This window comes from Streptomyces sp. NPDC007901 (genome assembly GCF_042959465.1).
Taxonomy (GTDB): Bacteria; Actinomycetota; Actinomycetes; order Streptomycetales; family Streptomycetaceae; genus Streptomyces.
Genome location: NZ_JBIBKW010000026.1, coordinates 55,469 through 112,454 on the forward strand (window position 1 = coordinate 55,469; position 56,986 = coordinate 112,454).

Annotated in this window: 48 protein-coding genes and 6 pseudogenes (2 of these 54 cut by a window edge); 30 read left to right on the forward strand and 24 right to left on the reverse strand. The window is 70.8% G+C overall.

What is annotated here, in order from left to right; translation table 11 throughout:
• Together ACFZDK_RS47825 and ACFZDK_RS47830 are read right to left on the reverse strand one after the other, a co-directional pair.
• A protein-coding gene (locus tag ACFZDK_RS47825; RefSeq protein ID WP_390983377.1) for an alpha/beta fold hydrolase crosses the window boundary here: on the reverse strand, positions 1–542 show its 5' portion. 184 nt of this gene lie to the left of the window's left edge; 542 of the gene's 726 nt are visible here — the first part of the coding sequence; it begins with the start codon at positions 540–542; the stop codon falls past the left edge of the window.
• Positions 543–575: 33 nt separating this feature from the next.
• Positions 576–1,547: an alpha/beta hydrolase fold domain-containing protein gene (locus ACFZDK_RS47830; RefSeq protein WP_390983380.1), complete on the reverse strand. Its 972-nt coding sequence runs from the start codon at positions 1,545–1,547 to the stop codon at positions 576–578.
• A 256-nt stretch (positions 1,548–1,803) separates the two neighbouring features.
• Here ACFZDK_RS47830 and ACFZDK_RS47835 point away from each other — a divergent pair, with 256 nt between their 5' ends.
• Positions 1,804–3,042, forward strand: coding sequence for an MFS transporter (locus tag ACFZDK_RS47835; RefSeq protein WP_390983382.1), 1,239 nt, complete (start codon positions 1,804–1,806; stop codon positions 3,040–3,042).
• A gap of 344 nt (positions 3,043–3,386) precedes the next feature.
• Entirely contained in the window at positions 3,387–4,256 is an 870-nt protein-coding gene (locus tag ACFZDK_RS47840; RefSeq protein WP_390983385.1) for a LysR substrate-binding domain-containing protein, read from the forward strand.
• Between the two features lie 43 nt (positions 4,257–4,299).
• Here the strand turns inward: ACFZDK_RS47840 and ACFZDK_RS47845 are convergent, their stop codons facing one another.
• The 3 genes from ACFZDK_RS47845 to ACFZDK_RS47855 form a co-directional block, all read right to left on the reverse strand.
• The gene (locus ACFZDK_RS47845) at positions 4,300–4,764 is read right to left on the reverse strand and encodes a DUF5709 domain-containing protein (protein ID WP_390983387.1); all 465 of its coding nucleotides are present in this window, start codon (positions 4,762–4,764) and stop codon (positions 4,300–4,302) included.
• A gap of 199 nt (positions 4,765–4,963) precedes the next feature.
• Positions 4,964–5,980, reverse strand: coding sequence for a helix-turn-helix domain-containing protein (locus ACFZDK_RS47850; RefSeq protein ID WP_390983390.1), 1,017 nt, complete (start codon positions 5,978–5,980; stop codon positions 4,964–4,966).
• Positions 5,974–7,059 carry a helix-turn-helix domain-containing protein gene (locus tag ACFZDK_RS47855; protein WP_390983393.1) on the reverse strand — a complete coding sequence of 362 codons (1,086 nt, stop codon included), beginning with the start codon at positions 7,057–7,059 and terminating at the stop codon, positions 5,974–5,976. Before ACFZDK_RS47855 ends, ACFZDK_RS47850 begins: the two co-directional genes overlap by 7 nt.
• A gap of 155 nt (positions 7,060–7,214) precedes the next feature.
• Between ACFZDK_RS47855 and ACFZDK_RS47860 the strand changes: the two genes are divergently transcribed.
• The 5 genes from ACFZDK_RS47860 to ACFZDK_RS47880 all read left to right on the forward strand — a co-directional run bounded on the left by ACFZDK_RS47860 (position 7,215) and on the right by ACFZDK_RS47880 (position 14,729).
• Positions 7,215–10,037 (forward strand): AAA family ATPase, encoded by a 2,823-nt coding sequence (locus ACFZDK_RS47860; RefSeq protein ID WP_390983396.1) that lies wholly within the window; start codon positions 7,215–7,217, stop codon positions 10,035–10,037.
• 229 nt (positions 10,038–10,266) lie between these two features.
• Positions 10,267–11,025, forward strand: coding sequence for an SDR family oxidoreductase (locus ACFZDK_RS47865; RefSeq protein ID WP_390983398.1), 759 nt, complete (start codon positions 10,267–10,269; stop codon positions 11,023–11,025).
• Positions 11,026–11,125: 100 nt separating this feature from the next.
• Positions 11,126–11,737, forward strand: a complete 612-nt coding sequence (locus ACFZDK_RS47870; RefSeq protein WP_390983401.1) for a VOC family protein — start codon at positions 11,126–11,128, stop codon at positions 11,735–11,737.
• A complete protein-coding gene (locus tag ACFZDK_RS47875; RefSeq protein ID WP_390983403.1) occupies positions 11,734–12,390 on the forward strand; it encodes an isochorismatase family protein in 657 nt (218 codons plus the stop codon). The genes ACFZDK_RS47870 and ACFZDK_RS47875 overlap by 4 nt, the downstream gene beginning before the upstream one ends.
• Before the next feature lie 140 nt (positions 12,391–12,530).
• Positions 12,531–14,729, forward strand: a complete 2,199-nt coding sequence (locus ACFZDK_RS47880; protein WP_390983406.1) for a SpoIIE family protein phosphatase — start codon at positions 12,531–12,533, stop codon at positions 14,727–14,729.
• A 33-nt stretch (positions 14,730–14,762) separates the two neighbouring features.
• Here ACFZDK_RS47880 and ACFZDK_RS47885 read toward each other — a convergent pair whose 3' ends face one another.
• Positions 14,763–15,947: a type III polyketide synthase gene (locus tag ACFZDK_RS47885; RefSeq protein WP_390983408.1), complete on the reverse strand. Its 1,185-nt coding sequence runs from the start codon at positions 15,945–15,947 to the stop codon at positions 14,763–14,765.
• A 330-nt stretch (positions 15,948–16,277) separates the two neighbouring features.
• Between ACFZDK_RS47885 and ACFZDK_RS47890 the strand changes: the two genes are divergently transcribed.
• From ACFZDK_RS47890 to ACFZDK_RS47900, 3 genes are all read left to right on the forward strand, one after another.
• Positions 16,278–16,796, forward strand: coding sequence for a hypothetical protein (locus tag ACFZDK_RS47890; protein WP_390983410.1), 519 nt, complete (start codon positions 16,278–16,280; stop codon positions 16,794–16,796).
• Positions 16,797–16,870: 74 nt separating this feature from the next.
• A complete protein-coding gene (locus ACFZDK_RS47895) occupies positions 16,871–18,097 on the forward strand; it encodes a histidine kinase (protein ID WP_390983413.1) in 1,227 nt (408 codons plus the stop codon).
• Positions 18,094–18,828, forward strand: a complete 735-nt coding sequence (locus ACFZDK_RS47900) for a response regulator (protein ID WP_390983416.1) — start codon at positions 18,094–18,096, stop codon at positions 18,826–18,828. The genes ACFZDK_RS47895 and ACFZDK_RS47900 overlap by 4 nt, the downstream gene beginning before the upstream one ends.
• Here ACFZDK_RS47900 and ACFZDK_RS47905 read toward each other — a convergent pair.
• The 3 genes from ACFZDK_RS47905 to ACFZDK_RS47915 all read right to left on the reverse strand — a co-directional run bounded on the left by ACFZDK_RS47905 (position 18,812) and on the right by ACFZDK_RS47915 (position 22,364).
• Positions 18,812–20,299 carry a WGR domain-containing protein gene (locus tag ACFZDK_RS47905; protein WP_390983419.1) on the reverse strand — a complete coding sequence of 496 codons (1,488 nt, stop codon included), beginning with the start codon at positions 20,297–20,299 and terminating at the stop codon, positions 18,812–18,814. The two genes, ACFZDK_RS47900 and ACFZDK_RS47905, sit on opposite strands and share 17 nt — an antisense overlap.
• A gap of 94 nt (positions 20,300–20,393) precedes the next feature.
• A complete protein-coding gene (locus ACFZDK_RS47910) occupies positions 20,394–21,413 on the reverse strand; it encodes an aldo/keto reductase (protein WP_390983422.1) in 1,020 nt (339 codons plus the stop codon).
• Positions 21,414–21,464: 51 nt separating this feature from the next.
• Positions 21,465–22,364, reverse strand: coding sequence for a helix-turn-helix domain-containing protein (locus ACFZDK_RS47915; RefSeq protein WP_390983425.1), 900 nt, complete (start codon positions 22,362–22,364; stop codon positions 21,465–21,467).
• 200 nt (positions 22,365–22,564) lie between these two features.
• On the opposite strand from ACFZDK_RS47915, the gene ACFZDK_RS47920 reads away from it, so the two are divergent.
• From ACFZDK_RS47920 to ACFZDK_RS47945, 6 genes and pseudogenes are all read left to right on the forward strand, one after another.
• Positions 22,565–23,599, forward strand: coding sequence for an alcohol dehydrogenase catalytic domain-containing protein (locus ACFZDK_RS47920; protein WP_390983428.1), 1,035 nt, complete (start codon positions 22,565–22,567; stop codon positions 23,597–23,599).
• Between the two features lie 81 nt (positions 23,600–23,680).
• On the forward strand, positions 23,681–25,123 hold the full coding sequence (locus tag ACFZDK_RS47925) for an MFS transporter (RefSeq protein ID WP_390983431.1): 1,443 nt from the start codon (positions 23,681–23,683) through the stop codon (positions 25,121–25,123).
• Entirely contained in the window at positions 25,123–26,007 is an 885-nt protein-coding gene (locus tag ACFZDK_RS47930; protein ID WP_390983434.1) for an aldo/keto reductase, read from the forward strand. The genes ACFZDK_RS47925 and ACFZDK_RS47930 overlap by 1 nt, the downstream gene beginning before the upstream one ends.
• Before the next feature lie 48 nt (positions 26,008–26,055).
• The gene (locus ACFZDK_RS47935) at positions 26,056–26,253 is read left to right on the forward strand and encodes a hypothetical protein (protein WP_390983437.1); all 198 of its coding nucleotides are present in this window, start codon (positions 26,056–26,058) and stop codon (positions 26,251–26,253) included.
• Complete coding sequence (locus ACFZDK_RS47940) at positions 26,250–26,726, forward strand: DUF2255 family protein (RefSeq protein ID WP_390983440.1); 477 nt, start codon at positions 26,250–26,252, stop codon at positions 26,724–26,726. Before ACFZDK_RS47935 ends, ACFZDK_RS47940 begins: the two co-directional genes overlap by 4 nt.
• A gap of 194 nt (positions 26,727–26,920) precedes the next feature.
• Positions 26,921–27,584 (forward strand): annotated as a pseudogene (locus ACFZDK_RS47945) (histidine kinase); the annotation flags it as partial.
• Positions 27,585–27,900: 316 nt separating this feature from the next.
• Here the strand turns inward: ACFZDK_RS47945 and ACFZDK_RS47950 are convergent.
• From ACFZDK_RS47950 to ACFZDK_RS47960, 3 genes are all read right to left on the reverse strand, one after another.
• Positions 27,901–29,586, reverse strand: coding sequence for an RNase J family beta-CASP ribonuclease (locus tag ACFZDK_RS47950; protein ID WP_390983443.1), 1,686 nt, complete (start codon positions 29,584–29,586; stop codon positions 27,901–27,903).
• Positions 29,587–30,360: 774 nt separating this feature from the next.
• A complete protein-coding gene (locus ACFZDK_RS47955; protein ID WP_390983448.1) occupies positions 30,361–30,822 on the reverse strand; it encodes a hypothetical protein in 462 nt (153 codons plus the stop codon).
• A gap of 524 nt (positions 30,823–31,346) precedes the next feature.
• On the reverse strand, positions 31,347–31,685 hold the full coding sequence (locus ACFZDK_RS47960; RefSeq protein WP_158925729.1) for a MerR family transcriptional regulator: 339 nt from the start codon (positions 31,683–31,685) through the stop codon (positions 31,347–31,349).
• Between the two features lie 910 nt (positions 31,686–32,595).
• On the opposite strand from ACFZDK_RS47960, the gene ACFZDK_RS47965 reads away from it, so the two are divergent.
• The 3 genes and pseudogenes from ACFZDK_RS47965 to ACFZDK_RS47975 form a co-directional block, all read left to right on the forward strand.
• Positions 32,596–32,955, forward strand: coding sequence for a hypothetical protein (locus ACFZDK_RS47965; RefSeq protein WP_390983451.1), 360 nt, complete (start codon positions 32,596–32,598; stop codon positions 32,953–32,955).
• Positions 32,956–33,156: 201 nt separating this feature from the next.
• Positions 33,157–33,291 (forward strand): annotated as a pseudogene (locus ACFZDK_RS47970) (helix-turn-helix domain-containing protein); the annotation flags it as partial.
• A 168-nt stretch (positions 33,292–33,459) separates the two neighbouring features.
• Positions 33,460–33,591 (forward strand): annotated as a pseudogene (locus ACFZDK_RS47975) (IS30 family transposase); the annotation flags it as partial.
• Between the two features lie 75 nt (positions 33,592–33,666).
• On the opposite strand, the gene ACFZDK_RS47980 reads toward ACFZDK_RS47975, so the two are convergent.
• From ACFZDK_RS47980 to ACFZDK_RS48005, 6 genes are all read right to left on the reverse strand, one after another.
• Positions 33,667–33,993, reverse strand: a complete 327-nt coding sequence (locus ACFZDK_RS47980) for an SCO5918 family protein (RefSeq protein ID WP_390983453.1) — start codon at positions 33,991–33,993, stop codon at positions 33,667–33,669.
• A gap of 50 nt (positions 33,994–34,043) precedes the next feature.
• On the reverse strand, positions 34,044–34,448 hold the full coding sequence (locus ACFZDK_RS47985; protein WP_390983456.1) for a CBS domain-containing protein: 405 nt from the start codon (positions 34,446–34,448) through the stop codon (positions 34,044–34,046).
• A 45-nt stretch (positions 34,449–34,493) separates the two neighbouring features.
• The gene (locus tag ACFZDK_RS47990; protein ID WP_390983459.1) at positions 34,494–35,990 is read right to left on the reverse strand and encodes a DEAD/DEAH box helicase; all 1,497 of its coding nucleotides are present in this window, start codon (positions 35,988–35,990) and stop codon (positions 34,494–34,496) included.
• A 347-nt stretch (positions 35,991–36,337) separates the two neighbouring features.
• Positions 36,338–36,541, reverse strand: a complete 204-nt coding sequence (locus ACFZDK_RS47995; RefSeq protein ID WP_014145516.1) for a cold-shock protein — start codon at positions 36,539–36,541, stop codon at positions 36,338–36,340.
• A 764-nt stretch (positions 36,542–37,305) separates the two neighbouring features.
• Positions 37,306–38,274, reverse strand: a complete 969-nt coding sequence (locus ACFZDK_RS48000) for a hypothetical protein (protein ID WP_390983463.1) — start codon at positions 38,272–38,274, stop codon at positions 37,306–37,308.
• Positions 38,271–38,897 (reverse strand): sigma-70 family RNA polymerase sigma factor, encoded by a 627-nt coding sequence (locus tag ACFZDK_RS48005; protein ID WP_390983466.1) that lies wholly within the window; start codon positions 38,895–38,897, stop codon positions 38,271–38,273. Before ACFZDK_RS48005 ends, ACFZDK_RS48000 begins: the two co-directional genes overlap by 4 nt.
• A gap of 456 nt (positions 38,898–39,353) precedes the next feature.
• Here ACFZDK_RS48005 and ACFZDK_RS48010 point away from each other — a divergent pair, with 456 nt between their 5' ends.
• Together ACFZDK_RS48010 and ACFZDK_RS48015 are read left to right on the forward strand one after the other, a co-directional pair.
• The gene (locus ACFZDK_RS48010; RefSeq protein WP_390983469.1) at positions 39,354–39,941 is read left to right on the forward strand and encodes a hypothetical protein; all 588 of its coding nucleotides are present in this window, start codon (positions 39,354–39,356) and stop codon (positions 39,939–39,941) included.
• Positions 39,942–40,060: 119 nt separating this feature from the next.
• A complete protein-coding gene (locus ACFZDK_RS48015; RefSeq protein ID WP_390983472.1) occupies positions 40,061–40,252 on the forward strand; it encodes a hypothetical protein in 192 nt (63 codons plus the stop codon).
• 749 nt (positions 40,253–41,001) lie between these two features.
• Here ACFZDK_RS48015 and ACFZDK_RS48020 read toward each other — a convergent pair.
• Complete coding sequence (locus ACFZDK_RS48020; RefSeq protein ID WP_390983475.1) at positions 41,002–42,426, reverse strand: non-reducing end alpha-L-arabinofuranosidase family hydrolase; 1,425 nt, start codon at positions 42,424–42,426, stop codon at positions 41,002–41,004.
• 1,081 nt (positions 42,427–43,507) lie between these two features.
• Between ACFZDK_RS48020 and ACFZDK_RS48025 the strand changes: the two genes are divergently transcribed.
• Complete coding sequence (locus ACFZDK_RS48025; RefSeq protein ID WP_390983478.1) at positions 43,508–44,941, forward strand: endo-1,4-beta-xylanase; 1,434 nt, start codon at positions 43,508–43,510, stop codon at positions 44,939–44,941.
• 1,195 nt (positions 44,942–46,136) lie between these two features.
• Here the strand turns inward: ACFZDK_RS48025 and ACFZDK_RS48030 are convergent.
• The 4 genes from ACFZDK_RS48030 to ACFZDK_RS48045 all read right to left on the reverse strand — a co-directional run bounded on the left by ACFZDK_RS48030 (position 46,137) and on the right by ACFZDK_RS48045 (position 50,209).
• Positions 46,137–47,144 carry an aldose 1-epimerase gene (locus ACFZDK_RS48030; RefSeq protein ID WP_390983480.1) on the reverse strand — a complete coding sequence of 336 codons (1,008 nt, stop codon included), beginning with the start codon at positions 47,142–47,144 and terminating at the stop codon, positions 46,137–46,139.
• Positions 47,145–47,160: 16 nt separating this feature from the next.
• Positions 47,161–47,943 (reverse strand): ATP-binding cassette domain-containing protein, encoded by a 783-nt coding sequence (locus ACFZDK_RS48035; protein WP_390983483.1) that lies wholly within the window; start codon positions 47,941–47,943, stop codon positions 47,161–47,163.
• Entirely contained in the window at positions 47,940–48,974 is a 1,035-nt protein-coding gene (locus ACFZDK_RS48040; RefSeq protein ID WP_293992758.1) for an ABC transporter permease, read from the reverse strand. The genes ACFZDK_RS48035 and ACFZDK_RS48040 overlap by 4 nt, the downstream gene beginning before the upstream one ends.
• Before the next feature lie 107 nt (positions 48,975–49,081).
• Entirely contained in the window at positions 49,082–50,209 is a 1,128-nt protein-coding gene (locus ACFZDK_RS48045; protein ID WP_390983487.1) for a substrate-binding domain-containing protein, read from the reverse strand.
• Positions 50,210–50,358: 149 nt separating this feature from the next.
• Here ACFZDK_RS48045 and ACFZDK_RS48050 point away from each other — a divergent pair, with 149 nt between their 5' ends.
• The gene (locus ACFZDK_RS48050) at positions 50,359–51,417 is read left to right on the forward strand and encodes a substrate-binding domain-containing protein (RefSeq protein ID WP_390983494.1); all 1,059 of its coding nucleotides are present in this window, start codon (positions 50,359–50,361) and stop codon (positions 51,415–51,417) included.
• Entirely contained in the window at positions 51,410–52,474 is a 1,065-nt protein-coding gene (locus ACFZDK_RS48055; protein WP_390983497.1) for a PfkB family carbohydrate kinase, read from the forward strand. The genes ACFZDK_RS48050 and ACFZDK_RS48055 overlap by 8 nt, the downstream gene beginning before the upstream one ends.
• 333 nt (positions 52,475–52,807) lie before the next feature.
• Here the strand turns inward: ACFZDK_RS48055 and ACFZDK_RS48060 are convergent, their stop codons facing one another.
• Complete coding sequence (locus tag ACFZDK_RS48060; protein WP_390983500.1) at positions 52,808–53,530, reverse strand: tyrosine-type recombinase/integrase; 723 nt, start codon at positions 53,528–53,530, stop codon at positions 52,808–52,810.
• A 57-nt stretch (positions 53,531–53,587) separates the two neighbouring features.
• Between ACFZDK_RS48060 and ACFZDK_RS48065 the strand changes: the two genes are divergently transcribed.
• The 6 genes and pseudogenes from ACFZDK_RS48065 to ACFZDK_RS48090 all read left to right on the forward strand — a co-directional run.
• A complete protein-coding gene (locus tag ACFZDK_RS48065) occupies positions 53,588–54,076 on the forward strand; it encodes a MarR family transcriptional regulator (RefSeq protein WP_390983502.1) in 489 nt (162 codons plus the stop codon).
• Positions 54,077–54,317: 241 nt separating this feature from the next.
• A pseudogene (locus tag ACFZDK_RS48070) lies at positions 54,318–54,467 on the forward strand (bifunctional metallophosphatase/5'-nucleotidase); the annotation flags it as partial.
• Positions 54,464–54,955, forward strand: coding sequence for a dCTP deaminase (locus tag ACFZDK_RS48075; protein WP_390983504.1), 492 nt, complete (start codon positions 54,464–54,466; stop codon positions 54,953–54,955). The pseudogene ACFZDK_RS48070 and the gene ACFZDK_RS48075, both read left to right, overlap by 4 nt.
• Complete coding sequence (locus ACFZDK_RS48080) at positions 54,952–55,488, forward strand: deoxycytidine triphosphate deaminase (protein ID WP_390983506.1); 537 nt, start codon at positions 54,952–54,954, stop codon at positions 55,486–55,488. The genes ACFZDK_RS48075 and ACFZDK_RS48080 overlap by 4 nt, the downstream gene beginning before the upstream one ends.
• Before the next feature lie 14 nt (positions 55,489–55,502).
• Positions 55,503–56,602: pseudogene (locus ACFZDK_RS48085) on the forward strand (glycosyltransferase family 4 protein).
• A gap of 149 nt (positions 56,603–56,751) precedes the next feature.
• A pseudogene (locus ACFZDK_RS48090) lies at positions 56,752–56,986 on the forward strand (serine hydrolase domain-containing protein); it runs 817 nt beyond the window's last position.

Consider the following 56,986-nt stretch of genomic DNA (forward strand, 5'->3'; position numbering starts at 1 on the left):
TTGGTCTTCCAGGCGGCGACCGGGGCCGCCTCGGCGAAGGCCGCACCCGCCAGGGGCCGCTGGGAGACGGCCAGCACCTTGGCGAGGTCCGGGTCCACGTCGGCGGCGAAGATCTCGGGGAACCGGTCGGGGTCGACCGTCACGTCGGTGCCGGGCTCGTCGGAGCCCTCGACCGGGAACGGCGTGTACACGAGGGCCGAGGCGAGCTCGGAGTCCGGGAAGCGGCCCTGCAGCTCGCCGAGGCTCTCGCCCTCCTCCAGGGCGTAGCCGGCCAGGTAGACCAGTGCCTGGACGTTCGCCTCGGCACCCGCGACGGTGATGACGGCACCGCCGTAGGAGTGGCCGACCAGGACGACGGGGCCGGGCACGGCCCGGACCACCGAGGCGAGGTAGGCGGCATCACCGGTGAGGCTGCGGTTGGGCACCGCCGGGACGAGCACCTTGAGGCCGTCGGCCTGCAGTTCCGGGACGACCCGGGCGAAGCTGGAGGCGTCCGCGAAGGCGCCGTGCACCAGGACGACGGTGGGCGTGGAGTCGGTCATGGGGATTCCTTGTCGGCGGAGCGGCGCTGCGGGTCAGGCGGTGTGCAGGGCCGTGTGCAGGGTGCGTACGGCCAGCGAGATGGCGGCCTCGGCGGCGTGGGTCCCGCGCAGGGCGTTGAGCATCACGAAGTCGTGGATGATGCCCTGGAAGCGGACGGCGGTGACGGGGACGCCGGCCTCGCGGAGCTTGTTGGCGTAGGCCTCGCCCTCGTCGCGCAGGACGTCGGCCTCGGCGACGACGACCAGGGCCGGGGGCAGGTCCTTGAGCTGCTCGACGGTGGCGCGCAGCGGGCTGGCGGTGATCTGGGCGCGCTCGGCCTCGTCGGTCGTGTACTGGTCCCAGAACCAGAACATGCCGTCGCGGCGCAGGAAGTAGCCCTCGGCGAACTGGTGGTAGGAGTTCGTGTCGAAGCTCGCGTCGGTGACCGGATAGAACAGCACCTGCTGGCGCAGCGGGACACCGCCGCGCTCCTTGGCCATCAGGGTCAGGGCGATCGTCATGTTGCCGCCGACCGAGTCACCGGCCACCGCGATCCGGGTGGCGTCCAGGTCCTTGGTCGCGCCCTGCTCCACGACCCACTGCGCGACGGTCCAGTTCTGCTCGATGGCGACCGGGTAGCGGACCTCGGGCGAGAGGTCGTACTCGGGGAAGACCACGGCCGCCTCGGCGCCGACGGCGAGTTCGCGGACCAGGCGGTCGTGGGTGTGGGCGTTGCCGAAGACCCAGCCGGCGCCGTGGATGTAGATGATCACGGGGAGGGGGCCGGTGGCACCGGCGGGCTTCACGATCCGCGCCCGGACGGTGCCGGTGGGACCGCCCGAGACCGTGATCCACTCCTCGTCGACGGCCGGCTTGGCGATCTCGCCCGACTGCACCTCGTCGACGGCCTTGCGACCGTCCGCCGGGGCCAGGTCGAAGAGGTACGGCGGGTTCGCGGTGGCCTCGACGAAGGCCTGGGCTGCGGGTTCGAGCACCGGCGTGACGGGCGTGAAGGCTTCGGACATGCGAGTCTCCTGGGAATGCGTCGGGCGCACCGGTCGTTCCGGCGCTCCGTGCGTCACGGTAGGAGCCGTGCGGGCCCGCCAGTTGTCCCGGAGCGCACAGTCGGCACCCGGCAGCGCACAGGCGGGTGGGGCGGCCCCAGGTCATCTCTCGTCGAGATGACTGACATCCCGAACCATCGCCGCCGCGGGGGAAGCATCGCGGGCGGCGGAGCGCTGGTGGAGGGTGACAGCCACACCTCCTGTGAAGAAGGTCCCCGTGTCCCAGTCGTCGCCCGAAGTCCGCTCCCCCCGCCGGAAGGCAGCCGCCGAGCCCGCGTACGGGGTGCCGGGCTGGCTGATCGCGCTGTTCGCCGTCGCCTCCGGCATGACGGTGGCCAACCTGTACTACGCCCAGCCGCTGCTGTCCGAGCTGCGCGGTGTCTTCCACATCAGTGAGGCCACCGCGGGCACGTTGATCACGCTCACCCAGGTCGGCTACGTGATCGGCATGATCTTCCTGGTCCCGCTGGGCGACCGGCTGGAGAAGCGGAGCCTGATCACCGCGCTGCTGACGGTGACCACGCTCGCCCTGGTGGCGGCCGGTCTCGCGACCGGGTTCCCCATGCTGCTGGCCGCCTCGCTGATCAGCGGTGCGACGTCGGTGGTGGCGCAGATACTCGTGCCGTTCGCCGCGAGCCTGGCGCCCGACCACGCCCGGGGCCGGGTGGTGGGCCGGGTGATGAGCGGCCTGCTCACCGGCATCCTGCTGTCCCGCACGCTCAGCAGCCTGGTCTCCAGCGTCGCCGGCTGGCGGGTCGTCTACCTCGGCTCGGCCGTGCTGATGGCCCTGCTGGCGGTGGCCCTGCGGGCGGCGCTGCCCCGGCACGCGCCGACCACGTCCGTGCCGTACCACCATGTGCTGCGCTCCACGGTGGCGCTGGTGCGCACCCACCCCGCGCTGCTGCGCCGGGGTCTCTACCAGGCGGCGATGTTCGGCGCGTTCAGTGCCTTCTGGACCACCGTCTCGTACGTGCTGACCGGGCCGCGTTTCCACTACTCCGCCGTCGGTGTCGGCGTCTTCGCCCTGGTCGGGGCAGCCGGTGCGGCCGTCGCCCCGATGGCCGGGCGCTGGGCCGACCAGGGGCTGACCCGGCCGATGACCGGGGCCGCGTTCGGTCTCGCCGCTGTGGCCTTCGCCGCGGCGGGCTTCGGGCAGCACAGCATCGTGCTGATCGCCCTCGCGGCCGTCGCCCTCGACATGGCCGTGCAGACCAGCCTCATCCTCGGCCAGCACACCGTCTACCAGCTGGACCCGCTCGCCCGGGCCCGCCTGAACAGCGCCTTCATCGCCATCTTCTTCATCGGCGGCGCCGTCGGCTCCCAGGTCGGCTCCATCGCCTACCGCACCGACGGCTGGACCGCGGTCAGCCTGTTCGGGGGCGCCCTGCCGGTGCTGGCCCTCCTGTACTGGCTCACCGAACGCCGCCGCGGCGGCGGCGAGGTGCGCACGGCGTAATGGCCGCCAGGGCGACTCATCGACTGACGCCTCCCGCCCCCGGGTCCAGCCGGGGCGGGAGGCGTCAGGCGGTGGGGGCGGCTCTCGGCGGGGGCCGGCACGAGGGCAGTCCCCGCTGGGCCGGCACGAGGGCAGTCCCCGCTGGGCCGGCGCGGCAGCGCAGCGGCAGGGCGATACGGCGGCACGGCGATACGGTCGCACGGCTGTGGCCGTGGGCGTGGTTCCCCGTGGAGTGTCTCCTCGACACTCCCCCGGTCCGGCGCCGGGGAAAGTCGGCGCCTGCCTAGGATGCAGCGGTGATCGCCGCCCGGCCGAGGCGGGTGTTGGGTCGGTGGGAGCGGGCGATGGACCTACGGCAGATGGAAGTCGTCGTCGCGGTGGCGGACGCGGGTGGGTTCACGGCGGCGGCACGGCAGCTGCATGTCGTGCAGTCCGCGGTCTCCGGAGCGGTGCGTGCGCTGGAACGCGAGCTGGGCACCGCGTTGTTCGTCCGGACCACCCACCGGGTCGGGCTCACGCCGGCCGGTGAGGCGTTCGTGCCGGCGGCGCGGCAGGCGTTGCGCGCGGCCGAACTGGCCCGCGAGGCGGTGGACGCGGCGAAGGGCGAGCTGCGCGGTCGCGTGACGGTCGGCACGATGCAGGGGGCCATGGCGAACCTGCCGCGCGCGCTGGCCTCGCTGCGGGCCGAACACCCGCGGGTGGTGGTCCGGTTGCGGCAGGCCGCGGTCATCGACATCCGGCAGGCGCTGCGCGAGGGCACGGTGGATCTGGCGGTGGTGGCGCTGGACCGCCAGCAGCAGCGCGGGCTGGTGACCAAGCTGCTGTCCCACGAGGAGATGGTCCTGGTGGCCTCGCCCCGGCGGAGTCTCACCCTGAGCGGACCGCAGGGCACGGTCGACCTGGCCGACATCGCGGAGCTGCCGCAGGTGGAGTTCACCCCGGGCTGGGCGATCCGCGACGCGGCGGACCGCTCGTTCCGGGCGGCCGGCGTCGAGCGTGCCACGACCTTCGAGGTCAACGACATCGTGGCCGCGTCGGAACTGGTCCGCAACGACCTCGGCGTCTGCATCATGCCGCCGACCATCGCCGGCCGTTTCCCGGACCTGACGACCTACCGGTTCGGCCGGCACGCGCCGAACTGGAAGGTGATGGTGGTACGGCCGCCGGGAGAGCCCCCGGCGGCGGTCGCGGCGCTGTTGCGCCACATCGTCTGACCGCCGCCGGCCCCGTCGCGGCGCTGCCGCGGGTGCGGGTGCGTCAGTAGGTGTCGGAGTCCGGGATCACATGCATCGCGGCCTCCTCCGCCGACGCCCCGGCGCCGTCCAGGCCCCGGTCGGAGGCGAACAGGTCGGAGTCGGTGACCTCGTGCGCGCCCTCGTCCGGTGCGAGCAGCCGTCCGGCGCGGTCGTCGCCGACCTCGTCGTCGAGGAGTTCGCCGTCCGTGTCCCAGGTGTCGCCGAGGTCGTCGCCCTCCGGGACGGCGAGGTCCGGCACCTCCTCGGCGAGCCGCTCGTCCAGGGTCTCCCCGCGCTGTCCCTCGGCCGCGGTGACACCGGTGTGCTCCACGGCCCAGGGCCGCTCCGGCGGCGAGTACCCCTCGTCCAGGGCCTCCTCGCCGGCCCGGTAGTCCAGGGTGTCGGAGGCGTCCAGCAGGCCCGCGTCGTCCTGCACCTCCGAACCGTCCGGCTGGTAGACCTCGTCACCCATCGCCTCGTCGGTCATGCGCGCTCCATCGTCACTCGGGCCATCGGTTCGTTCCGGCCGTCAACCGGAAAGCGTAGGAGGTCGTGGCCGATCGGGCGGTGTGATCGGCGAAGCGGTGCCGGGGAAGGCGGCGGAGGCCGGTCGACGGGTGCCGGAGCGGTGCGACGGGGCGGTGTGGCGGGGCGGTGCGACGGGGCGGTGCGACGGGGTGCGTGGCTCATGGCGCCGGCTCCGGGAGCCGGTGGAGCCGGAGGGCAGGATCCGGCGGGGCCGCCTGCGCCGTCGCGCTCCCTCCGGCCGCCGTCCTGCGCCACTGCGCCGGTGACATGCCGTACGTCTCGCGGAAGGCGCGGCTGAAGTGGGAGGGGCTGGTGAACCCCCAGCGGACGGCCACCGTGGCGATGGACCGGTGGGCGGCGGCGGGCCGGGCGAGTTCCGCGTGGGCCGCCTCCAGCCGGCGGGCGCGCAGCCAGGCGCCCACGGTGGTGCCCTGGCGCTGGAAGAGGCGGTGGAGATAGCGCGGCGAGATGGCGTGCTGGTCGGCGATGTCCTGCGGGGTGAGTCCGGGCTCGCCCAGCCGGGAGCCGAGCGACGCGGTGATCCGCTCCCACAGGGCCGGCTCGGGCTGCCGGCCGCTCTGTTCGAGGGCCACGGTGGCCAGGATCTCGGCCGCGGTTCGGGCGAGTTGTTCGCGCCGGTCCTGCCCGGCCCGGGCGATCTCGTCGACGAGTCCGTCGAGGAGCGGCAGCAGCAGGGCCGCAGCGCCCCCCGCGGTCTCGTCCACCACCGTGGCCGTGAGGGCGGGCAGGTGCCGCTCCTCCAGGCGCAGCAGGGCCCGGGGCACCATGAGGACCTGGGCCCGCTGCGGCGCGGGCAGCACGAGGCGGAACGGGCGCCGGGCATCGTGGAACGCCAGGTCACCGGGGTGCAGTTCGGCGGTGCGGCCGTCCTGGAGCAGCAGTGCGGTGCCCTCCAGCTGGCGGCGGACCAGGATGTGGCCGCGCGGGTCGGCGGCGACCGCGGCGGCGCCGCGCAGGATCGTCCCGGGGCCGAACTCCTCGGTGGCGATCTGCAGGGCGCCGAGGCGTTCGGCGGTCAGGGTGCCGGTCCACGGGCGGTCGGGCGCGACGCTGACCTCGACGTCCACGAAGGTCCGGGACAGGGCGCGCCGCCAGGCGGTGAGGCGGTCGCCGGGCGCCGGCTCCGGGGCGGCACAGGACACGGTCGTCAGCACGGCGGCCCGTCCGCCCGCGTCCGGTCCAGCCACTCCGTCGGTGACAGCCCGAAGGAGCCGCGGAAGGCCTTGCCGAACCCGGCGGATCCGGTGAAGCCCCAGCGCCGGGCGACCTGGCCCAGGTCTACGGGTCCCGGTGGCCGCGCGGCGAGTTCCCTGCGGCAGGCGCGAAGGCGCTGTTCGCGGATCCACCGGCAGACGGTGCTGTCCTCGGTCGCGAACAGCCGGTGCAGATAGCGCACCGAGATGCCGTGGGCACGGGCGATGACGGCCGGCGTCAGTGCCGGGTCCGACAGCTGCCAGCGGATGTACGTCTTGATCCGCAGCAGCAGGACGCCGTCGGCGCCCGGCAGTTCGGCGGGCTCCTCGCCCAGCTGGTCGGCCGCCGTGGCCGCGACCAGGTCGATGACGTTCTCGGCCAGCCGCTCGGCCGTCGGGGTCGCGTACGACTCGGAGGTGTCCGCCAGCCGTTCCAGCAACGGCGCCAGCAGGGCGGGGAGTCCGCCGCTCGGGCGCACGGCCCGCGCGGTGAGCCGCCCCAGGTCGGCCTCCGGGAGCTCCAGCAGCCGGCGTGGGACCGCGAAGATCTTCAGCCGGAAGTGTTCCGGGAAGACGGTGCGGAAGGGGCGGACGGTCTCGAAGAAGCAGATGTCGCCCGTCCCCAGCTCGGTGGTGCGGCCGTCCTGTTCGACCCAGGCCCGGCCGGTGCTCTGGACGGCCACGAAGACCTGCTGCCCGTCGCCGCGGGCGATGAAGCGCGGTGCCCGGTGGACCTCACCGGGATCGCACTCCACCGTGGTGATCTGCAGGCTGCCGAGGCGGTCGGTCCGCATGGTGGCGTCGTACGTACGGCCCTCGGTGGCGATGTCCATCCCCACCAGGGTGTCGAGCACGGCGTCGTGCCAGTAGTCCAGGCTCTCCCTGGGCGGCACCGAACGCGTGGTCAGCACCCGGGCCCGGGCCCGGGGAGCGCCGGGTGCGCGTGTCACGCACCGCGGGATCCGCTCGGTCCCGGTGTCCCGGCCCGGCGCGGTGGCCTGGCCGGCGATCGTGGACCGCTGCGGTGGGTGGACCGTCATTCATGTGCTCCCCGTGGCGTTCTCCCTGGCCGGCACCATTGTCTGGGAGAGGGGGACGGGCCGCTTCTGTCATATGACCGGTCACCCTCCCGGCGGTCGTGCCGGTGGCCGCTGGCAGGATGGGCGGGCAGAGGATCGACGACGAAGGACCGTTCATGCACGCCGGTACCGACCATCCCTCCGCTCCGGGCATCCTGGGCCGGGCCGCGGAGCTGGCCCGCCTCGACCGGCTGCTCGGGGCGGTGGACGGCGGCGGGCCGCAGGTGCTGGTGCTGACCGGGGAGCCGGGCGCCGGCAAGACCACCCTCGTCGAGTGGGCGGCCGAGCAGGGCCGGGCCCGCGGGCTCGGGATCCTGCGGGTGCGCGGCAGCGAGGGCGAGACGGGCCTCGGTCTGTCGGGGGTTCACCAGCTGCTGCATCCGCTGCTGCCCGGCGACGGTCTGCCCGCGGCTCAACGGGAGGCGCTGGACCGCGCCTTCGGGGCCGGGGCGGCACACCACGAACCGCGACTCGACCAGCTGTCCCTGTGCGTGGGCGTACTGGGCCTCGTCACCCAGGCCGCCGCACACGGGCCCCTGCTCCTGCTCGTCGACGACGCCCAGTGGCTGGACCTCGGTTCGGTGGACGTGCTGGCCTTCCTCGCCCGGCGGCTGGAAGGCAGACCGGTGGTGCTGTTGCTGGCCGCCCGCGAGGAGGGCGTACCGGCCCGCTTCGACCGCGACTTCCCCCAGGTGACCGTGGGTCCGCTGACCCGCAGCGCGGCCGGACAGCTGCTGGACGCCCAGCCGGACCCGCCCCGCGGCAAGGCACGCACGGAGATCCTCCAGCAGGCGGCCGGCAATCCCCTCGCCCTGATCGAACTCCCCCGCGCCCTGGCCCGGGGCCTGGCCCCCGGGAGTACCAGAACCCCCGACGGTGCCGGAGCCCCCGGCAGCCCCGAGGCCGCCGCAGGTGCCGTTCTGCCGCTCACGGCGCGTCTGGAGGGACTGTTCGCCGCCGATCTGGCCGGACTGCCCGCGACCACCCGGGAGGCGCTGCTCCTGGTGGCCGCGGCAGGCACGGCGGACCTGTCCGAACTCGTCCGGGCCGCTCCGGCGCTGGACGTCGTGCGGGCGCTGGATCCCGCCGAGCGTGCCGGCCTGGTCCGGGTGGTGGACGGCCGGGTGCTGCCGCGCCACCCGCTGGTCCGCTCGGCCGTCTACCACGCCGCTTCCTTCCTCGAACGCCGGCAGGCCCATCTCTCCCTGGCCGCCGCGCTGGACGGCGAGCCGGACCGCCGGGCCTGGCAACTGGCCGCCGCCGCGACCGGCCAGGACGCCGAGGTCGCGGACGCCCTGGCGGAGAGCGCCGAACGGGCCCGGAGCCGGGGCGGGTACGCGGCCGCCGCGACCGCGCTGGAACGCGCCGCCGAGCTGACCCCGGCGCCGGAGCCGCGCGCCCGGCGGCTGCTGACGGCCGCGCAGTCGGCCATGTTCGCCGGTCATCCGCAGTGGGTCGGCGAGATGAGCGGCCGGGTGGGCGCGCTGACCGACGATCCCCGGCTGCGTGCCGAGGCCTCCCTGCTGGGCGGCTGGGCCCTCGGGGTCACGCTCCGCCACGAGGACGCGCTGGCCCTGCTGCTGGGCGTCGCCGAGACCTGCGCCGGTCCGGCCCCGGAGCTGGCGCTGGGCGCCCTGGGCACCGCGGCGACGTCCGTCTACAACTCCGGTGCGCCTTACCACCGCGCGGAACTCCGCCGGATCGGCGACCTGATCGACGAGGACGGCGACCCCGCGGGCTGCGCCTGGGCCCGGGCGGTCGTCGACCCCCATCACGAACGGCCGTTTCTGCTGGGGCACTTGAAGGAGGGGCTGGCCGCCCTGGAGCGGGAGGAGTCGCTCGGGAACCTCACGGCGCTGGGCGGCACGACCTGGATCCTGGACGAGACCGAGCAGGCCGTACGGATCCTCGGCCGGACCATCGACCTCCTGCGGCGGGCCGGCAGCGCGGGCACCAACGCGACGGTGACCCAGGCGCTCGCCCTGGCGCTGTTCGAGAACGGCTCCTGGACGGCGGCCGAGGAGGCGGCGGACGAGGCGTTCTGGATGGCGACGGAGGCGGGTGCCGACAACGTGACCGTGGGCGCCCGCCTGCTGCGGGCCACGCTGTGCGCGCTCCGGGGCGACCACGCGGCCGCCCGGACCCAGGCGATGGACGCCGTACGCGGTGTGGACCTGCGCAGGTCTCTGAGCCTCCAGGTCCGGCACCGGCACGCCGTGGGCATGGCCGCGTTCGCCGCCGGTGACCACGCCGACGCCTACGAGCAGCTGCGCGCCACCTTCACCCGCGATGTCCGGCCCGCCCCCGTCCACTACCACGCGTCCCTGTACTACCTCGGCGACCTGGCCGCCGCGGCGGTCCGCGCCGGGCGGGTGGACGACGCGCGCACGGTGGTCGACGCCGTGACGCACGGCCTGAACCCCGACCCCTCACCGCGCCTGGCCGCCGTACTCCACCGGGCCACCGCGCTGCTGACCGGCACGAGCACGGACTCGGGCACGGATGACGACGGCGAGACCGGCTTCCGGGCCGCCCTCGACGACCCCGCCACCGACTGCTGGCCCTTCGAGAAGGCCCTCACCCGGCTGGACTTCGGCGAGTGGCTGCGCCGGCGCCGCCGCAGCGCGGAGGCCCGCCCGTACCTCAGCGAGGCGCTGGAGTGCTTCCAGCGCCTCGACGCCCGCCCCTGGGCCGAGCGCACGGCGGCGGAGCTGCGGGCGGCGGGGGCCACGACCGCCGCCGCTCCGGCCGGCGAACTCACCTCCCAGGAACGCCAGATCGCCGAACTGGCCGCCCAGGGTCTGACCAACCGCGACATCGCGGCCCGCCTGCACCTCTCCCCCCGTACCGTCGGCTACCACCTGCACAAGGTCTTCCCGAAGCTCGGCATCCGCGCCCGGGCCCAGCTCCGCGACGCCCTCTCGCGGGACGGGTCGTAATTGCTCGCCGCCACCATCGGCTCGGTCGCGGCGGGCCGGCGGGGTCCGGATGCACGTCGGCCGGACGGGTGACAGACTGAAGCGGAGTCTGTGGGCCTTTGCCCAGGTCAGCCGGGTGCTGCGGCGGTGAGCCCGGCGTCCGCGGAAGGATCGCGCGACACGCGGAGGTGAGCATGCGTGGCGACCGGAGACCCAGCCCTCCCCCGGAACCGGGCGGCGGTGACCTCCTGTGAGTGCGGCCGGCGGGGCTGCCCGTCCGGCGCACGGAGGGCCGGCTGGCCAGACGGTCGTGGTGGTGGGAGGCAGCGCGGGGATCGGTCTGGAGACCGCTCGCCACGTGCGCGCGGCCGGCGGCCAGGTGGTGCTCACGGCTCGCGACGCCGACCGTCTGCGGCAGGTGGCGGAGGAACTGGACCCCGTGAGCACCGCGTCGTTCGACGCCCTGGACACCGAGCGCCTGGAGCGGTTTCTCCACGAGCTGCCGACGCGGGTCGACCATGTGCTGGTCACGGCGGGCAGTCCGTCGTACACCCCGCTCGACGAGCTCGATCTGACCGACGCCGGGCGCGACTTCGGCGGGCGTCTGGCGATGGTGCTGGCGACGGCGCGGGCGAGCCGGGAGAAGGTCAGGGCCGGAGGGACGCTGCTGTTCATCGGCGGCACCGGCGGCCGGCGGCCCGCCCCGGGAATGGCGGTGACGGGCGCGCTCACCGCGGCGCTGCCCGCGCTGGTCGCCAACCTGGCGCTGGAGGTCGCCCCGGTCCGGGTCAACCTCATCGCGGCGGGGTTCGTGGACACCCCGCTGTCGGCCTCGCTCCTCGGCGACCAGCTGGAGGCGCGCCGGGAGCAGCTGAGGAAAACGCTGCCCATCGGGCGGGTGGTCGGTCCGGCTGACGTCGCCGCCCTGGCGCTGCACATCATGGCCAACGGCGCCCTCACCGGCGCCACCTACGACATCGACGGCGGCCAGCAGTTCGTCGCGCGCTGATCCCGCACCGATCCCGCACCGTTTCGATCCGGTCCAGTCCGATCCGGTCCGGTCCGATCCGCGGGCCGACGCTCCTTGGAGACGGGAGACAGAGATGGACATGAAACTCGAGGTAGTCGTGGTGCCGGTGTCCGACGTCGACCGGGCCAAGGACTTCTACACGGCGCTGGGCTGGCGGCTCGACGCCGACGTCGCCCCCGACGACGGCTTCCGGGTGATACAGCTGACCCCGCCGGGTTCACCGGCGTCGGTCATCTTCGGCACGTCCGTCACCGAGCAGGCGGCGGGCTCGGCCCAGGGCCTGCACCTGGTCGTCGACGACATCGAGGCCGCCCACGACGAGCTGGCGAAGCACGGCGCCGAGCCGAGCGAGGTGTTCCACGACGCCGGCGGGATCTTCCACCACGGGGGCACCGACGCCCGGGTGCCCGGACCTGAGCCGCGGCGCGGCAGCTACGGCTCCTTCCTGTCGTTCAGCGACCCGGACGGCAACGGCTGGGTCCTGCAGGAGGTCACCACCCGCCTCCCGGGACGGCTGGATCCCGCCGTCACCGGGTTCACCTCGGCCGAGGACCTGGCGAGCGCCCTCCGGCGGGCGGCGGCGGCGCACGGCGAGCACGAGGCGCGCACCGGCGCGGAGGACCCGGACTGGCCGGACTGGTACGCGCGGTTCATGGTGAGCGAGCAGGCCGGAACGGAACCGCCCTCGTGAGCGGGTCGGAGGCCGGGACCCCGGGCGCGGGTCCGCCGGCGCCCCCGGATCGTACGGCGGTGCTGCTGGTCGACCCGTACAACGACTTCCTCTCCGAGGGCGGCAAGATCTGGCCCGCGGTGAGCCATGTCGCCCGGGAGGTCGGGCTGCTCGACCATCTGCGGGCCGTCGTCGGCGCGGCACGCGAGAGCGGGGTCCGCGTCTTCTTCGTCCCGCACCGCCGCTGGCGGGAGGGCGACTACGGCGGCTGGGACCACCCCAACCCCACCCAGCAGCGCATCCGGCAGGGCCACTTCTTCGCCTTCGGCACCTGGGGCGGCGAGTTCCATCCCGACTTCCGGCCCGCCGGCACCGACGTGGTCGTCAAGGAGCACTGGGCGCAGAGCGGCTTCGCCAACACCGACCTGGACTTCCGGCTCAAGCAGCACGGCATCACGCACCTCGTCGTCATCGGCCTGCTGGCCAACACCTGCATCGAGTCCACCGCCCGCTTCGCCATGGAGCTCGGCTACCACGTCACCCTCGTCCGCGACGCCACCGCCGCCTTCAAGCCCGAGATGATGCACGCGGCCCACGAACTCAACGGGCCCACCTTCGCGCACCGCATCACCTCGACGGAGGACCTGCTGGGGGACCTGAGGAGCGGCACCTAGCGGGCGCCGGCTCCGGCCCTTCGGCGGGCAGGCCATCTGTGCTACTCATGAGATGTGCGGTGCGGGATCTCGGGGCCCGGCCGCATGGACTCGGGAACATCGTCCGGCCGGTGCCGGAGTCAGCGAGCTGCGTGAGCCGCATGGATCCCAAACCCTCCCCTCCTCCCTCTCCCCCGTCTCCCTCCTCCTCGCCGTTCGACATGGTCAGCGGCGCCCTGGCGAACTACCTGCCGAGGAGCGGAGCGGCGGGCGAGGAGCACGCGCGGCGGCCCGCGAGTGCCGGCGGGGAGGGCGAAGGCCGGGAGAGCGACGACGGGGAGGGCGACGGCCGGGAGCAGATCCTCGGGGCGGTCAACCTCGACCGGGAGCTGCGGATCACCCGCTGCAACCTGGACGCGGCTCCGTTCGCGGGGGTGAGTGCCCCTCCGGGGTCCGCCTTCACCGATCTGCTGCCGCCCGGTGACGTACCGACGGTGACCCAGCGGCTGCGGCGGGTTCTCGAGACGCGGGAGGCGCATGTCGCCCGGGTCCAGCGGCTGCGGCGGGACGACGGGACGGAGCTGGTGGTCTCGATGAGCATCCTGCCGGCCGCGCCACCGCAGGAGGGGCTGACGGTCTCCCTGATCGCCATGGCCAAGCGGCTGCACCTGTACGCCTCCGCCACCGCGATCGGGACCTCGCTGGACGTCGGGGAGACCGCGCAGTCCCTGGCCCAGTCGCTGCTGGCCTGGGGGGACGTGGCCGCCGTCGACCTCGACTACGCCGTGTGGACGGGCGAGGCGGTCACCGAACAGGCGCATGAGCGGATCCGGCTGCGGCGGGCGGCGCTGGCACCGGACCGGGCCTGGCCCGAGGGGTATCTGACGCCCGGGGACAACCTTCCCCGGGAGGCGAGCGGGCTGCTGGCCGGCGCGGTCATGCGGGACGACGTGCCGCAGGCCATCGTCATTCCCGACCGCGGGACGATCGAGCGGGCGCTGGAGGATCCGCAGCTGGTGCGTGCCCTGGTGCCGGGCGAGCGGCCGGTGAGCGTCGCCTGCATCCCGCTGGTCGTGGAGGGGCCGAACGGCGCACCGGGGCCGATCGTGCTGGGCGTGACGGAGGTCTGGCGGCGGCCGGAGCACCCCTTCCGCGACGGTGAGCTGCTCGATCTGCAGGAACTGGTGGCGAAGACCGCCCGGCACGTGGACCTGGCCCGCCAGCACCAGCGTGAGCACGCCCAGGTCCTGGCGCTGCAGCGCCGGCTGCTCCCCCGGGCCGGCAGCGACACCATCGAGGTGGCCAGCGTCTACCAGCCCACCACCCCCGACAGCGCGGGCGTCGGCGGTGACTGGGTGAACAGCTTTCCACTGCCGGGGGACCGTACCGCGCTGGTGGTCGGTGATGTCGTGGGGCACGGTCTGGGGGCGGCGGCGGCCATGGGCCAGCTGAGCATGGAGGCCCGTGCGCTGCTGTCGGCGGGGCTGGGCCCCGGGGAGGTGCTGGCGCGGCTGGACGAGACGGTCACCCTGCTCGACGACACGGACGCGGGCCTGGCGGCCGGGTACAGCGCACTGGGCTCGACCTGCTGCATCGCGGTCTACGATCCGGTCGACCACCGGGTGGTGCTCTCCAACGCCGGCCATCTGCCGCCGGTCCTCGTCCGCCCCGACGGGTCCGCCAAGACCATCGCCACGCAACCGCACCCGGCCCTGGGGGCGGAGTTCGTCGTACGGGAGCCGTTCGAGGTGCACCAGTTCGCGGCGCCGCCCGGCTCGCTGCTCGTCCTGTACACCGACGGCCTGGTGGAGGATCCGGCGGCCTCGATCGACGACGGCATCGGACGGCTGACGGACGTGGTGCGCGAGGTGCACCCCTGGGACGACCTGCAGCAGGCCGCGCGTCGCGTGGTCGCGCGGCTCGCCCCGCAGGGCCGGCTGCGCGACGACGTGACCCTGCTGCTGGCCCGGATGGCCGGCCGCCGCGGCCGGGACACCGCCGCCTGGCGGCTGCCCGCCCGCGAGGACACCGCCGCCCGAACCCGGGCCCTGGCCGCTCCCCTGCTGCGGCAGTGGCAGCTCGGCGGCCCGGCCCGGGACAGCGTGCTGCTGGTGCTCAGCGAACTGGTCACCAACGCCGTCCGGTTCGGCACCGGGCCGGTCACGGTACGGCTGGTGAGCGCGGGGGACAGGCTGTCGTGCGAGGTCGGCGACACCGGCAGCGGCCGGCCGCGGCTGCGACGCGGTGAGCTGCTCGACGACGGCGGGCGGGGGCTGCACGTCGTCCACAAGCTGACCACCCGCTGGGGGGTGCGGTGGACCGACACCGGCAAGGCCGTCTGGGCGGAGCTGGAAGTATGACGCCCGCGCGGTGAGCGGAGCGGCGGGCTCCGGCTACAGCCACTCCCCCTCGACGGCCGTGGCGGTCAGCCCGGGCGCTGCCGCGTAGAGCACCGTACGGCTGCCCGACTTCTGGCCGGCGTCGTACGCGCGCCGCAGGATGTCGAGGACGGCGGCACCGCCGCGGTTGCCAGTGGTGTAGCTGTCCCGGCTGTAGTCCAGCAGTCCCTCCGGCCACTCGTCGGGCATGGTCTGTTCCATGTACTCCAGCACCCGCGTGCCACCGGGGTGGGCGAGCAGCAGATCGGGGTGCCAGGACTGCCGGTCGTCCTGGTGGCGCAGGCGCAGCCACTCCCACATCGCGGCGACCGTCTCCTGCACGGCACGCGGTCCGCGGCGGTCCATCACGAAGTGCGTACCGTCGGCCCGGGTCTCCAGCCGGTGCAGGTCGGTGGTGCCGGGCAGGGTGTGGTGCCAGACCGCGTCCAGCCGCAGGACCGATTCCGTCCTGGGGCGCCCGGTGACCACGACGGCGACGGCGGTGTCCGCGAACAGCAGGCGGACGATGAGCGATTCCAGCGTGTCGTCGCCGGGCTGGTAGGTGGTGCTCAGCGCCTCCGATATCACGACCAGCACCGCCCGGTCGGGGTCGGCGGCGACCAGGTCGGCCGCCAGCGCCAGCGACCGGGTGCCCGCGATGCAGGCCCACTGGGTGGCCGGCAGCAGCAGCACGTCGTTGCGCAAGGGAAGGCGGTTGAGCAGGGACAGGTCCAGGCCCGGCAGGGCGGGGGTGGTGGAGTGACTGGTTATCAGACAGTCGACGTCGGCGGCTGTCAGTCCGGCGCTGTCCAGTGCCCCGCGCGCCGCGCGCTCCCCGTACGCCTGCACGGCCGCCCAGGCCGGCGCGGTGCGCTCCTGCACCGTCTGCGGCGCCGGTATCGCCTCCAGTTGGGCGATCACGCGGTTCACCTCCCCGTCGGTGAACCCGCCGCGGAGCAGCGCCTCACGGGCCTGACCGGCGCCAGGAGTTCGCAGGCCGCTCCCGCTGCCGGGCGCGACGGCCGTCTCCAGCGGCAGCATCCACCCGCGCGAGACGATCCCGGTGCTCTCGGCGATGCCGTCGATCCGTGACACCCACGGCGCCCGCGGGTGCCGGCCGCGCACCTCCGCCAGGATCTGGCCGGTCGTCACGGCATTTTCGCCATGTATCACGACGGGAGGAGAGAGGTAGGCACCCATAACACGCAGCTTTCTCGGCAGACCCGTGGATGGCATCCACTGTCTGAAACCTGCCTGATTCAGGCCACCGGGGTCAAGACACCACCATTGCAATCTACTTCACATTCGCCAACTCTCGGGCTCCTCCGACACATGTGCCACACCCGCACACTGACGCACTTTCAGGACAGGCCATTGATACACAAAACCTCCTGAATAGGACTAAATATCCGAAGCCGGAATCGCGAGCGGGCAGGCCGGCTCGTCCACCCGTGGGTGGACCGTGGAATCAACCCGCGGTCAACTCGGGGGCCGACGCCCCACGCGCCCGTTCCCGGCACGCTCGTCGGTATGACGACGACCGACTACCTGATCTCCGCGGCCCTGGTCCTCCTGGTGATCCCGCAGATCCGCGGCACCCGCCAGACCACGCGCAACGCCCTGCTGCCGGTGGTGGCGGTGGCCGCGGCCGCCGCGTACTACCTGAACTCCTTCCCGACGGACGGCCACGACGTGCGGCTGTACGTGGTCACCGTGCTCGCCGGCGCGGTCCTCGGCGCCGCCTGCGGCGCGACGACCCGACTCAGCCTCGGCCCGGACGGCACAGCACTGGCGAAGGCCGGGGCCGTCGCCGCGCTGCTGTGGATCGTGGGCATGGCCGCGCGGGGCGGATTCGAGTTCTGGGCCACCCACAGCGGTGCGACGTCCGTGGCCCGGTTCAGCCGGGACAACCTGATCACCGGGGCCGCCGCCTGGACGGCCGCGCTGCTGCTGATGGCGCTGGCCCAGGTGCTGTGCCGGCTCGCCGTGGTGCGGGTCAGGGCCCGCCGGATCTCCTCCGGCCCCGGGCTCTCCGCCGCCCGGGCCTGACCCCGATGCCGATCCCGCCCTCCGGGGCGGTCGCCGTCGTACCGGTGCACCGGCTCGTCCCTATCCTTCAGACCATGACGGACCTCCCCGACGACGCACCGGCCGCGGTCAGTCCGCGACTGGCCGCGGCGCTGGCCGGTGCCCGGTCGCGCCGCGAGCGCCGGGGCAGACGTCTGCGGCCGGTGCTGTGGGGCATCCTGGTCGCCGTTCTCGTGCAGTCGCTGTTCGCCGACCCTGCCCCCGGCCGGACCGGCGCGCACCTCGCGGTCGCCCTGGTGCTGGCCGGCTGTCTGCTGCCGCTGGCCGCGGTGGCCTCCGGCGTGTGGAAGGTGCCGACGCCGGCCGCCTGCGTCGGGTTCTGCCTGCTGGTCAGCGGGTTCGGGCTGGTCCTCGGAGTCGTCCAGCCCGGCACCATGTCCGTCCTGCCGCCCTCGGTGGCGGTGTTGACGGCCTTCCTGATCCTGTCGAGACGGCGGGCCGTGATGCTGGGCGCCGTCGTGGTCGGAGGACTGGTGGCGGCCGAGGCCGTCACCGGATCGGGCGGCGGTGTGGTCGGTGTGATCAGCCAGGTGCTGTTCTGTGTGGTGCTGGCCCTGATGGCGATCAGCCTGCGGCAGGCGGGAGACAACGAGGAGCGCGCGGAGTTGCTGCTCGCGCAGTTGGAGGACGCCCGGGAGGCGGAGGCCGAGGCCGCCGCGCTCGCGGAGCGCACCCGTATCGCCCAGGACCTGCACGACGTCCTCGCCCAGACCCTGTCCGGGCTGGCCGTGCAGGTGCAGGCCGCGCGGCGGATGGCCCGGCGGGACCGGGCCGGTGACGACCTCAGGGAACTGCTGGACCGGGCGGGGTCGCTCGTCAAGGACGGGCTGGGCGACGCCCGCCGGGCCGTCGGCGCGCTGCGCGGGAGCCGGACGCCCTCGCTGGACCGCCTGGCGGAACTGGTCGAGCGCTACCGGCTGGACCTGGAGCTCGATGTGACGCTGTCCGTCGTCGGCGCCCCGCACACCCTGCCGGACGACGCGGACCTCGCGCTGTACCGGGGCGCGCAGGAAGCACTCACCAACGCCGTCCGGTACGCGCGCGGAGCCCGCGTCACCGTGACCCTCCGCTACGCACCGGGGACGACGGTACTGACCGTGGCGGACCGGCGCACCGGGCCGGCCCCCGCCCCGTCCGCGCTGTTCACGGGCTCCGGCCTGGGCCTGACCGGGATGCGCGAGCGGCTCGGCCGGGCAGGCGGCAGCGCCGACGCGGGGCCGACCCCGGACGGCTGGACGGTACGGATGGAGATCCCGGCATGACGGAGCGGCACCCCGCGCGGGCCGGGCACGGCGAGCGCATCCGGATCCTGGTCGCGGACGACCAGCAGGTCGTCCGCAGCGGGCTCGTCCTGCTGATCGGCATGCTGGACGGCGTCGAGGTGGTGGGCGCCGCACGCGACGGCGCCGAGGCGGTGGAGCTCGCCGAGCGGCTCCGTCCCGACGTGGTGCTGATGGATCTCAACATGCCGGTGCTGGACGGGGTTTCGGCCACCGCGGTGCTGCAGGAGAAGCTGCCGGGCACCGCCGTCCTGGTCCTGACCACCTACGCGGACGACGACTCGGTCTTCCCGGCGCTCCGAGCGGGCGCCCGCGGCTATCTGACGAAGGACGCCGACGACGGCGAGGTGGAGACGGCGATCCGTCAGGTGTACGACGGCCGTACCTGGCTGGATCCGGCGGTCCAGGCCCGTCTGGTCACCGCCCTCCGCCACGACGACGCACCGCCCCCCGCACCGGGGACCCGCCGCGCCGGCGCCCTGCCCGACGGGCTGACCGCACGCGAGGCCGAGGTCCTCGCCCTCATCGCCCAGGGCCTGGGCAACGCGGAGATCTGCCGCCGCCTCGTGGTGAGCCAGGCCACGGTGAAGACCCACATCAACCACATCTTCGCGAAGACCGGCGCCACCGACCGCGCCCAGGCCGTGGGCTACGCCTACCGCAACCACCTGACGACCACCGACACCGCCCCGCCTCTCACACCAGACGCCTGATCTCTCCGCGCACGCGGTAGAAGCCGCCCGAGGAGGAGTGCAGCGCGTCCACCACATAGCGGGCGCCGGGCTGGCGTATCGCACGCGGGAACTGGACGTTCCAGCCCGGCTCGTAGCCCTCGGAGACCACCCGCACGCGCACCCGGCCGCCTTGCTCGAAGCACTCCACGACGACTCCACCGCCCTCCACGACCACTCCGCCGCCCGCCGCGGGGACGGCGCTGACCGTGGCGACGGAGGCAGCGGTGGTCAGCGGTGCGTACGTCGGCAGGGCGGCCGCCAGCTTGATGTCCGCGGCGACCGGGACGGTGCCCGACTGGGCGGCGTTGATCGCGGCCTCGCTCGCGTCGATGCAGGCGAGCGAGCCGTCCGTGGAGACGAGGTAGAGCCGTTCGTCGTGGTACTGCATGGAGAGTGCCGAGCCGCCGCCCGTGCCGAGCTTCCACAGCCGGGTGCCGTCGGCGGTGAAGCAGTAGACGGAGGAGGCGGAGTCCCCCGCGAAGACGTACCGGCCGCCGGGGGACGTGGCACACGAGTACACCGCGGCGTCGCACTCGTAGGAGGCCTCGACGGCCCCCGAGGACTTCGCGAGCCGCTGGACGACCCGGCGCCCCGTCCCGGCGTAGACCGCGTCCTCCTCCTGCCATCCGAAGAGCACGTTGCCGCTGGTCGCGGTGTGCCAGAGCTGGCGGGTGCCGTCGGCCGCGTACGCCGTCACACCGTTGCTGTGCCCGTGGTACACGGCCCGCTCGTCGGCGCGCACCATCCACCCCTGCTCGCCGGACGAGTTGCGCGACCACTGGAGCTCGTCCTCGTGGTCGATGACCGTCAGGCCGCCGTTGCGGTCGGAGACGTTCAGGACGCCCGCGTGGATGTCCAGCCAGAAGATGTCCACCTCGGCCGCGATCTCGTAGGCGGCGAACGGCACCTTCGCCGACAGGTCGTACACCCGGCCGTCGTCGCAGCCCGCGTAGATCCAGAAGTCGTCCGCCACCAGGCATTTCACACCGTCGGGCAGGGAGTAGTGGGCCAGCACCTCGCCATCGTGGCTCAGGTTGTAGACGCTGCCCTGCTGGTTGCCGACCCAGCAGCGGTCCTCGTCCACATGGATGCCGAACGCGGAGGCACCCGTACGGAACCGCCACAGCACCGGGGCGGTCGCCCGCGCCGTGGACGGGGCGGACGTCACCTGACGGCGGGTCACGGGCCGGGCCGCGCGCTGCCCCTGGACGGCGGGCGCGTACCCCTTCCTTACCTTCTCGGCTATCTTCTTCGCCGCCGCTGTCCGTGCCTTCTCGACGGTCGCGAAGGACGAGGTCTGGCGCTGCCCGTCCACACCGATCCGGCCGTACCGCACGGAGACGACGAGCCCCTCCACGGTCACCTCGTAGAACTTGTGGGCACCGCCGCTCTCCTGGGACAGCTCCAGATACGTCGTGCTCCCCGACTGTCGTGCCTGCGCAGCGGACACCGCACACCCCTCCCCAAGGCCTGGCCGGCCGGTGCGGCCGATCTCCAGTGCCGCCAAACTAACGGTCGCCACTGACATCGGGGCCGGACCGCGGTCAGCGCCGCCGCTGCTCGGCGCGCAGCTCGAAGTCGCCGTAGCTGTTGTCGGCGGGGTTGACGGTCACACCGGGGGCGACGATCTCGTCGATGCGGTCGAGGACGTCGGCCGGGAGCGTGATGTCCGCGGCGGGCAGGAACGCCTCCAGCTGCTCCATGGTGCGCGGTCCGATGATCGCCGAGGTGACGCCGGGGTGGTGGACGACGAACGCGACGGCCAGCTCGATCAGGGTGAGGCCGGCCTTCTCCGCCAGGAGCGCGAGCTGTTCGACGGCGTCGAGCTTGCGCTGGTTGGCCGGGCTGGTCAGGTCGAAGCGGGCCGCGGGGCGCGCCGCGGAGGCCGGGCCGGAGGTGTTGTCCCTGCGGTAGCGGCCCGAGAGCCACCCGCCGGCGAGCGGGCTGTAGGTCAGCGTGCCCATGCCGTGGCGACGCACGGTGGGCAGGACGTCCTCCTCGATGCCGCGGACCAGGATCGAGTACGGCGGCTGCTCGGTCACGAACCGCTCGAGGCGCCGCTCCCGGGAGACCCACTGGGCCTCGACGATCTGGGAGCCGGAGTAGGACGAGGAGCCGATGTACCGGACCTTGCCCTGGTGGACGAGATCGGAGAGGGCGCCCAGGGTCTCGTCGACGTCGGTGTCCGGGCTCGGGCGGTGCACCTGGTAGAGGTCGACGTGGTCGGTGCCCAGGCGCCGCAGGGAGTCCTCGACCGCGCGCACGATCCAACGCCGCGAGCCGCCGCGCTGGTTGGGGTCGTCCTGGCTCATCGGCATGAAGAACTTGGTCGCGAGGAACACGTCCTCGCGACGGCCCTTGAGCGCCTTGCCGACGATCTCCTCCGAGACGCCGCCGGAGTAGACGTCGGCGGTGTCGACGAAGTTGATGCCCGCGTCGAGGGCCCGGTGGATGATCCGTACGGAGTCGGCCTCGTCCTCGTTGCCCCAGGGGCCGAACATCATCGCGCCCAGGCAGAGCGGGCTGACCTGGACGCCGGTGCGGCCGAGCGGTCGGTACTGCATGAAGCTGTTCTCCTCGTTCGTGTGGTCGGTCGCCTGTCAGCGGTTCGCCGGTCAGTCGTTACCGGCGGAGGCGACCGTGCCGGTGCTCGCCCAGCTGGCGAGGAGGGCGAGTGCCTCCCGCTCCTTCGAGTCCGGTTCGGGGGTGTAGAAGTTGAGCCGCAGGCCGGGGTCGGACGGCAGGTCCATCGCCTCGTAGGGCAGGGCGAGATCGCCGACCAGCGGATGGTGGAGGTTCTTCACGCCGGAGCGGTGGAACTTCACGTCGTGGCGTGCCCACCGGCGGGCGAAGTCGTCGCTCCTCGTCGTCAGCTCTCCGATCAGGTCGGTCAGCGCCTTGTCGTGGGGCGCCCGGCCCGTCTCGGTCCGCAGGAAGGCCACCGAATCGTCGGCGCCCTTGTCCCAGTCGGCCCAGAAATCCCTGCTCGCGGGGTCCAGGAACATGAAACGAGCGCTGTTGACCGGCCCGCGCTGGGCGAACAGCGGCGAGTCGAAGACAGGTGCGTACAACGCCCGCCCCAGCGCGTTGGCGGCCAGCAGGTCGAAGCGGGCGTTGCGTACGTACGCCGGCACGTCGGTCATGGAGTCGAGCAGCCGCAGGATCGTGGGCCGCACCCGGGACGCGGTCACCGCGGACCGGCGGCCCGACGGGGTCGCCGCCCGGGCCAGGTCGTAGAGGTGGGTGCGTTCGGCCTCGTCGAGCCGCAGCGCGTGCGCGAGGGCTTCGAGCACCGAGTCGGAGGCGCCGCTGAGGTTCCCGCGCTCCAGCCGGATGTAGTAGTCCACGCTCATGCCCGCCAGCAGGGCGACCTCTTCCCGGCGCAGACCCGCGACCCGGCGGTTGCCGCCGCCGTGGACCGGCAGCCCGGCCTGCTCCGGGGTGATGCGCGCCCGCCGGGTGCTCAGGAACTCGCGCACCTCGGCGGCCAGGTTCTTCTTGTCGCTGTCGGGCACGGGGGGCTCCTCCTGATCGGACGGTGTGGATCTGCACCGGCCACTTCACGGTAGGTCCGTCGGCGAGCGCCTGCGAGGCACTGCCGTTACCTGGAAGAGCAGTGACTCCCACCTGTGTGCCTGGGCGCGGTTCTCTGGAGAAGGCCGAGGACCGCGTGTCCGGAACCGGCCCGAACACGACACCGAACCGAAGGAACACCGTGCGCGCAGCACTCATGTACGAAGCCGGCGACGTCCGCGTCGGGCAGGTCGCCGATCCGTCGCTCAAGGAGGCCACCGACGCGGTGGTACGCGTCACCACGGCCTGCGTGTGCGGCAGCGACCTGCATCCCTACCGGTCCATGCCCGGCTCCGACGGCCCCGTTCGCATGGGCCACGAGTTCATGGGCGTGGTCGAGGAGACCGGCGGCGACGTCCGGACGGTGAAGAAGGGGGACCTCGTCGTCGCTCCGTTCGCCTACTCGGACGGCACCTGCGCCTCCTGCCGGGCCGGGCTGCAGACCTCCTGCGAGCACGGCGGATTCTGGGCCAGGGACGGCGTCGACGGCGGTCAGGGCGAGGCGGTCCGCGTGCCGCTGGCCGACGGCACCCTGGTCCGGCTGCCGGTGGGCGCCGACGACGCGCTCATCCCGTCCCTCCTCACCCTGTCCGACGTGCTCGGCACCGGCCATCACGCCGCCGTCCGCGGCGGAGTGCGGCCCGGCAGCACCGTCACGGTGATCGGGGACGGCGCCGTCGGCCTGCTCGCCGTGCTCGCCGCCAAGCGGCTGGGCGCCGAGCAGATCGTCCTCATGGGCCGGCACCGGGTCCGTACCGACCTCGGCCGGGCGTTCGGCGCGACCGACGTGGTCGCCGAGCGCGGCGGCGAAGGCATCGAGAAGGTCCGCGAGCTCACCGGCGGCGGCAGCCCGGTCGTCCTCGAAGCGGTCGGCCACCGGCCCGCGTACGAGCAGGCGTACGGCGTGGTCAGCCCCGGCGGCACCATCAGCCGCGTGGGCGTGCCCCAGTACGAGGAGGCCCCGGTCGGCTTCGGCAGCCTCTTCGGTCCCAACATCACCCTGACCGGAGGCCCCGCCCCGGCCCGTGCCTACATCGACGAGCTGCTCCCCGACATCCTGGAGGGCCGTATCGAGCCGGGCCGGGTCTTCGACCGCGCCGTCGGTCTCGACGAGGTCGCCGAGGGCTACCGGGCCATGGACGCGCGCGAGGCCCTCAAGGTGCTGGTACGACCGTGAACGGGCAGCGTGTGATCAGCGCGGTGGACGCCCCTGTGCGGCCTGCAGACCGACGACGCCGACGACAGGGCCGGTGACACGATGAGCACCACCGCGCAGGGCGCGCCGGCGGCCGTGACAGAGCGGCCGGACGGGGCGCCGGTCCACACGACAGTGATCCTCGCGATCATCTGCGTCAGCTACTTCATGGTCATCCTCGACAACTCGATCGTCTTCACCGGGCTGCCGCGGATCCGCTCCGACATGGGGTTCTCCGAGACCGGCCTGTCCTGGATCACCAACGCCTACGTCCTGCTCTTCGGCGGACTGCTGCTGTTGGGAGCCCGGGCCGGTGACCTGTTCGGACACCGCAGGGTGTTCCTGTTCTCGCTGGTCGTCTTCTCGCTGGCCTCACTCCTGGTGGGCGCCGCGCAGACCCCGTGGTGGCTGACCGGCGCCCGGGCGCTCCAGGGCGTCGGTGCCGCTGTCCTGGCCCCCTCCGCCCTGTCCCTGCTCACGCGCAGCTTCGCCGAGGGCAGGGCCCGTGACCGCGCGATGGCCGCCTACAGCGCCGTCGCCGGTCTCGGCGCCTCTCTCGGCCTGGTCCTCGGCGGGCTGGTCGCCGACCTCGTGTCCTGGCGGGCCGGGTTCTTCCTCAACGTCCCGATCGGCATCCTGATGATGGCGCCGGCGAGGCGGTTCCTGCCCGAGACCGAGCGTCGGCGAGGCCGCTTCGACATCGCCGGGGCGCTGCTGGCGACGCTGGGCTCGACCGCGCTGGTCCTCGGCATCGTGGACGCCGCCGACTTCGGCTGGACCGCTCCCGCCACCCTGGTGCCACTGGTGGCCGGCGTGGTGATGCTGGGTTCGTTCGTCGGGGTGGAGCGGCGGGCCGCGCAGCCGATCGTGCCGCTGCGGCTGTTCGCGAGCCGGCAGCGCGGCGGCGCGTACGTCACCCGGATGCTCTACATGGGCGCGATGATGGGCTTCTTTTTCTTCACCGCGCAGTTCGTGCAGAACGTCTACCACTGGACACCGCTGCAGGCCGGGCTCGCCTTCCTGCCGATGACGCTGGTCAACTTCGTCCTCGCCGTCCAGGTGCCGCGGCTGCTGGAGAAGGCCGGCCGGCCGGTGGTGCTCCTGACCGGAGTCGTCCTCACCGCGGCGGGCATGGCCTGGCTCAGCCGCCTCGGCCTGCACACCCCCTACCTGACGGGCGTGGCGCTGCCCATGGTGCTCGTCGGCGCCGGCCAGGGCCTGACCCTGGCCCCGCTGACCTCCAGCGGCGTCGGCGGCATCGCCCCGCAGGACGCCGGGGCCGGCTCGGGCCTGGTCAACACCGTGCACCAGATCGGCAGCGCGCTGAGCCTGAGCATCCTGACCGCCGTCGCCGCCGCCGTCTCCACCGGCCACACGGCCGCCGACATCGCGGCCCGTTCGGGAACGGCCCTGACCGGCTCCGCCGTGCTGCTCGCACTGGCGGCCCTGACCGTCCTCGTCCTCATCGTGCCCGTACGGGCCACCCGCCACGAAAGGTCCCTGTGATGCAGACCCTCACCCTCAACAACGGCGTCGAGATGCCCGCCCTCGGGCTCGGCGTCTTCCAGACCCCGCCCGACGAGACCACGGCCGCCGTCAGGTCCGCGCTCGACCTCGGCTACCGGCACATCGACACCGCCGCCGCCTACGGCAACGAACGCGAGGTGGGCCGGGCCGTCCGCGACTCCGGGGTGCCCCGGGACGAGATCTTCCTCGAGACCAAGATCTGGATCAGCGACTACGGCTACGACGAGACCCTGCACGGCTTCGACAAGAGTGCCGCCAAGCTCGGTGTCGACCGGATCGACCTGCTGATCCTGCACCAGGCCCTGCCGTCCGACTTCGACCGGACGCTCGCCGCCTACCGCGCCCTGGAGAAGCTCCTGGCCGACGGCAGGGTCCGCGCCATCGGCGTCAGCAACTTCATGGTCGATCACCTGACCGCGCTGCTCGACGACGCCTCCGTCGTCCCCGCGGTCAACCAGCTGGAGATCCACCCCTACTTCCAGCAGCGCGCCGTACTCGACTTCGACGACCGGCACGGCATCCTCAACCAGGCCTGGTCCCCCATCGGCGGGATCACCTTCTACCCGGGCTACGGCGAGGACCGCAGGAGCGTACTCCAGGACCCCGCCGTCACCCGCATCGCAAAGACGCACGGCAAGAGCCCCGCCCAGGTGCTGCTGCGCTGGGGCGTCCAGCAGGGCCGCTCGGTCATCCCCAAGTCGACCAGGCCCGCACGCATCGCCGAGAACATCGACGTCTTCGACTTCGAGCTCACCGCCGAGGAGCTCACCGCCCTCGACGGGCTGGAGACCGGCCGCCGCGGCGGCCCCGAGCCCGAGAACGTCACCCTCGCGACCTACGGCCGCACCGTCCCCGAAGCCTGACCCGGCCGACCGCCGTCCAGAACAACCGATCCCCCGGAAAGACCCACCGTGCCCACCACCGTCAAGGCGTTCGGCGCCCACGGCATCCGTCAGCCCCTCGTCCCCCTCACCATCGAGCGCCGCGACGTCGGCCCGCACGACGTCAGGCTCGACAACACCGCCTACGCACGCATCCTCGCCTCCGACGTCCGCTACCGGTTCGTGGTCGACGGTGCGACCCTCGCCGAGCCGGAGGAGAAACCATGACGCACTGGAACGACGCCGACCTGGCGAAGGTCGGCGCGGCGGAAGAACCGGACCTGGAGTCCGAACGCGCCGACGGCACCGACGGCACCCTGCGCGCCCCCGTGACCATGTGGGTCGTCCGCTCCGGCGACCACCTCTACGTCCGCTCGGTCAAGGGCACCGCCGGCCCCTGGTACCGGGGCATCCGGTCCCGTGACCAAGGCCGCGTCACCGCCGGCGGCGTATGCCAGGACGTGACCTTCCACCCGGCCGACCCCGACGAGTACGCGGCCGTGGACGCCGCCTCGAACCCCGCTGACTCCCCCTGCCCGGCGGCGGCCGGTAGTGCGCAGGCACCGGATCACGTGAGTGACCGGTCCCATCGCACCAGGGGAAGACGGCCGTTGGGCACGATGCCCGCCGGGACGCCGGAGGGAAGGGTGGGAGGCGTGTGCGTCTCGCGCGTTCCCCTTCCCTGCCGGTGTCTGGAGTGATCAGCAGGTGGCGACATTTCTCGTCGGACGGCTGTGGCTCGACGGCCACCGGGCCTGTCGGCCGCCCCGTATCCTGAACCGCGTGCTGCCGAATGGCGAGGGTGAGGCACTGGGACGCGGGCGTGTCCCGGCCCCCGCGACCGAGCCGGATGCGGCGGTGCGACGGCTCCCCGTCGGCCGGGACTGAGCCGGCCATGACGCACATAGGTGGCGGTGGCCCCGCGCGTACGCGGCAACATGGTGGCGGGAAGCGGCGGTCACGGCGACGGCGTTCGCCCTCTGTCTGCTCGGGGGTGTGGTGCAGGTCGACGACACGTTGGCGCCGCCGCCCGCCGCCTATGTCGTCGCCGTGGTGTCCTGTGCGCTGCTGCCGGTGCGGCACCGGGCGCCCCTGGCCGCCCTGGCGGCCACGACCGCGGTCGGCGTGCTGGTGCCGTCCCTGGGCCTGCTGCTCACCCCGCTCATCGTGGCCCCCGCGGTGATCACCGCCTACTCCTACGCGCTCGCCGCACGCTCCGAACGGCGCGCGGCGAGCGGGGTGTTGCTCACCTCCGCGGCGCTGGCCGCCTGCATCCCGCTGTTCGGGGACTTCTCGTGGAAGGACGCGAGCAGGATGGGGTGGTGGCGGTGTTCCCCCTGGCCGCGGGCGTGCTCGGGTACTCGGTGCGGAACCGACGGGCCTACCTGACGGCCGTGGAGGAGCGGGCCCGGCGGGCCGAGCAGAGCCGGGAGAGCGAGGCGCGCCGGAGAGTGGCCGAGGAACGCGTGCGCATAGCCCGTGAACCGCACGACCTGGTGGCCCATCAGATCACCCTGGCCAACGCGCAGGCCGTGGTCGCCGCCCACCTCTTCGACACTCTTCGACACCCGAGCAACAGCACCGCCAGGTTCGGCGCCAGGGCCGCCGCCACACCACCGGCCGAGACCACCGCCATCAGCCGGACCAGTACCCGCTTTCCGCCGTAGCGGTCGCCTGCTGAAGGCGCTGCGGGATGCCCGGCGCAGCGCTCCCGCCACCGGGCCGCCCCGGAAGCGTGCGGACGAAACCCGCGCGCGATTCGTAGGGGTCGGCCCGGTGGGCCGGTGATGAGGCTGGACATCAGGAACGACTCGTCGCCGAGTTTCACCTCGTGCGCATCGGCGTCCGCCCCCCGGACGCCTGCCGGGGTGTGGCTCAGGCGTCGATGATGACGGGGATGATGAGGGGCTTGCGGCGGTGGGTGCGGAACGCCCAGTTCGCGACGGCGCGGGCGAGGAGTTGTTCGAGTTGGCGCGCGTCCCCGACGCCTTCCTCGGCCGCGGTGGCCAGGGTCTTCTCGATGACGGGGATGACCGGCTCGAAGGTGGCGTCGTCGTGGACGAAGCCCCGGGCCAGGAAGTCGGGGGCCTCGGCGAGGGCGCCGGTGTCGGCGTCGACGATCGCCACCACCGTGACCACGCCTTCGGCGGCGAGGGTGAGGCGGTCCTTGAGGGACGCTTCGGTGGCGCCGCCGACTTCCATGCCGTCCACGTAGACGTTGCCGGCGGGGACCTTGCCGGTGATGGAGGCGCGCCCGTCGACGAGGTCGACGACGACGCCGTCCTCGGCGATGACGACCCGGTCGGGGTCGACGCCGGTACGGATGGCGAGGTCGGCGTTGGCCCGCAGGTGGCGCCATTCGCCGTGCACGGGCATGACGTTGCGGGGTTTGACGATGTTGTAGCAGTAGACGAGTTCGCCGGCGCTGGCGTGTCCGGAGACGTGCACCTTGGCGTTGCCCTTGTGGACGACGTGGGCGCCCCACCGGGTGAGTCCGTTGATCACCCGGTAGATGGCGTTCTCGTTGCCGGGGATGAGGGAGCTGGCGAGCAGGACGGTGTCGCCCTTGCCGATGCGGATGATGTGGTCGCGGTTGGCCATCCGTGACAGCGCGGCCATGGGTTCGCCCTGGGAGCCGGTGCACACCAGCGTGATCTTGTGGTCCGGGAGCTTCTCCAGCTCCTTCGTGCTCACGACCAGACCGGAGGGGACCTTCAGATAGCCCAGGTCACGGGCGATGCCCATGTTGCGGACCATCGACCGGCCGACGAAGGCGACCTTGCGGCCGTGCTGGTGGGCGGCGTCCAGGACCTGCTGGATGCGGTGCACGTGGCTGGCGAAGCTGGAGACGATGACCCGGCGCGGCGCGGTGCGCATCACCTGCACGATCGCCGGGTTCAGCTCCCGCTCGGAGGTGGTGAAGCCGGGTACTTCGGCGTTGGTGGAGTCGGTGAGGAACAGGTCCACGCCCTCCTCGCCGAGGCGGGCGAAGGCGCGCAGATCGGTGATGCGGTCGTCGAGAGGGAACTGGTCCATCTTGAAGTCGCCGGTGTGCAGCACCATCCCGGCCCGGGTGCGGATCGCGACCGCGAGGCTGTCGGGGATGGAGTGGTTGACCGCCACGAACTCGCAGTCGAAGGGCCCGAAGCCGCGCCGGTCGCTCTCCCGCACCCGCACCGTGCGCGGCCGGATGCCGTGTTCCTTGAGCTTGGCCTCCAGGAACGCCAGCGTCAGCTTGGAGCCGACGACGGGAATGTCGGACCGCTCCCGCAGCAGGTACGGCACGCCGCCGATGTGGTCCTCGTGGCCGTGGGTGAGGACCACGGCCACGATGTCGTCCAGCCGGTCCCGGATCGAGGTGAAGTCCGGCAGGATCACGTCCACGCCGGGCTGGGTCTCCTCGGGGAACAGCACGCCGCAGTCGACGATGAGCAGCTTGCCCGCGTGCTCGAAGACGGTCATGTTGCGGCCGATCTCACCCAGGCCGCCCAGGGCGATGACCCGCAGCCCTCCTTCGGGAAGGGGCGGTGCGGCTTTCAACTCGGGGTGCGGATGACTCATACCCTGACGGTACCCGGAGAGCGGGACAGGGTGATCCATTACCTGTGCGATCTCTTCCTCCCGACAGGGTCGGGGCACCACAGCGGGTGTCCGGGGACGATCCGATGACGCCGGCGGCCGGACAGGGAGGGGGCAAGGCGGTACCGCTTTCGGTGGGTCAGCCGTGCGGCCGGTGGTGCCGGCGAAGATCTCGTGCCCCTTGTCGTGGTGGCCGGCCTCCGCGGCCTCCTGGTGCGCCTCGCCGCTGGGCCACTCGGTGTACAGCAGTGCCCGAGTGCCGTCGGCGCTGTGCCGGAAGTGCGCCCGATCTTGCCCCGGGTGCCCGCCGTCCCTCGGCTGGGCGGCGATCACGGCGTCCGTGGAGGCGCGCTGCCACTCGACTCCATGACGTCCAAGGCCGCGGTGACCGGGCAGCCGGGCGTGTGAGTCTCGTCGGCTACGGCGAGACCGAGGTACCGGCGGCATCGAGACGGCCCCGCGAGGGCGGCTGCCAGGCCGCCGCCCCGCAGGTACGGGTCGTAGGCGGCGTCACCGGCCCCCTGTGCGCAGGTCAGCACAGTGTCACCGTCGGTGCTCAGGAACCAGGACAGTGCGGCGAGTCCGTGCGCCCACGGGCCGCAGCCGTGCCATGACGAACCCGTCCTCACGGCAAGGACCAGCTGACCGACGCCTCCCACCACCACCGTCCGAGTCGTGCCCGGATTCGTTCGATCAATGGTCACTGCTCGAACGTCCCGAAATATTCGGATGCCTGTGTGTGCCGGCTCGGCCGGGTCAGACACTCGTCCATGCCTCGATGAAGGCGTCACGTCCGGCCGCATCGGCCGACTTGCGGTCCGCGTGAAGGACGCGCCAGGCGGGGAGTTCCAGGTCCCGGAGCCAAAGTTCGCCGATGACCTGTGTTTTGAGATCAAGGAGGTGGTCGGACTCGGCGAGCGCCTGGCCGATCACCTCTGCGGCCGCAACGCGCTGGGGAGGCGTCATCTCGTCTACGGCCGAGAGGATCTGTCCGGCCAGACCGGTTCCCTCTCCGGCCAGCGAACGCAGCACCAGGTCCTTGATATTGGTCGGCAGCAGGTAGGCGGTGCCCGAGGATCTCCACAGGTTCGACCAGAAGCGTTCTCCTGCGTCGGTGGGGGCGGGGAGCGCAGCCGGCAGTCCGAGGAGATGCGCGGTGGCCGCGTAGCCATCGGAGTGGGCCGCCGCGAGGACCGCTATGCCGGCGACACGCTCCACGTCGAAACGGCCGGTTTCGAACTGTGAGGGCGCGCTCGGGAACCTTGGTCCTTCCCATGGCCAGGCGGCTTACACGGCTTCCGCAGGCCCAGTTGGTGGCGAGACCGACCTCGAGGGACGCTGTCACGGGCAGGCTCTTGGCATGATCGGATGGTTGCCGATGATGCCCAGAAGGACGAGACAGGACGGGAAGTCGTGTCTGGGGAGGCCGTAGCCGGTCTCCCCGGCGGATCACATCATGGCAAGCCGGGGAGGAGTTTCACCCGGTTGCCGGCCTGGTCGAGCGGGCGGCCGATCTGGTCGAGCCGGTCAAGCCGGAACTGCGCGGCTGGCTCCATGCCGCGACGGTCCCTGCCTCGGTGAGCGCCGGCCAGCCGCCTCACCCGTTGTGGCGGCGCCGCGACCGGGGCCGGAGGTGGGCGACATGCCGGTGGAGCCGTTCGGACACGAGCACCATCTCCGCGCGCCGCAGCCCGGCCACGCACGGGTGTGACAGCTCGCCGATACCGGCGGGCCCGCTCACCTCAGGCTGCGGCCGATGGGCTGGACGATCCGCCGGTGCGCCGGTATTCGGCGTTGATGCGCTGGGCTTCTTCGAGCTGGTCTTCCAGGATGATGATCCGGCATGCGGCCTCGATCGGGGTGCCCTGGTCGACGAGTTCACGCGCGCGGGCCGCGATGCGCAGTTGGTAGCGGGAGTAGCGGCGGTGTCCGCCCTCGGAGCGCAGTGGTGTGATCAGTCGCGCTTCGCCGATGGCGCGGAGAAAGCCGGGAGTGGTACCGAGCAACTCGGCAGCCCGGCCCATCGTGTAGGCGGGGTAGTCGTCGTCGTCGAGACGGCTCAGCGACTCGTCTGCTGTCATCTCACCTCTCTGTGGAACGCGTGGAGGGGCCTTGGTGCCGTTTGGCACCAAGGCCCCGAAGGAACTGCAACACCATCTGCCGGCCCTAGTGCTGCGCCGGCCTTCTGTTTCCGCCCAGCAAACAGGGACTGCGTACTGCTGGTACTGCAACCGCGTCCACTGCGGTCCTTCTCACGGCGGCCCCTCGTCACTTCGGGCCACCCGGTCCGGTCGTCAGTCCCGTCGCCGTCATACAACAACCTGGCTTCGAAACTCCACCACCGCACCGTCATACGTGGACTGCTGCCCGGCAGTTCGTGTCTGCCGAGCCTTGCTCGATCTCGGCTACGAAAGAAACCGTAATCACGAAGACATCGAATGTCTACTCCAGCCGGGACAGATTTGCTGCGGTTCGACGACTAGGTCTCCCGCTGAGCCGGTCTGCGAATACTGGGGGCCGTCCGCAGCGCAGGTCCGACGCACGGATGAGACCCCAGAGCCGCACGCGGAGCTTCCCATGGCGGCGTCGACCGGCGCGGCGCGTCGACCGCGACTCTCAGCCCCCTTCGGCGAGCGCGGTGGCTCGGGTGGGTTGGCGGGCGGGGTACAGGGTCGGGTAGGCAAGGGCCGGGCATGAACGATCCGCAGACGTGGGTGACCCTGATGAACGCGATGTCCGTCAACGCCACAGCTGCCCCGTTCCACGCGGCCGTTGCCGACGCACGCGCTACCGCACAAGCGTTCATCGAAGACCTGCGGCAGCCGAACGGCAGCCGACCAATGCCTCGAAACACGCCCCTGGCTCGCAGCCGCCGCACATGTGCAACCCCTGACCTGTAGTGCGGCACCAGGGGAGCCGTATGCGCCCGTCTCGCCCGGTTGCGCCATCGTCCGAGCCGCCCGGGCGGGCCGGTGCATAGAATCCGATCCCATGTCGAAACCTGACGAGCTGCTCGTTGCAATAGCCGCCCTGGTGGAATCCGGGCAGAGCAATCAGATGACCCTGACCGTGGTCACCAGTGGTGCTGTCATCACCGGTCGGCTGGCTCCGGGAGCCATGTGGAGACAGAGGGTGTCTGAGGTGCTGACGGACTCCGCCGACCTGGGCGAGTTCTCCGCCGTCTTCGACACCCCCGCGCGGAAGGACGGACCGCCCACGCATCTGCATTTCCACGTCGCCCGGATCCTGCAAGGTACGGTGGGGATCCCGGAGACAGGCGGGATGTACCGCGTCGCGATCGAGGACGTCAGTGCCTGGACCGTGGGCGACTTCAGCTACTCCGACCACTGACCCACGGCACACAGTGAGGCCCCACCGGCGGCCTCAGGGGCCCGGGAAGCTGGACCGTGAGCAGGAGGAATATCTTCGGCTCGTGGATCTTGGAATAGGGAGCACGGAAGCCTGCCGGATCATCGGCATCAACGCCGCACCAGCAAGCGTTGGTTCTAGGGCCGGCAGGCATCCAGGCGGTACAAGGCAGCCCCGCCCATCGTGGACACGGGGCTGCCCTGGCAAGCGCCCGAACCCCCGGCTCGACCTGAGGAACCCGTCGGCCCGTCGCGCCACCTCCCCGAGGCCGACCGCATCCACATCGCTGACCGGCTCCGGGAGAAGGCGTCCGTCGGGGCCAACGCGGCCGAGCCTGGCCGCAGTCCCTGCACCGTAAGCCGGGAGATCCGCCGCAACCGCACACTCATGCCCAACGGCGGCCGACTCTTCGGACAAGTCACTTCCCGGACCCGCCGAAACCGAGCCTACGCCACCGCACCAGACACCTTGACAGACACAGAGGCACCCAAGGGCACCGACCTGTCCCGCCACACCCGCGAGGACCTGGACGCCGTCGCCACCGGACTCAACAGCCGCCCACGCAAAACGCTCGACTGGGAGACCCCAGCCGAGCGTCTGTCCAAACTGCTCGCGGCTTGGCCAACTCACCGCGGTGTTGCTGCGCCCCCTGGAATTCGCCCACGCCGGTGGGGGCTCCCTGCCCTGTTCGGCTCACACCTGTCCGTAAGTCAGGCGGACAGGTGGAGTGCCGAGCGTTGCCGAAGCCGGCCCGTACGGGCCGGCCAGGGGCGCAGATGCGGCGGTAGGGCGGGGGTGGCAGGTGAAGCCGAGTTGGGTCATGGCCCTGAGGACTTCGCCGGTACTGAAATCGCGCCGGTCCTGGCGGGTGACGACCTGGCCGACCTGCTTGGCGGGGTAGTGGCGTCGTCCGATGATGACGAACTCACCGGTGACCTGCTCAGGTGTGACGCCCTTCATCGATTCCACCACGCCGCTCTTGGTCAGGTCGAACGGGAAGCGAGCGATGACACAGCGCATGATGCCTCCAGGGAGAAGAGAAGACGGGGCCGGGTAGGGGTGAGGGCGGTTCAGCGGGAGAGGGCGACGACGCCCAGAGCGTTGCCGCGTCCGTCGACCACGGGCGGGGCCCCGAACCGGCGGCAGCGCATCGCACGCTCGGCTTCGGCCCTTGTGGCCAGCGGCGAGACGAAGGGCCCGAAGACGTCGGCGATGTCACGCAGGCGGATCCGGTCCGTGTATCCGGAACCGTCACGAACGGCCGTGAGCCGGTCCCGGGTGACCAGGCCGGTGCACATACCGTCCTCGTCGCAGACGACCAGATGACCTGTACGGGCGGCGGCCATCACGGACAGGGCCACCTCCACGGTCATGTCCTCCCAGACCTGCGGTCCGGCCGCGTCCATGGTGTCGGCCTCCGTGCCGTGCGCGGGGTGGGCGCTCGCCGGGCGGAACTGCGTCTGGTCCAGCGTCAAAGGGTGCCTCCTGCGGAGTTGGGCGGGCTTCCTGACACGAAGGTTCTATGCCGCCGCACCGGCGGTGGACTGCCGTACGGGCGCGCGGCGGCCCGCCGAGACGGGGCGGCGCCGGCCGCGTGAGGTGGCGCCGCGCTTCTTGGGGCGTTCGACCACCGGTGCGGTGATGACGACCGGGATGCCGGAGGGGGCCTGGGCGCCGGTGATGCGGTGCAGGGCCTCTTCGCCGACGCGGACCTGGGTGGTCTGCGGGACGATGCCGGCCGCTGCCATGAGGCGGGTCATGCTGCGGCGCTGGTTGGGGGTGACCAGGGTGACGACGCTGCCGGACTCTCCTGCGCGGGCGGTACGGCCGCCGCGATGGAGGTAGTCCTTGTGGTCGGTCGGCGGGTCGACATTGACGACGAGGTCGAGGTTGTCGACGTGGATGCCGCGCGCCGCGACGTTGGTCGCCACCAGCACGTTGACGTGTCCGGTCTTGAACTGTGCCAGCGTGCGGGTGCGCTGTGGCTGTGACTTCCCGCCGTGCAGGGCGGCGGCCCGTACCCCGCTGTTCAGGAGGTGCTCGGTGAGGCCGTCGACGGCGTGCTTGGTGTCGAGGAACATGATCACGCGGCCGTCGCGTGCGGCGATCTGGGTGGTTGCCGTGTGCTTGTCGGCGCCGTGAACGTGGAGCACGTGGTGCTCCATCGTCGTGACCGCGTCGGCCGAGGGGTCGACGGAGTGCACGACGGGGTCGCTGAGGTAGCGGCGCACGAGCAGGTCGACGTTGCGGTCGAGAGTGGCGGAGAACAGCAGGCGCTGGCCTTCGGGGCGGACCTGGTCGAGAAGGGCGGTGACCTGCGGCATGAAGCCCATGTCGGCCATCTGGTCGGCCTCGTCGAGGACGGTGATGGAAACCTGGTTCAGCCGGCAGTCGCCGCGGTCGATGAGGTCTTTGAGGCGTCCCGGTGTGGCGACGACGACCTCGGCGCCACCGCGCAGCGCGCTCGCCTGCCGGCCGATCGGCATTCCGCCCACCACCGTGGCCAGCCGCAGCCTCACGGAGCGGGCGTACGGGGCGAGCGCGTCGGTGACCTGCTGCGCCAGCTCACGCGTGGGTACGAGGATCAGCCCCAGCGGCTGCCCGGCCTCGGCGCGCTGCCCGGCCGTACCGGCCAGCACCGCCAGCCCGAAAGCGAGGGTCTTGCCGGAGCCGGTGCGGCCACGGCCCAGTACGTCGCGGCCGGCGAGGGAATTCGGCAGGGTCGCGGCCTGGATCGGGAAGGGTACGGTCACGCCTTGCGAGCTGAGCGCGCCCAGCAGCGCCCCGGGCATGTCGAGATCGGCGAAGCCCTCCACGGCGGGGAGCGCGGGAGTGATCGTCCTGGGCAGCGCGAACTCCCCCTGGACCGCGGCGGGCCGGCGGCCGTAACCACCGGAACGGCTCGGCCCGGCGGAGCGGCTCCTGGCCGACGAACCGAATCGGCTGCCACCCCTTCCGGATTCGGCACTGCCGTTACGGGTGCGGGTGAAGCGGTCGTTCGTGCGTGTGCGGTTCATGCGGAACCTTCCTCGATGCGGCACATATCAAGGAATTCCCGCAGCGATCAGCAGCACAGAGAATCGCAAGAATGGACCGATGGAATGCGAAAGCGAATCTGACCGACGAAAAATCCGTGCGGGCACAGGAGCTTAAATGAGTGGCGCGAAGCGGACGCAATGCTCGGGATCCACCGCGATGAAGCTATGAAGGGATGCGTGCGCCCCTGAAGGATGCCCCGTATGCGGCGAACTCACGGGTTTCCTGGTTGTCGCCCGCAGGCGAGACCACTGCGGGAAAATGCGAGTAGCTGGGGCCCGCACCCCGAAGGACGCGGGCCCCAGCTACAAGTACGCGACAGTCAGCGTCAGGCGAGAACGATGTTCTCGGCCGTCGGGCCCTTCTGGCCCTGCGCGATGTCGAAGGTCACCTTCTGGCCCTCCAGCAGCTCGCGGAAGCCCTGGGCGGCAATGTTCGAGTAGTGGGCGAACACATCAGCGCCGCCACCGTCCTGCTCGATGAAGCCGAAGCCCTTTTCCGCATTGAACCACTTCACGGTACCAGCAGCCATGTAATTTCTCCTTTGGGGCAGTGCATCGGGATCCGCACTGCGCGGACCCTGTGTCGCCGCGATGATCACCCCGCCCGGAAAAAGAACCGGATAACAAAAGCGCTTCCAGTGGCACAGGCGCCGACCGGAGGGCACTTGAAGTTTTGGGAACCACAACTGCAACTGACATCGACAGTAGCACCCCGCAGCGGCCTGTGTACGGTGAAGAATCCCACTCCACTTAATGCGGTAGAGAATCTGTCTGCCTGTTCCGTTGAAATCTCAGCTCGCGGGCACAGATATTGACCCAGCCGGAGCGCAACGTTTCGGGAAGCATTGAGGGCGGTGGCACCGGCCGGCGTCACGGCCCGTCTCCAGCTCACGCGCGGGAGCGGCCACATCGAGACCATCAAGGACCAGACCGTCGATCACCAGCGGGAACGCGTCCCACGTTCCAGGTTCTTCCCCCACCCTCAGGTGATCTTGCCCGGGTAAAGGCCAGTCGCGGCCGTCACCGAACCGCGGGGCCAGGGCGCTCCATCCGTGTTCGAGGAGATCGAAGGCGGCAATCGACGGCTCGTTCGGGGGCGTCGACGCGCTGGGCGAGGGCGTCCTGGTGGCGCATCCACATGCGGTGGGCGTAGTCGCTGAGGGCCGCGGTGGTCTTCACCAGCTTCCTCCCCCGCCCTGCGCCACTGCCTCGGCACAACGGCGGTAGCGGCCCCCGAGCCTCGGCCGAAAGAACGACGGCCGTTCGAGGACCGCACCGCCCCGCCGGTCCGGTGTCAGCCGATCTTGTCCGTGAAGCCCACCGCCAGGTACGTCTGATGGGTGACCTTGCCCTTGCTGGCTCCCGCCGTCCACGTGAAGGTGTACTCCAGAATGGAGCTCGTCTTCGGGTCGACGATCACCCGGCCGACGCTCTTGGCCTCCGCGAACTCCAGGGCGGTCCCGCCGCGCCCGGTGCTGTCCTTGACGGCCCCGACGAGTTTGACGCCCTTCAGCCCCGCCATCGCCTTGAACAGACCTGCCCGCAGTTTCGGGCTCGCCGGGGACTCGCCGAGCAGGGTGACCGCCTGGTCGAAGGGGGAGATGCTGTCGGGCCTCGGCGGAGTCTGAAGCAGCTGGAGAAGCTTCGCCGGGTCCGTGGTCAGCTGGTCCAGGGACTTCCAGTCGAGGTCCTTCGGCCCGAACTGCCAGTCGGGCCGGCGCCCCTTCTTGTACGCCTTGCCGTTGTTGACGACGTAGAAGTCCATGGACTGCGAGAGGTACGAGTCGCCGATCGTCAGGTGCGTCTTCCAGTACTTCCCCGAGGAGACCGACCGGGTGGCGGCCACCGTGGAGATGTCGTCGAGGAAGACGGACGCGCTGTCCGCGCGTGCCTCGCTCCGCGTGCCCGTGTCCGTGGGGGTATCACCGGTGTTCGCGTATGTCACCGCGCCGACCGCGACCGCGGCGGCGGTGAACAGGCCGACGAGGACCCGGCGGCGCCCGGACATCTTCCGCAGCGGTGCGGTCACCACAGCGCCCCGCTTGCGCTGCGCGGCGTGCCCGGCCTCCTGCACGGCCACCGCCGCCTCGATCCCCTCCAGCGCCCTGGCCAACGCCTGTGCCGACGGCGGCTCGACCCGCCCTGCGGCCACCAGGTCATCGGCGCCGGGAAAGTCCAACAATGCCGCCCGCTCTGTCATGCCGGTCTCCTCCACGTCCTGCGTACTCATGCCGGTCCACTCCACGTCGTCGTACGTACTCATGCCATGTCTCCCGTCACGCTCAGGTGCCGTCCGGCCGGGCGCGTTGATGCGAGCCGGTCGCGCAGCCGACCCCGTGCCCGGTGCAGCCGCGAGCGGGCGGTGCCCGCCGGGATGCCCACGGCGGCGGCCGCCTCGGCGGGGGTGAGCTGCTCCCAGCTGACGAGCAGCAGCACCTCCCGCTCCTCGACGGGCAGTTCGGCCAGCGCCCGGCGCAGCGCGGGGGCCAGCGCGGCCGCGTCGAGCCGCTGGTCCACCGCCTGCCAGGGATCGGTGATCTCCACTCCCGGTACGTCCTCCTGCCGCCCCGCCCGCCGCAGGTGCTGGGCCAGTACGTTGCGGGCCACCCCGAACAGCCAGCCCCGCGCCGAGCCGCGCGAGGGGTCGAACGTGCGTCGCGCGGCGAACGCCTGCAACCACGCCTCGGCCAGCAGATCGTCCGCCGCGCCGGGCATGCGCCGGGCGAAGTAGCCGTGCAGGGCGGGCGAGTACGCCTCCACCAGCGGGGTGAACGCCGCCGCGTCCCCCGCCGCCGACCGTGTCAGCTGGGCGTCGCCGTCGCCGTCGCCGTCACGGTTGGGGGCGCCGTCGCCGCGTTCTTCGTGTTGCCGGGTATCCGGTTTCACGGAATCTCCGTCTCCGACCGCCGGACGACGGTCTCACCCTGTACTTGTCATCAAGTCGCGGATCCGTTCGCACCCCCGCCGGAGCGGCCGCGTCGAGAACTCGCATACCTGCCGTACGGTCGCCACATGACTGAACTGGTGTTGCGGGGGCGCCGGGTCACGGCACGCTTCAAGCGGGACGCCGTGCTGTTGGAGCGGGCGTGGAGACGATCGGGAATCCGTATACCGCTCGCCGCCATAGAGACGGTCCGTACGCAAGGACGTGCCGGACAGGGCTCGCGAGCAAGTACGACGGGTCGGCCCAAGCCGCGCGTCACTGAGATCGTCCTGACCTCGGCCTCCACGAGCACGGCTCCCGTTGTCTACACCCTCAGCTCACCGAGCGCCGAGGCCGCCCAGGCCTTCGCCTCAGCGGTCACTGCGGCGCTGCCGGTACGCGATGCCACACAACCGCGCGTGAACGGCGCGGAGTTGGTGACGACAGAGCCCCGTCTCTCCGCTGAGAAACGCAAGGACCGCTGGCTGACAGAGGCCCAGGACCGGGCGCACCTCCTGGCCCTGGGCGCTCTGTTCGTCCTCGGGCTCGCGCTGGCTTCGGCGACCGGAGACGGGGCACTCGTTTTGCTCTGGGTGGTCTTCTTCACACCGTTCCTCGTCGGGTGCGCGATCGCCCTGATCGTGTACCGAACCACGGTGGACTGGTGGCTGCTTCGCCGCCGGGGAATCACGGTCGTGGCCACCTTCGAAGAGAACGTCTACGGCACCGGGACCGACGGCGAGACCACGGTCACCAAGGTCTATGCGTTCACCGACGCTTCGGGCACCAAGCGAACGTACAGTGGTGGCGGCGGCAGGCTGGTCGCCACAGACCCGGCCCGCATCGAAGTGACATACGACCCGTATGACCAAGATCGGATCGCCGCCCGCAACGGACCCGCAGTCCGGGCCTTCTTGTTCCTCGCGTACGCCCTCCTCGGCCTGCCCGCCAGCGTGCTGACCGTCGCATATCCGTTCGTCTTCGGCGCCGTCATTTTCATGAGCTGAGCACCGCCAGAGAGCGCCGGCGGGGGCCGGCCGGCTATCCGCCGTATCCGTCGGCCGTACCGCTCTCGCCTCACAGAGAGCAGGGACTGCGCAAGCGACACGGGTGCCAAGCAGCACTGTTGATCCTTCTCGTGGCCATGATGGCGCGAACTGCGGCCGAGGGTGACCGGATGGCGCGGGTTGCGCTGGTCATCGTGCTGGTGTTCAGCGCCTACGCCCTTGGGCACGTGATCGGCCTCCGCTCAGCCAAACGATCTCAGTCGGAACCGAGCAAGGATCCGCGCAGCGACGCCGAAGACCCAGTTGGCTGAATCATCGGCTGTACAGCAGCGAAGTACAGCAACCACGGCAGAGGGCCAAAGCAACGGTCGCGCGGTGCGCCGGTCCGGCCGACCACACTCCAGCAGGTGCCACCCACCAGCCGATCTTGAGTGCTCTTTCACTGAAGAGCCCCCCTGCCTCCGCAGAGGAGTTGACCAACAACGAAGCGCTCCTGACATCCCATCAGAACGAGCGCCAAACGAGCGTCATTTCAGCGTCGAGAAATCGCCCGTAACGCCCGCACCGCACATAACGCACACACGCAAAAGTGTAGTCAGGAACCCTTCCCGACCGGCTCCAGGATCGCCACGCACTCCACGTGATGCGTCATCGGAAAGGTGTGCAGTTTGCCACATTCTAGTAAAACTGCAGGTCAGGGGCAGCTTTGAGGGCGGAATCCAACCCCCGGAGAGCCTCGTGCGTCATACGTGCGTCGCCGCCGCCAGCCGCGCGTCAAACGGGCAGGGATCCCGATCGGTGCCCTGGCCACAGGTTACGCACCGGCAAGCCGTTGCTGCTGGGACCGTGCGAGTTGCCACCGCACTTCCTCGAAGCGCCATGGAATCGAGGGGCCGACGTCGGAAGAACTCTGACCTGCAAGCGCCTCCAGCAGAGCACCGTGTCCGGCTCGACGCTCGTCAGCGGTTCATCGGCTTCCCCGGCGCTGCTTCACGGTGGCAAAGGCGACGGCCGGCCCGATCCGGGTGAGGCCGGCCGTCGGCGAGGTACACAGGCCAGTTCAGCGCTGCAGGGTGAGGACAGCCGGCCGCCAGGGCAGTTGGTCGTAGGGGCCGCTCGCGGAGGGGGACTTGCCCTGGTAGAGGAACTGCAGGTTGCAGGGGTCGATGGTCATGGTCTGGTCGGGGTTGTTGCGGACCAGGTCACCATGGCTGATGTCGTTGGTCCAGGTGGCACCGCTGTTGGCGTTGCCGGCGAAGGGGTTGCTCTCGCCGGCGGCCTGCGGGGTCCACGAACCGCTCAGGCTGGAGGCCGTGAAGGAGCGGAAGTAGCGCTGCTCGTTCGCACCCCGCGCCTCGACGATCATGAGGTACTGGTTCTGGCCCTGCACCTTGTAGACCTGCGGCGCCTCGAACAGGTTCTTCACCGTGTCGCTCATGACCGTCGTGTACGACGAGCCGAAGCTGCCCGGGAAGTTCCCGATCGGCATGCTCGCCCGGTAGATCTTGCCGTTGTCACCGGCGAAGAACAGGTACATGTTCTGGTCGTCGGCGATCAGGGTCTGGTCGATCGGGGCGGCGCCCGGGATGCTGCCGGTGAACAGCGGCTGCGGCGAGGACCAACCGTTGGGGTTGGTGGGGTCGCTCGACGTGCGGTAGATGAAGGGCCACGCACCCCACTGGTACGCCAGCACCCAGATGTTCTTGGGCGCGAAGTAGAACAGTGTGGGCGCCACCGCGGCCTGGCTCATCCCGGTCTGGCCGGCCGACGCCATGTCCGACCAGTTCGTGAAGGGCCTGAACATCATCGAGCCGTACGACGATCCCGACACGTTCGACGCGTAGACCAGGTGCTTGCCGTTGTACGTCACGTTGGTGAAGTCCTTCAGCGAGACCCATCCGTTCGCCGGCTGCGCCAGCGCACCCGTCGACGTCCACCGGTACGTCGACGGCAGAGAACACGTGCCGTCCCCCGGCGGGGTCGTCCCGGACAGGCCGGTCCACTTCTGGTTGCTGCCCCCGTTGCACGTCCAGATCTGCGCCGCTGTGCCGTTGGCCGTACCGGAGCCCGTAACCTCCAGGCACAGCCCGGACTCCACGCCGACGACCGTGCCGTCGGAGTTCACCCGCCACTGCTGGTTCGCACCGCCGGAGCAGGTCCAGATCTGCACCCGGGTACCGGCCGTGGTGGCGTGGCCCGGAACATCCAGGCACTTGTTGCCGTACACGGTGAGCTGGTTGCTGTCCGTCAACGTCCACTGCTGGTTGGTCCCACCCCAGCAGTCATAGATCTGCAGATACGTCCCGTCGGTCTGGCTGGCGCCCGGCACATCGAGACACCGGCCGGAACCAACACCGCGCAAGGCGCCGCTGGAAGCCGCCTGAGCCGGGGCGGCGACGAGCATCGCTGCCAACGCGGCCAGAGCCGCAACCACGGCGGCGAGCACCACTGACGGATGCCTGCGGCTGGAACTTCCTCTGCGCATGGATACTCCCTAGACCCTGAGTAGGCGGTTCCGGTCGGCCTCGTCAGAGGCTGGCCGGGCTGTCGGCGTGGTGCGGTGTGCAGCAGTCCGCGAGCACCACGGCGGACTGAGGAAGTGGATGAGTCCATGACATATGCAACCGCGACATGTACATCCGTTACACACACATGCGGCATGGCCCTTGCGATTCCGACTTCAGGCGGTGCTGCCCGGCATGGCCCTACTGTGCGATGGAGCGGCCCGACGTGTTCGCTATGTCGAACAGAGGTCGATCCATCGAGCAACCCGATGATAGAGAACCGGTGAACGCCGTCAATACCTCTCGCATGTATCGCCTCAAACGCCGAAACATTCGCACCACCGCGCACCGACCAGCGCACGCCACACCGTCAAATGGCTGGCTCGTAAGCGACTTGACCCCGGAAGGGAGCAAGGTGCGGACGGTGCAGACACTCGGTCGACACTGCCTCCAACGTCCCTGACAGCGAAATCCGCACGCCCGCCGACGCCAGCACCGGGGGCCGCCGTCCACTTACCGGATGACCGAAAGTTTCGTCCGTCAATCGGAAATTTCTTCGGCCGAAAGTATTGACGATCCACGGTCACGCCTCAATCATCCCTGTCTGAGAAACCGGGCCTGGTTCGAGATTCCGGGCTGTATCGGCCGGGGCAATCCATGCTGCACGGCAGATCAGCGACCAGCTGCACGACAGACCCGCGCACCACATCACCTGCGCCACCCCGTTCCGTTCCGGTGAGGTTCGCACCAGCGCATCCTGGCTCTTCCCGCAGTTGGAGAGGCATGCGACGCCGTGTGACGGTCCCCCGGCTGAGCCGCGCTGGAGTACCCCATGCCTACGTCGAGACGTGGAACACGCCCGCCGCCCGCCGTACGTCGCCCGACAGCCGACCGGGTGCGGCGCCCGTGCCGTTGGCGTCATCCCGGTCCCCATGACTGCGGTGTCCGGTGATTCCGTCCTGCCCGGGCTCCGACCTGCCCCGTCCGTCCGCCGGACGGGGCCGGACGAGGCAATCCCCTGCGCTTCAGTCGATCAGCGATTTCTACCTCGGAGGCACAGTCATGGGCTCGTATGCCCTTCCCAGATCCGTTACCCGCCGGAAGATCCGCAGCCTGCTGCCGGCGCTGGTCGTCGGCGTCCTCGGTGCGGTCACCGCACTGGCCGCACCGCCGACCGCACACGCCGCCGAGAACACGCTTGGCGCCGCGGCGGCACAGAGCGGCCGCTACTTCGGCACCGCCATCGCCTCCGGCAGGCTGGGCGACTCGGCGTACACGACGATCGCAAGCCGTGAGTTCACCATGGTGACGGCCGAGAACGAGATGAAGATCGACGCCACCGAACCACAGCGGGGCCAGTTCAACTTCAGCGCCGGCGACCGCGTCTACAACTGGGCGGTGCAGAACGGCAAGCGGGTGCGTGGCCACACACTGGCCTGGTACGCCCAGCAGCCCGGCTGGATGCAGAGCCTCAGCGGCAGCTCACTGCGCCAAGCGATGATCGACCACATCAACGGCGTCATGGGCCACTACAAGGGCAAGATCGCTCAGTGGGACGTCGTGAACGAGGCCTTCGCCGACGGCAATTCGGGAGGTCGGCGGGACTCCAACCTGCAACGCACCGGCAACGACTGGATCGAGGTCGCCTTCCGCACCGCGCGCGCCGCCGATCCGGCGGCCAAGCTCTGCTACAACGACTACAACATCGAGAACTGGACCTGGGCCAAGACCCAGGCCGTGTACGCCATGGTCCGGGACTTCAAGCAGCGCGGCGTGCCGATCGACTGCGTCGGGTTCCAGTCGCACTTCAACAGCGGCAGCCCCTACGACAGCAACTTCCGCACCACCCTGCAGAATTTCGCCGCCCTCGGCGTCGACGTGGCCATCACTGAACTCGACATACAGGGCGCCTCGGCCTCGACCTACGCCAACGTGACCAACGACTGCCTGGCCGTCCCGCGCTGCCTCGGCATCACCGTCTGGGGTGTGCGCGACACCGACTCCTGGCGATCGGGGGACACGCCGCTGCTGTTCAACGGCGACGGCAGCAAGAAGCCTGCCTACACCGCCGTCCTCAACGCACTCAACCGCGGCGGCTCCACGACACCCCCTGCGGATGGCGGACAGATCAAGGGCGTCGGTTCGGGCCGTTGCCTGGACGTGCCTGGAGCCGGCACCACTGACGGCACACAACTCCAGCTGTGGGACTGCCACAGCGGCACCAACCAGCAGTGGACGTACACCGACGCCGGCGAGCTCAAGGTCTACGGCAACAAATGCCTTGACGCCGCCGGCACAGGCAACGGTTCCAAAGTCCAGATCTACAGCTGCTGGGGCGGCGACAACCAGAAATGGCGCCTCAACTCCGACGGATCCATCGTCGGCGTCCAGTCCGGCCTCTGCCTCGACGCCGTCTCAGGCGGCACCGCCAACGGCACCCTGATCCAGCTCTACTCCTGCTCGAACGGCAACAACCAACGCTGGACCCGTACCTGAGGGTCTGCCACAGACGAAGGGGTGAAGCCGTGACAGCCCACGGTGCGGCTTCTCCCGCCCCTCCGCAAGGACATCGTTGCTGGTCCCGGGTCGCCGCCGTGGCGGCGGCGACCTCGCGATCGGAATGCTCGCCGCGGTGCATCCGGCGCCCGCCGAGGCGGCGAGGGCGAACACCGTGGCCGAGAGTCCGTCCTGGTCAGGGCTGAGCAGACTGCGGCAACCAGCTCACCCGGGGATCCGCCCTCGCTCGCTTCGGACACCAGGTCGCACTCGGCTGCCGCCATCCCGGAGTGCGGGTGCGCGTCGCCTTCCCACCGACAGGACGTGCCGGCTGGCGATTGACCCGCGCTATCTGATCCGGGACAACCGCGTCACGCTCCGTCAGAATCACCGTCGAACGAGCGTCAAGACATGTGCCGCACCCGGCCCTCACGGAGTTGGGGCAGAGCGTTCTCGACCCGCGCCCCGCTGCGGAACCGCAGGTGGGGCATGTGGCAGTAACCTGCATCATGCTCCACGCGGTGGACCTACGGAAACATGTCGGCACGACACGCCCGCAACCTGGGAAATCAGAAGAGCAGCAGGTCAGACGCCCTTTGCCGCGGGTTCAAGAATCGCCACACACTCTACATGCGACGTCATCGCAAACACGTCAGATCATGCGCGGGTTGAAGAAACACCAGTTCAGAGCGTGTTTTCTGGCTCCCGAGGCAGGCGATCAGACCCTCGGAGCGTCAAACGAGCGTCATGAGCGATGAAAGCCCACACACTCGGCAATCATTCGCACGCTGGAGGGCCCCCGCGCCCTGACGCTCGGCGCGCCGCTGTTCCTCACGGTCGGTTCACCGCTCGGGCTCGGATGGGTCGTGGGTCCTGACCGCTGCCGCCGCCCGGCCTCCTGACGAGGGCCACATGTCGCAGGCGGTCAAACCGTTCCGCCGGGCCGACCTTGCAGACCACGCCCTCGGAGCCGTTGAAGGCACAAGCAAAGCACCTGGCCAGGCGCTAGTGGCTCGACCATTCACGTGGTCTGACTGCCCGACCACGTATGCGTCGGCTACGCGGAGCGTCGTCTGCCTCCTCGGTCAGGTTCGCTCTGGCGTATCTCGTCGACGATGGACGTACGCGAAAGCCATGGGCGTGACCTCCGATGCCGGGCAGAGACAACGCATCAGGCCGCGTCGGCGCCGCAGGTTTACGAGACCGCGTACTCGACGCCGAAGGCGAATGCGCGGCTTCGGCCGGGTTCGAGAGCGAGGGCGGCGGCGTGTTCCGGGCGGTTGAAGGCGTTGGTCATCGTCTCGACGGGTTCGAGGGCGATGGAGGCGCGGCGGTCGCGGGCCAGGGTATCGCCGGTGAAGACGTGCACATAGCCGCTGTGCTGCCAGACCCGCAGTTCCTCGCCGGTCGCCGAGTTGGTCAGTACCGTCTCGATCCGGCCGGCGGGGCCTGGGGTCAGGTCTGCGTAGCAGGCGTCGATGACCGCGTCGCTCAGCTGTTTCGGTGTCCGGAAGTCCATGCCGGGGCAGTTGTCCAGGGGGAGCAGGGCGTCCTCGCCGGGCAGCGGAATGAGGGCTGCGTCGGTGCGGATCAGGGTGTGCGCGGGGATGTGCAGGGTCAGGTCGTCGATGGGGCGGGACAGGGTGAAGTAGGGGTGCCAGCCCGCCGCGTAGGGGGCGGTGCTGTCGCCCACGTTCGTCGCGCGGATCGTGATGCCCAACTCGCGGGCGGTGAGGGTGTATTCGACGGCGAGGTCGATGGCGAAGGGGTAGCCGGGGTAGCGGCCCGGTCTGATGCTCGTGGTGTGCAGCAGCAGTCGGGCGGAGTCGGCTGTCGTGGTGGCGTGGGCGAGTTCGAAGGGGGCCTCGCGGGCGAAGCCGTGGTAGATCAGCCGGTCCCCGTGGTGGCCGGGGAGCAGGTCGTGGTCCTGGTCGGCGTGGTGGTAGCGGCCGTCGGCGACGCGGTTGGGGAAGGGGGCCAGCAGGCCGGCGCGTACGCCGTCCTGCACCAGGAGTTCCTTGTCGTCGCGGTAGCCGTCCGTCAGTTCTGTGAGCCGGCCGGTCGCTTCGCTTCTGACCTGCCAGCTCAGCAGGGTCGCCCCGGGCAGGGCGAGGACGGCACGTGCCGTGCCGTCCGGTGCGGAGACGACAAGGGTTCGTTCGCCGCCGAGGCGGTTCTCGGCGATCCGGTACTCGGCGGTCATTCCCCTGCTGTTCCCTTCAGCTCGCCTCGGGGGCGAGCTTCTTCGCTCCCGTCATGATGGCCACCGCGTCCTCCATGGAGTGCGATTGCGGGGTGATGACGCCGGCGCAGCCGCCGAGTCGCTGGATGTGGATACGGTCGGCGACCTCGAAGACGTTGGGCATGTTGTGGCTGATGAGGATGACGCCGAGGCCCTGCTCGCGCAGGTCGCGGACGAGTTTGAGGACCTGGCCGGTCTCGCGGACGCCGAGGGCGGCGGTGGGTTCGTCGAGGATCACCACCCGGCCGCCGAAGGCCGCGGTGCGGGCGACGGCCACGGACTGGCGCTGGCCTCCGGAGAGGGTCTCCACGGCCTGGTTGATGTTCTGCAGCGTGCCGATGCCGAGCCGTTTGATGTGGTCGGCGGCCTGCTTCTTCATCTCGCCGGTGTCGAGCATGCGGAACACCGAGCCGAGGATGCCCTTGCGGCGGATCTCACGGGCGAGGAAGAGGTTGCTGGCGATGTCCAGCGCGGGGGCGACGGCGAGGGTCTGGTAGACGGTTTCGATGCCGGCGTCGCGGGCGTCCTGGGGACGCTTGAAGTGGACCTCGTTGCCGTCGACGAGGATGCTGCCCTGGTCGGGGACGAGGGCCCCGGACAGGCACTTGATCAGGGTGGACTTGCCGGCGCCGTTGTCGCCGATGACGGCGAGGACCTCGCCGGGGTGGAGGGTGAGGTCGACGCTGTTCAGGCCGACGACCCTGCCGAAGAGCTTGACCAGGCCCTTGGCTTCGAGAACGGGGGCGGTGGCGGTCGTCACGACTTCACACTCCGGATCCACTGGTCGACGGAGACAGCCGCGATCACCAGGATGCCGACTGCGAGAACTTGGTAGTTGGGGTCGATGCCGGCCAGTGCGAGGCCGTTGACGAAGACCTGGACGATCAGCGCGCCGATCAGCGAGCCGAAGACCACACCGCGTCCGCCGAACAGGCTGGTGCCGCCGATCACCACGGCGGTGATGGACTGCAGGTTGGCGTTGAGACCGCTGTTGGGGTCACCGCCGCCGACCCGACCGACCAGGATCCAGGCGCCCACGGCGATGGCGAAACCGCCCACCATGTAGGCGCTGAGCAGGACCCGGTTGACGGAGATGCCGGCGAGCCGGGCGGCCTCGACGTCGTCGCCGACCGCGTAGAGGTGGCGTCCCCAAGCGGTGTAGCGCAGGGCGTAGCCGACCACCGCGTAGAGGGCGATCATGAGGAGGACGCCGTAGGTCAGGTTCAGCTGCCCGAGGGAGACCGTCTGGCCGCTCCACAGCAGGATGTTGCCCGGCTGCAGCGCCACCGTCTGGCCCTTGGCGTAGATGAGGGTGATCGCGGTGAAGACGCTGAGGGTGCCGAGGGTGACGATGAACGGCGGCAGCTTGATCCTGGTCACCAGCAGACCGTTGACGGCTTGCGCGGCTATCGCGGCGACCGCCCCGGCCAGCAGGGCGAACACGCCGGGCCAGTGGTTGTCCGCGACGAGTTTCGACATGAGCAGCGAGGAGAGCACCATCACCGCGCCGATCGACAGGTCGATGCCGGCGGTGAGGATGATGACCGTCTGCCCGACGGCGAGCGAACCGATGACGGCCGTCTGCTGGGCGACCAGCGAGAGGTTCTGCAACGCGTAGAAGCGTTCGTTCACCAGGGAGAACACGACGGCGGCGAGCACCAGGACGATGGCCGGGCTGAGGGCCGGTTGGCGGTGCAGCACCGAATGGATGCGCTGGCTGAGGGTGGCGGGCCTGTTGAGGAACTCCTCCGCCGGTGCCGGTGTGGCTTGACTGTCCACGTGGGTGGTCACAGGGGGTCCTTCCGGTGTTTTCCCTGGTACGGGCTCATGGGCTCGTGGGGTGCGGGTGCGACGCCGGCGCCGTGACGGTGGTCACCGGCGCCGCACCCGGCTCGGTGTCAGCTGCCCCAGCAGGCGGAGGCGGCCTGCGACGGGGACTGCACGGTCAGACCGTCCAGGGACTTGGCGGCGGCCAGGGCGGTGCCGGTGTCGTAGAACGACTTTCCGCTGGTCACGCTGGGCTTGCTGCCGCCGCGGGCCAGCTTAGCGATCGAGGTGACGCCGAGGGCCGCCATCTTGCCCGGGTACTGCACTGCGTCGGCGGCGAACTCGCCGCTGGTCACGTTCTTCAGGCCGGAGCAGCTGCCATCGATCGCGTAGATCGCGACGTTCTTCTCCTTGCCGGCCGCCTTCAGCGCGTTGTACGCGCCCTCACCCGCGGGCTCGTTGATCGCGTAGACGACGTTGATGTCCGGGTTGGCCGACAGGCAGTTCTCCATCGCGGTACGGCCGCCGTCGATGGCCCCCTGGGTGGGCTGGTGACAGACGACCTTGTACGTACCGCCCTTGCCGCCGGTGTACTTGCCGGACTTGGCCTCCTTGCCGTTCTCGGTCTTGCTCCCCGGGTCGACGCCCATGCCCTCCAGGAAGCCGTGGTCGCGGTTGATGTCGACGGAGACGACCTGGTTGTTGAACAGGTCGAGCATGGCGATGACGGCCGGCTTGCCGTCCAGTGCGGCGGCGGCGTACTGGCCGATGAGCTTGCCCGCCTGCTCGTTGTCGGTGGCGTAGGTGATGTCCGCGGTGCTGGCCGGGTTCGGCGCGGTGTCAAGGGCGATCACGAACAGGCCGGCCTGCTTGGCCCGGCCGAGGGCGGCGTTCACGGCGTCGCCGTTGGTGGTGATGAGGATGCCCTTGTCACCGCGCGATATGGCGTTGTCGATGGCGGTGATCTGGGTCTGCGTGTCGCCGTCGCTGTTGCCCGCCGCCACCGTGAGACTCACGTTGTCCTTGGCGGCCTGGGTCTTGGCGTCCTTCTCCATGCTCACGAAGTACGGGTTGGTGAGCGTCTTCAGGATCAGTGCGACACCTACCTTGCCGCTGCCGCCCGATGCGGACGAGGACGAGCCCGAGCCGGAAGAACCGCAGGCCGCGAGCGTGGCGCCGAGGCACACCGTGACGCCGATCGCTGCCGCCCGGGTACGCCGACCGCGGCGGCTCGACCTCTGGCTGATGAAGATGTTCATGGTGTGATCCCTTTCGCAGCCGTCCCTTGGCCGACGCTGAGACAACGTTGACTGGGCGAGATACTGGGCCCGTATGGACGAGGCCGTCAAGACGCTGATAGACATGCGCGGGCAACGAGTAGGTAACGCGCGATCGGTTGGAGACAACGATGACTCAGGGCGAGCCGGCGCCCCGGTCCACCCGCAGCCGCCCCACCATGCGTGAGGTCGCGGCGCTGGCCGGAGTGGCCATCAAGACGGTCTCGCGCGTGTTCAACGGGGTCCCCACCGTCGATCCGGCGATCGTCGCCAGGGTCCGCGACGCCGCCGACCAACTGGGTTACCGTCCCAATCTCACGGCCAGCAGCCTGCGCCGCGGCGACGGCCGTACTGCCACCATCGGCATGCTCGTCGAAGACGCCGCGAACCCCTTCTCCGCCGCCCTGACCCGCACCGTCGAGAACGTGGCCCGCGCCCGCGGCGTGCTGGTGCTGGTAGGCAGCCTGGACGAGGACCCCGCCCGGGAACGGGAGTTGGCCCAGGCGCTCATCGACCGCCGGGTCGACGGGCTGGTGATCGTGCCCGCGGGACGTGACCAGAGCTACCTGATCAGCGAGCAGCGCTCAGGCACCCGCCTGGTCTTCGTCGACCGCGAGGCCGGCCTGCTGGACGCGGACGCCGTCGTCTCCGACAACCGGCAGGGTGCCGTCACCGCCGTCAACCACCTGCTCAAGGCCGGTCACCGCCGGATCGCCTACCTCGGCGACCGCGCGTCCATCCCGACCGCCGCCCAGCGCTTCGACGGATACCGGCACGCACTGGAAGTCGCGCACATCGAGTACGACGACGCGATCGTCCGTCACGTCGGGTCCAGCGAACAGGCCGCCATCGCCGCCACCGAACAGCTCCTCGCGCTGCCGAATCCGCCGACGGCGCTGTTCACCAGCCAGAACTTCGTGACCATAGGGGTCCTGCGCGCGCTGCGTACCCTCGGCCTGCAGGACACCATCGCTCAGGTGGGCTTCGACGACTTTCCGCTGGCCGACATCCTCAACCCGGGGATCTCCGTCATCGCCCAGGACGTCGAGCAACTGGGCAGGACAGCCGCCGAGATGCTCTTCCGCAGACTGGACGGCGACGACTCCCCGACCCACACCGTCACCGTGCCGACCCGGCTCATCGAGCGGGGTTCCGGCGAGATAGCCCCCGAAGGACCCCGCCATGACTGAAGCGATACGAGCCCTCGGGCAGCCCCCGGCCGTGACCGTGATCGGCGAAGCCCTCATCGACCTGGTCCAGCTCGGCACCCCCGGCGACTACCGCGCCCGGCCCGGCGGCAGCCCCTTCAACGTCGCCGTCGGCCTGGCCCGCCTCGGTCACCGCACCGCGCTCATGGCCCGGCTGGCAGGCAACTCCTTCGGCCGCATGCTGAGCGCCCACGCTGCCGCCGAGGGCATCGACCTGGCGTACGCCCCCTACGCCGCCGAACCCACCACGCTCGCCGTGGTCTCCATGGACACCGAGGGGCGGGCGAGTTACGACTTCTACCTCGACGGCACCGCCGACTGGCAGTGGACCGAGGCGGAGACCGCCCTCGTCCCGCCGGACACCGCCGTGCTCCACTTCGGCTCGGTCGCCTCCTGGACCCCGCCGGCCGACGACCACATCCACTCCGCCGTCCAACGACTGCACGCCGCCGGCACAACCCTGATCAGTTACGACCCCAACATCCGCCCCCTCCTCCTGGGCGATCCGGAACACGGCAGGCAGGCGGTCGAGCGCAGCATCGGCCTCGCCCACCTGGTCAAGGCCAGCCGCGAGGACGTCGAATGGCTCTACCCGGGCACGCCGATCGAGAAGATCGCCGCCCACTGGACGGACCTCGGCGCACTGCTCGTCGTCATCACCGACGGCCCCGACGGAGCCCACGTCTTCCCGAGCGGCGCGGGAAACTTCAGCCGCGCCGGCCGCAAGGTCGCCGTGGTGGACACCGTCGGCGCAGGCGATGCCTTCACCGCCGGGCTGCTCGGTGCGCTGCTGCGCCACGGGCTGGACACGCCGGGGACATTGGCCACGGCCGACCCGGACGTGCTGACGATCGTCGTGGACGACGCGGTCCTCGTCTCCGCGCTGACCTGCGAACGCCTGGGCGCCGACCCGCCCACCGCCCTGCCCCGCCCACACCTGTCCGCCCAGACACCCCTGGCGGTAACGGACCTGGCCTTCACCGACCGGACGGGGACAGGCAGCCCGACTCCGCAGCCGCCTCAGCCGGTCAAGAACTAGCGCTCCCACATCACGGAGACCGCCTTATGGCCGGAGCGGCGCCCTCGGCGAGGCGTGCCACTCCGGCCATGAGAACCCGTGATCAGTTGTACACGGTGAATTCCGCGATCGACCACCAGTTACTCGCGACATCGGCGGTGTTGACGACCTTGATGTAGCGGGCTGTCTGCGTCGGGAAGGACACCAGTTCCACTCGTGTGAGTTCATACACTGCAGCGGCACCCCACCGCGTCTCCGTCCCAGCTGACACTTCTCGTTGAACCGGAGCCGACTGCATACAACGACGCCGCCCTGGCCATGACGGCAGGGCAGCGTCACCTCAGGCAGCGATCGTCAGTGGAAGCTCTCGTGGCCGAGGAGGTGCTGGACCTCGTAGAGCGAGACTCCCTTCTGGACCAGCCACGAGGCGCAGGTGTGGCGCATGGAGTGTGGCGGGTAGTGCGGGACGATCTGCTGCTCGCCGTCGGTGTCGAAGTAGTAGGCGGCCTCGACGGTGGGCCACCAGGTCTGCCCTCGCCAGTTGCTGTCGGCGAGGAGACGTCCGGCCCGGCCCTTGGTGAGGGTGGTGAACACCACGGCGTCCCGGTCGAGCCGGTGGATGTGGCGTTCGAGGGCTTCCAGGACATGGGGTGGCAGCGGGACTTCCCGACGACTCTTGGAGCGCTTGGGGTACTCCTTGATACCGCTCTTGGCGTTGACCTCCACCACGAAGAGCCGTGAGCGACGCCTGTCGATGCGGTGCCGGTGCAGGCCGGACAGTTCACCCCAGCGCAAGCCGGTGTAGAAACCGAGCAGACACATCGTCCGCCATGCGGTGGGCAGTTCGTCCAGGATGCTCTGCGCCTGGTCGAGCGTGAACCACTGCGGCGGTTCGACCGCGATGGTCGGCAGGTCGATGTTGCGGCAGGGGCTGACCGCAAGGACGTCGTCGTCCACGGCCGCGCGCATCATGGAGGACGTGAGGTTGAACGCCCTCTTGATCGCGCAGGCTCCCGCGCCCTTGTCCACCACGGCGCGGATCCAGCTCTGGATGTCCATGCGGGTGATGGCCCGCATCTCCCAACCGCCCCAATGGACAGGACATGATGGACGAGGTGCGTCGCCTCGCAGGGTGTGAGGCTCGACGATGCGGGCGTTCCACCACCGGTCATGCCAGTCACTGAAAGAGATCTCGCCGGCCCGCGGGTCGCGCAGAGCACCGCGAGCGAACTGGGTCTCCATATCGGCGCCCCACGCGCGGGCCTGCGCCTTGAGCGGGAACGACTCGCTGAGGGGCGGCACTTCGCAGTGCTCAACCAACTGGACCGAGCGCCGCGCAGCCAGCGTCAACTGATCGACCTGATCGGCAGCGACAAGGCATCCATGGTGCGACTTGTCGACGACCTCGAAGCCAAAGGCCTCGTACGCAGGGATCCAGCACCAGGTGACCGCCGTGTCCGCGCGGTCACCCTGACCGAACACGGCGCCATGCTCCTCTCGCAGGCCCGCGACACCGCCCGCGACGTAGCCGCCGGACTGCTCACCCACATGAAGCCCGACGACCAGGAAGAACTCACCAGGCTGCTCGCAGAATTCCTTCGCGGTCAGCACCCCGGCAGTTAAATGTGACGGGGCGCAAGGCGCGTCACAGAGTCGGCGCGCTGTGCCTGGACTGAAGGCCATGACCCGTGCATGGCGCGTTGCCGCGCTCACCTTCCGGCCGGGCTGAAACACGGTGCAGCAGGCCGCAATGACGCCAGTCGTCGCCGGCGTAGTGATCGTGGTTGCGGGGGTGCCGTCTGGCTGACCAGTTCCGGGCTGAGCTGCCCCATCAGAAGAGCAACAGGTCAGACGCCCTTTCCGCACCGTGCTGACCACCGACTACCTCGCCGACAGCCACCTCGGCGGCCGTACGCATGAGGCCGGACTGCGGCTGGGGCAGGCCGTACGCCGCGTCCTGATCACGCCGCCCTTCCCCTCCACCGCCGACTCACCTGAAGGAAGCGAGCAATGATCCTCACCCCCTTCAAGCCGGACCAGGTCAACCCCAACAGCTACAACGTCCGCCTCGGTCCCACCCTGCTGACCTACACCGCCCTTGTGATCGACGCCCACCGCCCCAACCCCACCCGCGAGATCGAGATCGGCCAGGGCGGATACGTACTCCAGCCCGGCGAGCTCTACCTCGGCCACACCCTCGAGCAGGTCGGCTCCAACGCCTTCGTGCCGCTGCTGTTCGGCCGCTCCTCCGTCGGCCGACTCGGGCTGTTCGTCGAGATCACCGCCCCCATCGGAGACATCGGCTTCCACGGCCAGTGGACGCTGATGCTCTCCCCGATCCGCCCGTTACGGGTCTACGCCGGCATGAAGATCGGGCAGATCATGTTCTTCGTCTCCACCGGCGCCATCGACCTCTGTCGCGGCAAGTACCAGGCCGCCCACGGCCCGCAGCCGTCGCGGTACTGGCAGGACGTGGCGGGAATCGAAGCGGTCGCGTCGTGATCCTCACCGGCTCCGAGATCGCCGCCGCCGTCCAGACCGGCGAGATCACGATCGATCCCTACGACCCCGGCCGACTCTCTCCGAACGCCTACGACTGGCGGCTGGGCAGCACGATCCGCGTGTGCGAAGGGGACCTGGACGCCGCCGTCCCCACTCCGTTCACCGAACGGACGATCCCCGCCAAGGGCTTGGTGCTGGAGCCCGGGCTGCTCTACCTCGGTGTCACCCACGAGCGGACGGGCTCGGAGGTGTACGCGCAGATACTCAACGGCGACCGCACCATCAGCTCCCTCGGCATCTGGGTGCACGTCTCCGCCCCGCTCGGCCACCAGGGCCACGCTGTCCGATGGACCCTGGAGATCCGCGCCGCCAAACCGGTGCGGATCTATCCGGGCATGACCTTCGGCAAGCTCGTCTTCCTCACCGCCTACGGTGCACCGGCCAGCTACCAGCAGCAGCCCGCCAAGTACGCGTCGACGGATGGCATCGACATCTCCCACCTCTACGAAGAGCTTCCCGGAGGATTCCTGTGAGCCCCGCTTCGACCATGGGGCCGCTGGCCGCCACTTTCCTGGACCTGCCCGCCGGCAGCCCCGGCGGCAGCGTCGAGCTCTTCCTCGACCTCTACACCGGCGACCGCCCCCTCATCCCCGCACGCGCCTTCATGCTTGGCCCGTCGGGTCCCAAACCCCGCGTCCCCACCGGACTCGACCTGCTGTCCGTGGCCGGGAAGTGCCTTCAGGCCCCCGCTTTCGGCCGGTACGTCGCAGCCCTGCGCAAGGCTCTCGCGGTCGCAATAAACCCAGCCCAGGTCGGCGTACTCCACCTGCAGCACCTCACCTTCGGCGCCACTCCCGCCCTGATCCGGGCGCTCCCCCTGCATCCCCGTATCGCCCTGGTCCACGGCACGGACCTGATCTTCGCCGAGGCCCACCGCGACCCGCTGCAGGTGCTGCGCGAGACTGCAAGGGCGGCCGACGCGATCGTCGTACCCACGGGGGCGATGGCCGACCGACTCCTCAAGCTCGCCCCACGAGTCGACCGCCGGAAGATCACCCCCATACCCTGGGGCATCCCCGACCACCTGCTCACCGATCCGCCACCCCGGTCGGCCCACACCCCCTCCAGCCACCTGCGCCTGCTGTACGCCGGACGGCTGACCGCCGAGAAGGGCGTCGAGGCCCTTATCAAGAGCCTGGCCCCGGTGCCGGGCGTCGAGCTGAGCATCGCCGCAACCCGAGCCCAGTTCCATGCCCTGGCACCGTGCTTGCAACGGGCCGGCGTGAGAGCCCGCTACCTCGGCCGGCTCCGCCGTCCACAGCTGTGGAAAGCGTTCACCGAGCACGACGCGTACTCGTCATGCCGTCCACCACCCTGGAGGCCATGGGCCTGGTCGCGCTGGAGGGCCAAGCCTGCGGACTGCCCGTCCTCTACCAGCCCGTGCCTGGCCTCAATGAAGTACTCGCCGCCTCCGGTTCAGCCACCGACTTCACCCACTCGGCCGCCCTCGTCCGAGACGTGGATCGGCTACGGACCGCACCCGGCCTCCTGCCCGCTCTGCGAGAGGCGGGCTACGCGAACGCCGCCCGCTACCCGCTCTCATCGACCGCCCAGGCGCTGACCGACCTCAGCCGCCAGCTCGCCTGAACCAGGCAAGCGTGCCCCTGCCGACGACGGACCGGCAGCGAGTACGCCGGTGCCGGGGCCGATGTCCGACACACCATTGCACCGCCAGTCCTGCCCGCCCAGCCTCACTACGCTGACCCGGCGGGATGCCCACGGCGAAGAGGGAGACCATGACGTACGGCACCGACTGCATCAACCGCATCGAGCAGCTCCTGAACGAAGGCGTCCGCGACAAGGTCTACCCCGGTGCCGTCTGGGCCGTCGGCGATGCCGCCGGGGTCTCGGCCCACGGCGCCACAGGCTCCCTCGACCCAGACGAGCCGGACACGCCGATGCTGCGCGACACCGTCTTCGACGCCGCCGGCCTCACCAAGCTCCTCACCGTCTGGTCGTCCATCGGCGCCC

What these genes read in the sequence shown, in the direction of transcription:
- ACFZDK_RS48045 (WP_390983487.1), bottom strand. Translation starts at nt 50,209, where the DNA reads ATGAACATCTTCATCAGCCAGAGGTCGAGCCGCCGCGGTCGGCGTACC.
- ACFZDK_RS47840 (WP_390983385.1), top strand. Translation starts at nt 3,387, where the DNA reads ATGGACCTACGGCAGATGGAAGTCGTCGTCGCGGTGGCGGACGCGGGT.
- ACFZDK_RS47870 (WP_390983401.1), top strand. Translation starts at nt 11,126, where the DNA reads ATGAAACTCGAGGTAGTCGTGGTGCCGGTGTCCGACGTCGACCGGGCC.
- ACFZDK_RS47910 (WP_390983422.1), bottom strand. Translation starts at nt 21,413, where the DNA reads ATGCAGTACCGACCGCTCGGCCGCACCGGCGTCCAGGTCAGCCCGCTC.
- ACFZDK_RS47940 (WP_390983440.1), top strand. Translation starts at nt 26,250, where the DNA reads ATGACGCACTGGAACGACGCCGACCTGGCGAAGGTCGGCGCGGCGGAA.
- ACFZDK_RS47990 (WP_390983459.1), bottom strand. Translation starts at nt 35,990, where the DNA reads ATGAACCGCACACGCACGAACGACCGCTTCACCCGCACCCGTAACGGC.
- ACFZDK_RS47860 (WP_390983396.1), top strand. Translation starts at nt 7,215, where the DNA reads ATGCACGCCGGTACCGACCATCCCTCCGCTCCGGGCATCCTGGGCCGG.
- ACFZDK_RS47880 (WP_390983406.1), top strand. Translation starts at nt 12,531, where the DNA reads ATGGATCCCAAACCCTCCCCTCCTCCCTCTCCCCCGTCTCCCTCCTCC.
- ACFZDK_RS47885 (WP_390983408.1), bottom strand. Translation starts at nt 15,947, where the DNA reads ATGGGTGCCTACCTCTCTCCTCCCGTCGTGATACATGGCGAAAATGCC.
- ACFZDK_RS47855 (WP_390983393.1), bottom strand. Translation starts at nt 7,059, where the DNA reads ATGACGGTCCACCCACCGCAGCGGTCCACGATCGCCGGCCAGGCCACC.
- ACFZDK_RS48060 (WP_390983500.1), bottom strand. Translation starts at nt 53,530, where the DNA reads ATGCGGGCCATCACCCGCATGGACATCCAGAGCTGGATCCGCGCCGTG.
- ACFZDK_RS48055 (WP_390983497.1), top strand. Translation starts at nt 51,410, where the DNA reads ATGACTGAAGCGATACGAGCCCTCGGGCAGCCCCCGGCCGTGACCGTG.
- ACFZDK_RS47930 (WP_390983434.1), top strand. Translation starts at nt 25,123, where the DNA reads ATGCAGACCCTCACCCTCAACAACGGCGTCGAGATGCCCGCCCTCGGG.
- ACFZDK_RS48050 (WP_390983494.1), top strand. Translation starts at nt 50,359, where the DNA reads ATGACTCAGGGCGAGCCGGCGCCCCGGTCCACCCGCAGCCGCCCCACC.
- ACFZDK_RS48000 (WP_390983463.1), bottom strand. Translation starts at nt 38,274, where the DNA reads ATGAGTACGTACGACGACGTGGAGTGGACCGGCATGAGTACGCAGGAC.
- ACFZDK_RS48030 (WP_390983480.1), bottom strand. Translation starts at nt 47,144, where the DNA reads ATGACCGCCGAGTACCGGATCGCCGAGAACCGCCTCGGCGGCGAACGA.
- ACFZDK_RS47890 (WP_390983410.1), top strand. Translation starts at nt 16,278, where the DNA reads ATGACGACGACCGACTACCTGATCTCCGCGGCCCTGGTCCTCCTGGTG.
- ACFZDK_RS47960 (WP_158925729.1), bottom strand. Translation starts at nt 31,685, where the DNA reads ATGACAGCAGACGAGTCGCTGAGCCGTCTCGACGACGACGACTACCCC.
- ACFZDK_RS48020 (WP_390983475.1), bottom strand. Translation starts at nt 42,426, where the DNA reads ATGCGCAGAGGAAGTTCCAGCCGCAGGCATCCGTCAGTGGTGCTCGCC.
- ACFZDK_RS47830 (WP_390983380.1), bottom strand. Translation starts at nt 1,547, where the DNA reads ATGTCCGAAGCCTTCACGCCCGTCACGCCGGTGCTCGAACCCGCAGCC.
- ACFZDK_RS47950 (WP_390983443.1), bottom strand. Translation starts at nt 29,586, where the DNA reads ATGAGTCATCCGCACCCCGAGTTGAAAGCCGCACCGCCCCTTCCCGAA.
- ACFZDK_RS48075 (WP_390983504.1), top strand. Translation starts at nt 54,464, where the DNA reads ATGATCCTCACCCCCTTCAAGCCGGACCAGGTCAACCCCAACAGCTAC.
- ACFZDK_RS47995 (WP_014145516.1), bottom strand. Translation starts at nt 36,541, where the DNA reads ATGGCTGCTGGTACCGTGAAGTGGTTCAATGCGGAAAAGGGCTTCGGC.
- ACFZDK_RS47925 (WP_390983431.1), top strand. Translation starts at nt 23,681, where the DNA reads ATGAGCACCACCGCGCAGGGCGCGCCGGCGGCCGTGACAGAGCGGCCG.
- ACFZDK_RS47845 (WP_390983387.1), bottom strand. Translation starts at nt 4,764, where the DNA reads ATGACCGACGAGGCGATGGGTGACGAGGTCTACCAGCCGGACGGTTCG.
- ACFZDK_RS48025 (WP_390983478.1), top strand. Translation starts at nt 43,508, where the DNA reads ATGGGCTCGTATGCCCTTCCCAGATCCGTTACCCGCCGGAAGATCCGC.
- ACFZDK_RS47895 (WP_390983413.1), top strand. Translation starts at nt 16,871, where the DNA reads ATGACGGACCTCCCCGACGACGCACCGGCCGCGGTCAGTCCGCGACTG.
- ACFZDK_RS47980 (WP_390983453.1), bottom strand. Translation starts at nt 33,993, where the DNA reads ATGCGCTGTGTCATCGCTCGCTTCCCGTTCGACCTGACCAAGAGCGGC.
- ACFZDK_RS47965 (WP_390983451.1), top strand. Translation starts at nt 32,596, where the DNA reads ATGTCGAAACCTGACGAGCTGCTCGTTGCAATAGCCGCCCTGGTGGAA.
- ACFZDK_RS47900 (WP_390983416.1), top strand. Translation starts at nt 18,094, where the DNA reads ATGACGGAGCGGCACCCCGCGCGGGCCGGGCACGGCGAGCGCATCCGG.